The following is a 41,386-nucleotide window of genomic DNA, read 5'->3' on the forward strand; positions in this document are numbered from 1 at the left end:
GCCAAACAGTCAATGGACGAGCAGCGCTACAAGGAAATCTAGATCCTGCAACATTGTATGGTTCAGCTGATTCTATTGAGAAAGCAACCAAAGCTATGTTGGATGATGCTTATGCCAATGGTGAGAAAACAGGTTATATCGCCAATTTAGGTCATGGTATTACACAATGGGTTGACCCTGAAAAACCAAAAGCATTTATTGACACTGTACACCAATACAGTGCCAAATTTTTAGGTTAACTTATTGTTGTAAATGCATTTATGATCTATTTTAAAGCATTATATGAATTTCTATTTAAGGCAGCGTCGGCTGCCTTATTTGGTATTTTATTGTTGATTGCATTTGTCATTACGGCAAGTATGGGCAGTCATGAATTTTATGGTTTGTTTCGTTATGACTGTTTATTGTTTTATGCGTTGATCATTCAAGCCTGCTTATTGTATTTAAAACTAGAATCCTGGGCAGAAGCGAAAGTTATTGCTTTATTTCATATCATGGCCATGGCTATGGAAATATTTTTAACACACCCACAAATTGCCTCTTGGCAATATCCGCAACCTGCCGTTTTTAAACTTTTGACCGTGCCTTTATTTGCAGGATTTATGTATTCGGCAGTCGGTAGTTTTTTTGCACGCTCACTGCGTTTGTATCAGGTTTCTTTTTTAAATTTGCCTAGTTTTGCCAATATGTTGAGTCTGGCAGTATTGTCATATATCAATTTTATGAGCAAATTTTTTATTCCAGATTTTCGTAATGTATTGTTCATTTGGAGTGTGGTAATTTTTTGGAAAACAAAAATTCGCTTTAGATTACAACAGCATGAGTTTCAGCTTCCGATTTTACCGGTATTGGTTGTTTTAGCATTTATAATTTGGGTTGCTGAAAATATTAGTACTTTTAATAAAATTTGGTTGTACCCGAGTCAGGTGGATGCATGGCATATGGTGGGGTGGGGTAAGCTTGGCTCGTGGTATTTGCTGTTACTTTTAAGTCTGGTTTTAGTACTTAAAATTCTTGGAGATCGTAATAAAAATGGTGATTGGTCACTAAAAAAGTACAATAAATAATTTCGTAATTGTCACATTTAGATTTGCATATCTAAATTTATGTGATAAATCTAAATAGGTGTAATCAAACTTACACATAATGGAAAATAACAATTTACATATGTTGAATTAAAACAATGCATATGAAAATTCTGGAGAATTATATGTTAAAAAAAATCGCTTTGGCTGCTGTATTGGCTGCGGGTTCAAGTGTTGCTATGGCTGATCCAGATGTGGGTTGTGGTTTAGGATCGCAAGTTTGGGCTGGTCAATCTGGAAAAATACCTAAGATTTTAGCGGCAACCACCAATGGTCTTTTAACTAACCAATTATTAGGTATTACGTTTGGTACTTTAGGTTGTAATGGCAATGGTAAAGTGACTGCTCAAGTTGTGACCTTTACCAATGAAAACTCAGAATCACTTGCACGTGATATGGCTGTAGGACAAGGTGAAAGCCTAAACGTACTTGCTTCATTATTAAACGTTAAAGATGCAGATAAAGCACGTTTTAATGCTGTAGCGAAGTCAAACTTTGCAAGTATTTATTCAGCAGAAAATCAAAATTCTCTACAAGTATTAGCTTCACTTCAACAAGTGATGGCAAAAGACGAAGTATTAAAAGCTTACGTTTAATTGCGTCAAAAACCCTGCCTTGTTGCAGGGTTTTTTTATTTAAATTTTATCAAACACATATTATTGAAAAATGAATCAAGCATGAGTGAACATTGGGCGAACTTTTGTATTGAGCCGACATTTTTTAATTGCGCAGTTTTATAATATATCTATATAAATTGATGATTGAATGAAATATTTAGCACTTAGTTTAAGCTTACTCAGTTCATTGTTTACCGTTCATTTGCATGCGGAATCACTTTTAGAGAATCAGCAGGCATTAGAAAACGCATTAAAACTAGCACAACAAAAACAATTGGCCAGTCATATTACATGGAAACGTTTACTTTATGCAGAGGATGCCTCTGCTAAAGACTTAAATCACAATAATGCAGGTCACAAAAACACAAATCAAAGCGAAGTCAGTTATTCAGGTTATTTCTTTGCTCAAGATGGTCGCCAGAACATCCAAAATGAAATGAATGCAGATATCACTGCGCTGTTTCAAGTCGCCGATGACAATCAATCCATTCGTTGTAAATTTCCTGCACGTAGCCAATGGCTGATGCAACAACTGAATATTTCACAACAACAATTACCTGACGTGTCCTGTCCAGAGTTTGATCAATGGTATGCACAAATCAAACCCTACCAAGTGACATTAATTTATGCGACTGATTTTATGGGCAATCCAAGCTCAATGTTTGGACATACCTTACTTCGTCTCGATCCTAAAGATCAAAAGCAGCTCAATTTAGTCTCTTATGCTGTGAATTATGCAGCCACAGTAAACAGCGATGATAATTGGTCTTATGCATGGAAAGGGTTAGTTGGGAAATATCCTGGTGAATATTCTTTAATGCCTTATTATCGCAAAGTGAAAGAATATGGTGATTTTGAAAGCCGTGATCTTTGGGAATATGAACTGAATTTAAATCCTGAAGAGACCGCTTTTTTGGTAAAACATATTTGGGAAATGCAAAAAGTCAGTTTTCCTTATTATTTTGTCAACGATAATTGTGCATATCGTTTATTGGGTTTGATTGATTTAGTCCGTGCAAGCTCGAATTTACGCAAGCAATTTACATATGCAGCGATCCCGATTGAAACCATTAAAGCCGTAGAGCAACAGGGATTAGTACGAGAAGCGGTATATCGTCCAGCGTTAGAAACACAATTAAATTCGCAGGCCAAACAACATGGTCATGTTTTGGCAAAAAAAGCCCATGCAATTGCAGTATTAGAACCACAACAGATGCAAGCAGCTATCGCTGATTATGATGATCAAGATCGTGCAAAAATATTAGAAATGGCCTATGACGATTTATATTTACAATTCGTTGCTCGTCAGGTCGATGCAAGCTTTACTCAACCGCGTTTTAGACAACTGCTAGGCTTACGTAGTCAAATCCCTATAGAGAAACAACGTTTAGCACCTGTGCGTCCCAAAGTTGATCCAGTCAATGGGCATGATTCACGTAAGTGGTCCGTAGAAGCGGGTGAGGTTCAGGGTGAAAAATTTGTACAAATTGGTCATCGTCAGGCCTATCACGAATTAAAAGATCCACAGGGCGGTTTCCGTACAGGCACACAATTGTTGTTTCTAGATGGTGCAGCACAATGGCGAGATGATCGACTTAAACTCGAACATCTCGACTTATTAACAGTAAACTCTTATAACCCCATTACCCCGTTTAAAATGCCAATAACATGGGGTTTTACTTTGGGCTGGCAGCAAGAAGCCATTCAAAATGGACAATTTAGTGATCAGCAACAACATGGCGTAGTCAGTGCAAAAGCCCAATCTGGTTATACCCTTGCAGATGATGATCGTAAGCATCTCTGTTATGCGGAATTGCAAACACAGCTTCAAGCAGGTACATCATTGGATAAAGGCTGGCGTGTTGGACTAGGACCAACATTGGGCTGTCAAAATATATGGTCAGATCGTTTAAACAGTATTGTTCAAGTTGAATTACCTTATTGGCAAGATTCAAGTGAGTGGAATTTACGTATCCAGAGCACACTGCAATATTCACTCAATCGTCAAAATTCATTAAACGTCAATTGGGAATACCAACAACAAAACCAACTCGATTGGCAGAAAATAGGTTTAGGCTTTGTACATTATTTTTAAAGATAGATCTGGCAAATCGGATTTTAGAATGTTATTTCGAGAGTAGAGCTTTGAGAATGACATGTTGAGATAGGTATTAATCGATCGCAAGCCAAGGATGTTTATACAAGTAGATTATTGATCCTCATACTTAGAATCTGCTGCCAATTGTTTAGAAAAGGGCTTTTGGTTTTTATAAAGAAATCACCTTGGTACAGTTGCTTGACTGTATCAAGATAACCGGCATCGACAGCATCTTCCAACTCTTTAAAATCCGCATGAATTTCTGCCTGTATTTGATAGGTTCTTGCACAGATTAATTCGCCAACCTTATTTTTTAAATAAGAAATCTCAGATTTAAGCGTATTTAAACTGATCTGTTCATCGCCATAGAGATAAATATGTAGCTGTTCTAGGGTTAAGCCCAAAGGATTTAGAATCAAAATACAGATGATTTCAAACTGCCGTGGCGTTAAAAGGATCGACTGATCATTGATCATTATTTTCTGTGGTACTGAAAACGCATGAATGGTTAAACGATTAAAGGGCTGTGTATATAATTTTTGTGCAATGATCTCGGCGCATTGTGTAACGGCCAATTGTCCAAAAATATTTGCTTGATTTAAGCTGTGAAATAAAACCACTTCACCACAGGCTTCCCCTGATGTTAAATCAAGAATAGGCGCACTATAAATATAGTGTTCTGGCTTTGTTTCTAAATCCTGATCTTGTTGGAATCCTGCGAATTGATCTGTATTCACTGAACACCACAGTAGATTTTGTTGCAGATCTCTAATTTGTATAACAACAGCAGCGAGCAGCGCCGTGTTGAGTAAATCCTGCTGACATTGAATCATTGCGGATTGTAATGCTTGCTGGGAACGTGAGTTTGCTTGGGTAGGGGTTAAATTTTCATTTCTGCTTGTTGGTTTTTTAGCAGGTGGTTTTGAGTCCATCGCATAATCCATTTATGCATATATACTAAATAATATCTTAAATTAAATAAACAAATAACAAAGTAAATAAAATATATAAATTTCATTATTTTTCTTTTAATTATTCAATTTTCAATAATTTTTTCCGATTCTCTATGATGTGGGCTATTCAACTTTTCTCCTACCTTTGTTTGATAGATTCATTTAAAAGCAGTTTTTAACAACTGACAAGACGTGATGTTCATGGGATTGAACAAAAAACATTGACGTCATCCAAGGAAAGGCACTTTTTTTGCTTATACAAAAGAAGGCAAATTAAAAAGGAACGATGATGGACGCTCGAAATGAACAATCAACTATCGTAAAAACAGAAGATTCCAAAGAATATTTTGCTCAACGAGAATTAAAAAAAGGTGCTGTTGGCTGGTTACTCTTGGTCGGTTTAGGGATTGCCTATGTGATTTCAGGTGACTTTGCTGGATGGAACTTTGGTATCGCACAAGGCGGTTGGGGCGGTATGTTTGTCGCAGTGATTTTTGCTGCGATTATGTATTTATGTATATGCCTGTCGATGTCTGAAATGTCGACCATGCTTCCTACAGCAGGTGGTGGATATAGTTTTGCTCGTATGGCTTTTGGACCATTTGGCGGTTACCTAACAGGAACAGCAATTCTGATCGAATACGCCATCGCTCCAGCAGCAATCGCGACCTTTATTGGTGCATATTGTGAATCCTTATTTGGAGTGGGTGGATGGTTAATTTATTTAATCTGTTATTTGGTTTTTATGGGGATTCATTTAAAAGGCGCAGGTGAAGCACTTAAAATCATGTTTGTGATTACCGCAATCGCAGTGGTTGCAGTGGTGGTATTCCTTGTCGCGATGATTCCTCACTTTAACAGTGCCAATCTATTCGATATTGCAGTTGACTCATCTAAAGCCGGTGCGAGTAGCTTTTTACCCCAAGGTTATTTAGGAATCTGGGCAGCCGTTCCGTATGCAATCTGGTTTTTCCTTGCTGTAGAAGGTGTTCCTTTAGCTGCAGAAGAGGCCAAGGATCCGGCTCAATCATTACCACGAGGTTTGATTGGTGCAATGCTGATCTTGGCTGCTTTTGCCATCTTGATTTTAATATTGAGTGCGGGTGCAGCAGGTGCAAGTGTTCTTAAAGATTCAGGTGCACCTTTGGTCGATGCGCTGGTTAAAGTATATGGGCACGGCATGTTGGCGAACTTTGTAAACTTTGTTGGCTTGGCTGGTTTAATCGCGAGTTTCTTCTCGATTATCTATGCCTATTCGCGACAAATTTTTGCACTTTCTCGTGCAGGTTATTTACCTACGTCTTTATCATTGACCAACAAAAATAAATCGCCATATTTAGCCGTGATTATTCCGGGGATTATTGGCTTTTTATTGTCATTGACCAAACAGGGTGATTTACTGATTTTGATTGCGGTATTTGGTGCGACGATTTCTTATGTTTTAATGATGATGGCGCATATCAAATTACGTATTTCACAACCTGATGTATATCGTCCATATCGAACACCTGGTGGTATTTTTACTTCCAGTATTGCGTTGATCTTATCAATTGTCGCCGTGGTTGCGGGTTTCCTTGTTGATCCTAAAGTCTGGTTTATCGCTTTGGGTATCTATGTGGTCTTCATTGTTTATTTTCTTGTTTATAGTCGTCATCATCTGATTTCAGGCACACCAGAAGAAGAATTTGCCAGCATTAAGGCAGCAGAACAGGAATTATAATTATGAGTTATCGTTATAGCGTTGCTCAGCAACAATATATTTTCCAAGATTTAAAAACCTTAATGGCTAAGGCAACCCCATTACGTTCTGGTGATGAGTTGGCTGGTGTTGCGGCCAGTAATGCAACGGAACGTGTGGCAGCACAGATGGCCTTGGCAGAAGTCCCGTTAAAAACTTTTTTAAATGAGACGGTCATCGACTATGACAAAGACGATATTACGCGTTTAATTATTGATGAGCATCGTGCTGATTTATTTGCGCCAATTGCGCACTTTACTGTAGGTGATTTTCGCAATTGGTTGTTGAGTGAAGATGCAACTTCTGAAAAATTGGCCAATTTAGCCAAGGGTTTAACACCAGAGATGGTTGCTGCTGTCAGTAAAATTATGCGTAATCAGGATTTAATTCTGGTTGCAAGTAAATGTGAAGTGGTGACGCAATTTCGCAATACGATTGGTTTAAAAGGTCATTTATCAACCCGCTTACAACCAAATCATCCAACCGATGATGTATTGGGGATTTCGGCCAGCCTATTGGATGGCTTGATGTATGGTAATGGTGATGCTGTGATTGGGATTAATCCTGCCACAGACAACTTACATAATTTATCGGAATTGTTAAAGTTACTGGATCATATTATTCAAGAATATGAAATTCCCACGCAATCTTGTGTGTTAACCCATATCAGTTCTGGGATTCAACTTGCAGAACGTAATATTCCAATTGATTTAATGTTCCAATCCATTGCGGGTACGCAATTGGCCAATGAAGGCTTTGGTGTTACCTTGGATTTACTTCAGGAAGGTTATGAGGCGACTTTAGCACTCAACCGAGGAACAATCGGTCAAAATGTCATGTATTTTGAGACTGGACAGGGCAGCGCCTTATCCAGTAATGCGCATCATGGTGTGGACCAACAAACTATTGAAGCACGAGCTTATGCAGTGGCACGTAAATACAATCCATTATTGGTCAATACTGTGGTTGGGTTTATCGGTCCAGAGTATTTGTATGATGGGAAACAGATTATTCGTGCAGGGTTAGAAGATCACTTCTGTGGCAAATTACTCGGTGTACCTATGGGGTGTGATATTTGTTATACCAACCATGCGGATGCAGATCAAAATGATATGGATGTGTTACTCACGCTATTTGGTGCTGCGGGAATTAACTTTATCATGGGAATTCCAGGTTCGGATGATGTGATGTTGAATTATCAAACCACATCATTCCATGATGCTTTATATTTACGTCAGTTAATGGGATTAAAACCGGCCCCTGAGTTCTCGGCTTGGTTAGATCAGCAAGGAATTTTGCACCAAGAACAACGGCAAATTCATTGGCCAAGCAGTATGCCAAAAAACTTTGCTAAATTATTATCATAAAAAGGAGAGTAAACCATGAAGCTCTCAAAACTTGAAACTTTTCCAAATGGATTTCATGAAGATCCTTGGCATAAGTTAAAACAATATACTGATGCTCGTATTGCGATGGGAAGAGTAGGATGTAGCATTCCAACTCAAGAACTGCTTAAGTTTCAACTCTCTCATGCACAGGCCAAAGATGCTGTTTTTCACCAATTAGATACTGAAAATATGCAAGCTCGGCTTAGAGATTTAAAATTTGAAAGCCTCATCGTGGAAAGTAAAGCAACCGACAAAGAAGTATATTTAAAACGTCCCGATTTAGGCCGTGAGTTATCGGAACAGGCTCAAACTCAGCTCACGACTTATGTGCAACAGCACCCACAGCAATATGATGTATGTATCGTGGTTGGTGATGGCTTATCAGCACGAGCAATAGAAGAGAATGCCATTGCCTATATCAATTCCTTACGTGAACATATTGATGCTGAAGGCTGGAAACTGGCGCCGATTGTGCTTGCAACTGGGAGTCGTGTGGCATTAGGCGATGAAGTTGCACAAAGTTTTAATGCACCCTTATTAATTATGTTGATTGGCGAACGGCCTGGTTTGAGCTCACCTGACAGTATGGGGGTTTATTACACATGGAAAGCGCGAAAAGGCAGTATGGATTCATGCCGAAACTGTATTTCCAATGTACGACCTGCAGGGCTGAGTATTCAAATTGCCACACAACGTTTAATGGCGTTGATGCGGAATTCATTTAAATTACAACTTTCAGGGGTCGATTTAAAAGATGATCACGTTGTTCCATTACAAAGCGATGAGCATCCTAAAAAATTATTATTCTAACGGCTAAGTTTTTATATCTTGAACAAAGCAGTGCTTTGATGTTTAAGGCATTGCTTTCTCAATACTAGAGTATTTGTTCATGATTAAGCGTTGTATAAACCTTTAAATTTAGAAAAAATAAATCAAAAAAATGATCGCATGTCTCTTAAATATCCTACATTTAATTCCAATCATGACTCAGTGCTTTTATTGAACACGCTTGGTGCGTTATTCCAGCAAAGTCTATTTTTGAACTGAAAAAGACATTTGGGCGATCCACTTTTTGCACAATTTAGATCATGCTGTTGATGGTATCGCAAGCATATATCGACATACTTAGAGAGACTTATTCGATCGAACTATCATAAAAAAGAGATGCAATGACATGTAAATGAGTCGAAATGACCTATGGAATTGCACCCAGTTGAGTAAAATTCTAATAAGCGCACCAGCTAAATTAAAAAAATGATAATCAGCCAGAGGCAGGATCAACCATGGGCATTTTAAAAAAATTTATTAAATCGAGTGTGTATCATGAGCCATTACCTATTCGCCGTGATGTCAGATTTAACTTACCTGCGGATCGAATCGCAGATTGGCATACCGCCGCAGGTCCAATTTTTACCGCATTGCTAAATACGTTTTCTATTGTCTTGCCTATTGGCGAACGCTTCTTTATTGATGCGGTAAGGGCACATCGTGATATAGTCCAAGACCCAGAATTACAAAAAGCGGTGACGGCTTTTATTGGTCAAGAAGCGATGCATGGACGTGAGCATGAAGAATATAACCAAGCCTTATTTGCATGCTCACCGATTGCACCAAAATTTGAAGCATTGGTTTTAGAGATTTTTGGTCTGCTTAAACAGCATTTACCTGCATATTTTTGGCTCAGTGGAACAATTGCATTAGAACATTTTACCGCTTTATTGGCAGATTCTGTATTACGGACGCCTGAGTTATTTGAAGGCGCTGAAGAACATTATGCCAATATCTGGCGTTGGCATGCTTTTGAAGAAACAGAACATAAAGCTGTGGCTTTTGATGTATGGAATACTGCAATGGGGCATGGTCCTTATGCCTATGCCGTTCGTAGCTTTGGATTGGTGATCGCAACGATTGTGTTTTGGGGCTTAGTGATCCCTGTATTCTTGACCATTGTTAAAGGAGAAGGGAAGTTAAGTGATTTATCCAGCTGGAAAAAGACCTATCATTATACCTTTGGTGGCATAGGCGTATTGAGAAAGCAATTGGGAAATTATATCGATTATTTCCGTCCAAACTTCCATCCATGGGACCATGAGAATCGTCAATACATGCAACAAATGGAACAATTGATTTATCAATTGGCTGAAAAAAAATAATCAAATATCATATTTAAAGGATTGGCTGTGTGTTTGTGATATATCGTACAGCACATGATTTTGAACAGCTTATCGAGTAGATCATTATGGTGATTTACTCGACTAGCTTTAAATTTGTATGAATTAGAAAAACTTGAGAAAAATGATTCAGCTCAATCATTGATACAAACTATTTAAATAATGTGCCTGCTTGAGAAAGGATCTTTTTGCCTTTTTGAGTGACTTCTAATGTGACATCTGGTGTTTCACTTGCACCTAAAACATTACGATAAACTACATATTGATATGTACCACTGTTAAAAATGTAGTGATGATTGCCGCCTGAACCATCCATTTCAACACGACCTTGATTTAAAATCAGATCAGGTTTTGTCGCTTGCGACTGTTTTGTTCCCCAAGATGCATAACGGTATTTACCATTGGGCATGGCATCTATACGCACTTGAAATTTGGCTGTTTTAAACTGTAATTCAGGTGTTTTAAAATTTTTAAGTGATGAATGTAATTGATTTTTTTGTTGTGAAATCAGTTGTGCTTTATATTTTTGTTCAGCATCACTACTGTAGTTAATGGCTTTAATTTTATGACCATCTAACCATAGTGAGCCACCATTGAGCATCACACCACGCCAACCCATACTTTCCCATTGTGATGGTTTTGAGTTGGCGATCTCTTGAATAAGTTGAGTATCAAACACTTGGTTAAAGCGTTGTTTCATCTGGGTTGCATTGGCAATACTTGGGATGGGTTCTTCACGATGTAAGGGATAGACAACGTTGTTTGAAATCGCTGTGATATTTTTATTTTTAAATAATTTAATGACACTTTGCACATCTTTTAATTCATTTGCACTTAGATTGTCGGCAAAGGCGGTGGAGGCAGTCAACGCTGAAATAAAGATCAGTAAATTTTTCATTTAAAATATGGTATAAGGCTGAGATAATTTAAATCATATAGTTTTAAGTGGACAATAAGCGAATGTTTTACAAATATAAGCTATAGGAAAGCAAAAAATATAAAAAAGCTTATATTTGAAAGCGCCGATCATCAAAAAATAATTACAAGTTTTACTGGCTCAGACCTCAACCACAACAAAATATTTTTTAACTGTTTCAATCACTTCAAATGTACCGATAAATGAAGGTGGGATAATTCCTGCTTCACCAGCTTTAATTTCTACAAATGATGATGTGTTTTTATCATGCAAACGTACAGCACCTTCAATCACCTGAAAAAATTCCTGTTTATTGTCTGCAAATTGAATATCCCATGCACCGATCTCGCATCGCCAAATACCACAATTCATATTGGGATGTTCATACAAACTTTGCGTGAGTCGTTTTGGATTTCCTTTAACTAATCGCTCTGCACGAGGATAATCGATAGTGGTTTCACTGTGCGTTAAACCATGACCTGCCAACCAAATTAAAGACATTGTAAAACCCTATCGTAAAATAAAGCCTCAATAAAATGAGGCTTTGATATTTATATTGCTTGCTAAATGATTAGTCTTAATGTGCTTCAGGCACGGCAGATAAAAACTCACGACGTGCTTCTTTATCTGTTTTAAAATCACCGACAAATGACACAGTACGTGTGGTCGATTCTTGTTTGCTGACACCACGCATCATCATACACATGTGCGCTGAATCAATCACCACCGCAACACCACGTGCTTGAGTAACTTCAGCCACTGCATCTGCAATTTGCTTGGTCAACTGTTCTTGAATCTGTAAACGGCGAGCAAACATTTCTGTGATACGGGCAAATTTAGACAGTCCTAAAACATTGCCAGAAGGGAGATAGGCAATATGTACACGACCATGAAAAGGCAATAAATGATGCTCACATAACGAATAAAATTCGATATTCTTTACCAAGACCATTTCATCATTATCAGAAGGGAAGACCGCATTATTGGTCACTTCTTCCAGCGTTTTGCTATAGCCAGACGTCAAGTACGAAAAAGCTTTAGCCGCACGCATAGGCGTATCTTTCAGACCAGGACGGTCTAAGTCCTCGCCAACGGCAGTTAAAATATTCGCGTAGGATTGCTGCATAGACATAAAACGTGTTCACTTATACGGTTTGAACAAGGACGGCATTGTATCAGAAAAATGAATAATATTTTCTAATTACAAGATAAACCGACACTTAAGAGAGTTTTGATCATTTAAAACAAACGATCATGGATTTCCATTTGATTTTGGATTTCTTTCAGCACGTTTCAGTAAAACCAAAACTGCGCCTGTGCCACCTTGTTTTTCAGGAGCACTGACAAAAGCTAAAACATCACGATGTTGACGAAGCCAGCCATTCACATAAGTTTTGAGTATGGCTTCTGGACCTTTGCCATGGACAATTTTAATGACATTTTGGTTTTCATCTTTTGCCATTTGAATGATTTGCAATACAGCAGAGCGTGCTTCTTCAACAGTACAACCATGTAAATCAACAGCTTCAAACCAGCGTAGATTACCAGCTTTTAAGTCTTCAAAAACTTTATGTTGTAGTGTTGCGATGCGATAGCTTAAAGCCGCCTGACTTGCAACAGGATTTAAAATTGCTTGAGTATCTGACAATTCTGCATCATTAATTTCAAATGCACCTTCAGCCGCCGCGCGTTTGGCAAGGGTTTTTGCATCTGGTTTTTTGCGCAAATCACTACGCTCGATTTTGGCAATATTGCCGTTATCGAGTTTGGTTACACCGCCGAGTGCGGTTTTAAACAAATCAGCATCATCTAACTCTTTAGGTGCTGTTACTTGTGCATTCTTACTTTCAGGTTGCACTGCAACTTTTGAAGAATGCGGAGGAGTGATTTGTTTTTTGAATTGTTTTAATAAATCAAGCTGTGATTTAGAGAATGTGGAATCAGATTTACTCATAATTGCAAAAAACAGTAAATGGACGGTATTAGGCGCTCAGTATAGTCTGAATCTTGTCAAATTTGAACTGAATTGAATTCACACCGTTATATCTGCGTTGATCGTGACTTGAATGTTGGGAATTTCAAAATTTATAGAGGGAGTGGGGGAAGATGAAAACAGGGTGAGCGAACTCACCCTTTGACTTTTAATTAAACTGTTTCAGGTAGACCAAACAACGCATTAAATGCATGATCAGGGCGTGGTTGCTTCATAAAGCTTTCACCCACAAGGAATGAATGAATATCATGCTCTTGCATCATGCGCACATCATCTGGCGTTGCAATACCACTTTCAGTGATCAGTAAACGTGATGGTGGAAGTAACTTCTTCAAACGCAATGAGGTATTTAAATCGACATCAAAGGTTTTTAAATTACGGTTATTCACACCCAGTAAACAACGTTCTGAAAGTTGCAATGCACGTTCCAGTTCAGCTTCATCATGAACTTCAACCAAAACATCAAGGTTCTGCTCAAATGCGGTCTTTGACATTTCTTCAAGTTGTTGATCTGACAAACAAGCCACAATCAATAAAATACAATCCGCATGTAAAGCACGTGCTTCGATAACGCCGTAAGGATTAATCAAAAAATCTTTACGTAGTGCAGGTAATTCACAGTGACTACGTGCAATCTGAATATTTTCATCAGCACCTTGAAAGAAATCTAAATCTGTTAAAACAGATAAGCAGGCTGCACCGGCTTGCTGGTATTGTTGAGCAATTTCTGCAGGATTAAAGTTTTCACGAATCACCCCTTTTGATGGCGAGGCTTTTTTAATTTCAGCAATTACACCTGGGCGTTTGCTGTATAAAGATTTTGCAAAACCACGCACAGGCGTTGCAGCTTGGGCAAGCGCTTCAACATCGTTTAAACTACGTTGTTTTAAACGTTGAGCAAATTCTTCGTATTTACGATCAACAATTTTACCCAACATTGTATTGGCAATATCCACCATGATAACGTCCTCTAATCCTTAAGCTTCATACTCTTTGAGTGTTTTGGTAAATTCAGACAAAATGCCCATTTTTTCTAAAGCTTGCCCACCATAGATAATATCATGTGCTAAAGCGACACCTTGTTTATAACTCTTGGTCAAACCTGAAACATAGATGCCAGCACCAGCATTTAATGCCAGCATACTGGCTGCTTTTTCACCTTTAGCTGATTTTTTCTTACCGAGTGCATCTTTGATTAATGCTAGGCTCTCAGCAGCACTATCAACAGAAAGACCAGTTAAGGTTTGAGATTCAATATCTACATCTTCTGGTTGAATCATCCATTCCGTGATTTCACCATTTTTTAATTCAGCAACATAAGTTGAGGAAGCCAAACTGATTTCATCTAAGCCATCTTTAGAATGAACCACCATGACATGCTCAGCCCCCAGTTGTTTTAAAACTTCGGCCAATGGTCGACACAATTCTGTAGAAAATACACCAATCACATAGCGACGTACCCCAGCCGGATTCGTAAGCGGGCCAAGGAGATTAAAAATACTACGGAAGCCCAATTCTTTACGTGGGCCAGCCGCATATTTCATCGCTTTATGATGGTTTGGGGCAAATAAGAAGCCAACCCCCATTTCACGGATGCATCGTTCTGTCTGGTGCATATTTAAATCAAGGTTAATCCCAGCCTGTTCTAAAAGATCAGACGAGCCTGATTTAGAAGAAACACCACGATTTCCATGTTTTGCAATAGTTGCACCTGCTGCTGCAATAACAAATGAAGAGGCAGTAGAGACGTTAAATAAGTTTTGTCCATCACCACCCGTGCCAACAATATCAATTAAATGCGGGATATCACCCACATCAATTTTAATTGCAAACTCACGCATTACACGTGCGGCAGCGGTGATTTCGTCAATACTTTCACCTTTTAGACGAAGTCCCATCATAAATGCACCAATTTGGGCATCTGTGGCTTCACCACGCATGATGGTACGCATCACTTCCTCCATTTGAGGTTGAGTGAGTTCGATATTTTTAGTGATGTTATTTAAAGCTTGTTGAATATTCATTATCTTGTACTACGCATATTAAGCATAAATTTCTAAAAAGTTTTTAAAGATCTGATGACCATGTTGACTCAGAATGGATTCTGGATGGAACTGCACGCCTTCAATTGGCAATGTCTTATGTTTGACACCCATGATTTCTTCAATAGAACCATCTGCTTCATTGGTCCAGCAAGTGACTTCCAAACATTCAGGAACACTAGCTTGATCAATCACGAGTGAATGATATCGTGTTGCTGAAAATGGAGAAGGTAAGTTGCTGAAGATCCCTTGGTCACTATGATACATGTCAGATAAACGACCATGCATCACTGTTTTGGCACGCACAATTTCGCCACCAAAAGCCTGACCAATCGCTTGGTGACCTAGGCACACACCGAGTGTTGGAATTTTTCCTGCAAAATGCTGAATTGCAGGGATAGAAATTCCTGCTTCAGAGGGTGAGCAAGGACCAGGACCAATCACTAAGTACTTTGGTTGCCATCGTTCGATATCCTCTAAGGTCACGGCATCATTGCGAACAACTTTAACGTCTTGGTTTAACTCGCCAAAATATTGGACAATGTTATACGTAAAGCTATCGTAATTATCGATCATTAGAAGCATATCAAACTTAACCTTCTGAATTTTAAAACTAATTTTAAACTAGTGCTAAATCGTACTCAATTCTGTACTCAATGTGCTTAAGGTAACTTATTATTGGATATTAAAAAGCCACCTTAATTGGTGGCTATATTAGCACTGTTTGTCGTATCTTTTACAATGGTTTGAACATAACTCAAGAACCAATAACTCTTACGGCCATCCTTAAAAGGGCGGGTAATAAAACCCTCCCTAATTTTACGGTCTAATGTTTCAGGTTCTATATTCAGCAAGTGAGCAAATTCGGCTCGCCCAATTCTTCGTTCCTCTTTTTGGTTAACAAGCTTTTCAACAAGACTTGTTAAATGTTTGAGAGATTCAGATTCAATTTTTAATGCGCCCATTAATCTTGCTCCTTTCTATTTGCATCACGAATAGCTTTAGCCCAAGCCTCAAGTTTTTCCAATTTTTGATAACGCCATTCAGAAACTGATTTTTCTCCATCAATGTTATCCGTTAAAAGTTCACCACAAATTTTAATAATTTCATCTGAAGCTTTTGCTGTGAGTTCATTCATTACAACCACCATAAATCTAAATTAATAATTACGAGCCCATTTATTAAAAGCATTAGCTCTAGCAACAAGATGGGCAATTTCATTTCAAGCCACCACATTTGAAACTGAGTTTTCAAGCTCAAATCGACGTTTACGAACCAGTCCCATTAATTTCGGTTGAATATCTAGATGACGGGACGCAACATCAATTTCTAAAATATCCAAGGCAGTTAAATCAGGTGCATTTTGGATCTGAACTACTAAAGATGGTGGTTGTTCAGGAGGTGGAGCGGTCGCACCCAATTCACTCAATCGTTTATTAATTGCATCCATCAATGGCTTACGCTGTTCTTCTGTCCAATTGACCGTATATTTATACAAGGCATTAGCTTCAGCAGGTGATTTTGATTTTTGAGCACGTTCAAATAGTTCTTTTAACAAATTGTCATATTGATTATCCTGAATAATCTTTAATGCAGTCGCTTGAAACTCAGCAAGTTTAGAACATTTTGCAAGATTAATTTCTGAGAGCTGTTCTTCGCTAAAACCTTGATCATTTACATCATGTAGTGAGGTTTTAATTTCGTCCTCTGAAATACATGCATTAATACCATCTATATAAATTTGATGATCTATATAGCTTGGCTTTGGTGCATGTTGCTCAGGATCCATTGAAGTCTCTAGGTCTTCAACAAGCAGTTTAAAATCTTCATAAATCTTTTGCGCTTGAACTTTATGATCGTCATCCAGTAAATTGAAATTGTGATCAATACTTCCTTTTAAATTTACCAAGTTCATTTGAGTAGGTTCATCTTTAGCGCGATTAAGCCATAGATCTATGAAAGCTTGACTCTTTACTTGAGACTTAGGGTAACTCTCACTAGATTGGCCATCTTTTTTTTCGGTCTCTTTTACTTTACGTGGAGTCCGAGTTTTTTTAGGCTTTTCACTAAAACCGTCTTTAATTTCAATCTCAGTAATCATATTGCCAAACGTTTTACCAAACGCCTGAAGCTGTAGCTGTGCATTCTCAGGATCTAATTGAGCAAATCCATTTGCCACACTCAAACTTATATCTCCATGTTCTGGATCGTATTTAGTACGCAAGATACATGTTGGCATCACAATAAAGATTTCTTGACCATTCTCCAGATCGTGTGGTTCTACTGGCTTAGTAAATTGAATATCTGCCAAAGTTAACGATTCACGTTTGATGCAGAACTCATAACCAGGTAAAGCGAAGATCGTAGCAGGGAATTGATTTAAGTCATCAAAATCCATCAATTCGCCAACAGCGCGGCACATAATATTTTTACCAGCCATCAGTGCTGAAAAAGCTTCATTACTATTTAATAAATTCATTTTTTATTTTCCTTAGTGCTGCATTTGATTTTGTTGTTGAACTTGGTTTATCGGTGGCGCTTCATTCCATCCCATTTGATCTGCTCGAGCACGGCAGGCTTTTGTTATACCTGACTCGTATTGAGTGCTTTTGAACGTAATAATTGCTTTATCAAGGGTTTGAGGATTTTTCGCATCTTTTATAGCTAGAAGTGCATCGTTATAACGCTGAGCTAATGGCTTTTGTTGTTGGCCACTAGCTTGATTATTTTGATTGCGATTCGGTTGTTGAGCCTGTCTTAAGTTTTGCTGATTATTTTGATTTTGAGTGGGCTGTTGTTTTTGCTCATTGTAATGTGCTGCAGCCATTTCTTGATATTTCCAATCATCCCAAATACCTGAGAAAATATCACCAGCAAAACCAATAAAACTAAGCGCCTTAACCATTGCATCTGTGACTGATTTTTTAGGGGCATCCTCGTCGTATATCATTTTGCCTGCATTGGTTTTATACATGGCCATTGTTCCGCCCATGTGTTCCACTGAACACTTTTTACCGTCTTGCATATACCAAACACGGACTGTCGCATAATGCATCATTGTTTCGGGATTACATTGCTGAAAACCTTGTTGAACTATTTCAATTCCCCAACCTTGGCCACAAGGACCAAAAGTTTCTGTAGCACGTTGAACTAACCAATAAGGTTGAGGTGATGAGCCTTTATAAGACTTACCAGTAATGGGTTTTACTTTGCTTGGATCGGTAATGCTTAAAGAATTCCAAAGATCCATGTTTGTATTATTTGAATTAGTCATTATTAAGCTCCAGTCCAACCCATGCGTTTTTTATACGCACGACGTTCATAAGAGGGAATATTTGAATTTTGAAGACCAATAGCCAATGCTTTGCGTTTTTGGAATTTGCGCTCACGTTCAGCTTCTTCTTGAACCCAAGATAAAGATCGAAGCTTTTCACCTAAAACTTCATCAATATCTTCTAGAGAAAGTAGCCAGCGCACATAGCCATGCTTAAGGTCTACAAGGGCAGTGCCTTTGAATTTTCCGAAGTAAATTACTTCTTGAGATTGAGTAGATGTATTCATTAGATTGCCTCCACTAATTTATTACGCTCGATATAACCGATAATTATCTGATTGATATTTCGGTGATCGTTGTAATCTGTGAAGTCGTTATATTCCTTGCCGTTAATGTCTTGGATCTCATCAATTGCCAAGTTGGTGATATCAATTGCAGTAAATTCAGAACCTGGTACACCATAGTTATCAGGATGAGATTCAAAATCGAAGCTAACTTTAAGTAAGAAGCTATCAAGTTTAACAACGGCCATGCCAGATGAATCAGATGTAATCTTTAAAGCTTGGATGCTATATGAAGAAGGGGCAGTGTTTGGAATAACTACTGCAGGTTTGTATTCAGTGGCTTTTTGATCATATGTAAGACCGATAACGCCTACTGTCAATAAACCACTAATTGCAGCTACTTTAATTAAGCTGGATGGCTGTACACGATGTGTAACAGCAGGGTTGATAGAATTTGGATTTGTGTTCATAATTATCTCACTCGCTTGAGTAAAAGCACATTTGATTAGAGGTCCGATGTGCTTTTTTGTTGTCTGTTACAATAAATACTACTTAAAGTAGAAATATTGTCAATACTTTGTAGAGATAATTGCTACTTTTAATTGTTTTTATTTTATAGTAGGCAATAGAAAACCCACCGTTGGGGTGGGCAGAATGGAGATTGTTATGAAATTAGAATCAATAATATTTATAGAAAATAGACTTCATGAGAAATCAACTCAGCTATATCTAGAAAATTTTCCATGTACAGAAGATGAGTTTTATGTACCAATGGGCGACTATACCAAACCAATTGGTTATCTAAAATTCAAACAAATATCTAAGAAATACTGCTTTGAATTATCCGAGCTAGTGTCCCTAGATTATCACAACCCAAATCCACAATTTTCGTTGTCAGGTGTTTTATACTCTCGGCAGAAAGCGATCGAAGTCCATTAAGCAATTTGTGCTTATCAGCAGGAGGTAAGTCAGCTGCCATGATTTTAGATTCTAATAATAGTTTAAGTTGATCAGCTTCAAATTTAACAGTCACCACACCCAATATGGCTGACAAGCCACCATCGTTAGCCATGAAATCTGCACCCTTTTGGGTTAGTCGAGTGAATCCAAGGGTAAACAAGTGACTTCCTGATCCACCCAATTCAAAACGCATATGAATGCTTTTGGGTTCAAGCAACTCATGAGACTGCAAATAGAATTGATTTGCATAAATCTTTCTGAGCTGCTCCTCGTTTGAGCTTTTAATTAGATCCGAAAAGTCATAAAGGGATGGGTAAACATCTGCCATATTGCTCATTAACTCTAGCTGCAGTTGCCTATCAAGCAGCATTTTCTCTCCACCCTATCTGTTCAAAAGAATTGCGTCGGGTTCGCAGTTTTAACAGTCGATATATTCTGATGGAAGTAATTTAGGAATAGAGCTTCTGAAATAAGCTTTTATCACTTCTGGTGTTAGATTTTGTGTACTGTCAATAAATGATGAAAATGAAATGAATAATGATCGATCTATATTTTCGGCATTTAATGATTTCATACTAAATCTAACTAAGTCACAATCATAAAAAACTTTTTTTCCTTTTTGTGTTTTTGGTATGTGAAATATTTGGCCTGTTGGCAACATCATAATTTCCATATGATCACTATATTTATCAAAATGTGGGTGAATTATTGAATATTTATCAGGTTTGAAAGGGTAGCTTTTGTAATGTATGTTTTCATCTAGAAATACGTGTTTATTGGATTTTGCCCCGTTACATTCTTTGCAACTCAGACTTAAATTGGATTCTTCAAAAAGAAAGGCAGGGAAAAGTGCCTTAGGGACTATATGCTCTACATCCCAAGTCATACCGTGACTCTCTTGTTTAAGCATTTTACAGTAACAACACCTATTTCCTTGTTCTGAAATATAATGATTTCTTAAATTAAGTCTTAATGGAGCAAGTTCATTAGCTTTTATATTCCAGAATGTATGGTCTACTAAATCATATGTCGCAATTAATGACAACTCTGTGGGAAGGTACGTATAAGTTTTCATATTAATGTCTATACCAATGCATTAATTTGATTGATTAAATGATATACAACATCATTATCTGGGAGTTCTTTCTTAGCATCATTTAGTAAATACAGATTATTATAATCTTCTGCTGTAAAATCGATACTTTGTGTTAGCTTAGTTAGTAGAGATAAACCGATACGAATGAGATATTCATTGTTGTAACCGGGGGCGTTAAAAATTTTAGCTAATTGGTAGTCTGCTGATTTTTTTGAGTATTCTTTTGACGAATAAGTAATGTTATTTTCTAGGTCAACTACAAAACCATTCTCTGAATTTAAACCAGATACTATCTGTGGAGAATGTGTAGCAATAATAAAATGGCATCCATAATTGTTGTAAAAAATTTCTTGAAATTTTAAAATAAATTCTGCTTGCCATTCAGGATGTAAACTAATTTCAGGTTCATCAACGCAAATTAGAGAATTATCTTCTATAGCACTAGAAATACTAAAAAATAAATTAAAAATTGACTTTTGCCCAGAACTCAAATTATCAAATTTAATTTCTTTAGAAGAATTTTCATTATAGAAACTAATGTTTGCAATTGTTAAAATGTTTTTATTGATTAGAGAAGATAAATTTTCTTTGTAAAAATATTTATTCTCAAAAAAAGAATACTCTTCAGTTAAGTATATTCTTTTATGACTGTTTTTATTTCTAATCATCTCAAAGATAAAAATAAATTCTGCTTTATTTAATATTAAATCTTTTTTAACTAGATCTATTAATATGAACATGAATTCTTGTTCAAATTTATTTAGAGATAAGAACTTAAACCTAAAATTTAACGAAGCCTCTTTATGTGATTCTATTTTGTTGTTAAAGATATTTGAAACTTCAAAAAGAATAGATTTTCTAGACTTAATACTATCTATTGAAGGATTTATGGTGTTGTAAAAATCAATTATATTTTTAGTGTCTTCTGAGTATGCTTTGAAGTTTTTTTCATTTTTCTTAAAAGTGGAAATAATATGATTTGGAAAATCTTTGCTGTATTGAACTCTTTTATTTATAAACAATGAGAAGGAAACAAAGATTTTAGGTTTGAAACCCAGATATTCAAAAGTTGTCATGATACTTTTTAAATTAATATCTTTTTTAGTAATTAAGTTTTTAAAATAAAAAAATTTGTCATCATTATTTGTTTGATTTTTTGATTTATATCCAAAGTACTCATATTTTTGAACGGAATTAATTGGTGGTTTTAAAGGGAATCTGTCATTATACATATTAGAAATAGCAATAATTTTATTTGGTGAGTCTTTACTTATTTCATTTTGTGAAAAAAAACTCTTAATAATAGTGTTGAGTAATCTACTTTTTCCTGCAGCATTTTTTCCTGTAATCACCGTAAACGTATGATTCGAATTTATAGTATTAACTTTTGTTAATGCAATTTTTTTTGAGTTGAATTTTATTTCATTAATTTGAAAATTCATTTTAATTTCCTTTCATACATCCCGATATAACCCAACGACTTTACCCACTAACTTACATCCTTCATTAAGTTCCATAATTTTCTCATGCCATTTAGGATTAAGCGGTTCAAGGTATTTGCCGTTAGGTTCTATAATCAATTTTTTAAAAGTTGCTTTGTTTTCACCTTCACAAGCAACAATTACTAAATCTCCCGTTTTTAAATCACTCACTTGAAAGTCAGGATTTACATAAATTTTATCGCCAGGGCGAAAGTCAGGGAGCATGGATTCGCCTGAAACTTCTAAACCATAGCCATGCTTGCCACATTTAGGATTTGGCGGTAGCCATTCTTCGAATTGTGTGCCGGCAGGGACAGCCTCGACAGTAGTCCATGACCCAGCTTGAACCCATGAAATTACTGGAACTAGTCTGCCAGCAACAGGAAACGGTGCTGAAACATTTGGCTCAATGCCAGTACCATGATCTAAATAGCTAATATCAACATTGAATTTGTCAGCAAGGATTTGCATTTTTTCTTCGCGTGGCTTTGCAATACCAAGCGTGTATCTACGAGCCATCTCATACGTGACTTCAATAGCATCTTTCAACTGATTAACAGTTGTAATAGGTGATCCATCCTTATCCATAAGGCTTTTTAGTCTTGAAGCAAATTCAAGATATTTTGCTGTCTGCACTTTGGATTTCTTTCCATTTTCTACCAATGGTAGAAGTTTACCTCGTATTTTTAGTTGCACCAATTCTATTTTAGGTAGTATATTGTCTTCTACTTTAAGTAGTTTTATTGAGTGCATTATGTCATCTCCAAAAGATGCTTTAGAAAAAGCGATAAAAATTGCTGGCAATAAATCAGCTTTAGCCCGTGGACTAGGCATTACACCTTGGGCTTTAAGTAAATGGAATTTCAATAAAATTCCTGAAGATCGCTGTTTGCCAATTGAGGAATTAACTAAATCAAAAGTTAAAGCGGAACAGTTGCGGCCAGATATAAATTGGGCGTTTATTCGTTCTACCCAAAATAGTAATAAACCCGCCATCCAATAAACACGTTCAAAAGGAACTGCCATGAACATATTGGATGCCGCATATCACACCGTCCGCCAATTTAAAGGCGGGGCAGCCGCACTCGCTGTCCGAATGGGCATGCGCAGCGTTGCAGTACTCAACAGCAAAGTAAATCAAAACACAGAGACTCATCACTTAACTCTTATGGAAGCTTCGGCAATCATGACAATTACTGAGGATTACCAAATTCTTCAAGCATTGTGTGCTGAACATGGAAAAGTCGCGATTAAGCTGCCTGACATTCCTGAATGCAGAGATACAGCTCTCACAGATCTAGTCTTGAGTATTGGTATGGGAGGTGGAGATGTGTGTGCATTATTTAAAGAAATGATGGCAGATGGGCGAATAACGAGTGGTGAAGCAGTTGATATGTCAAAAGTTATTCATTTACTTCACATCATATTGGCTGAATTAGATCAGAAGATTCATCTATGTGTAGATGAAAAAGAAAAAGCCTGAGGCTCATATCCCAGGCTTTCCTATATCCATAACGAGGTGGAATGAATATGAGTTCAAATTTAGCACAAATTTCATTCATTTTAAAGAAGAAGCCTGACGTATCAGATCAGGCTTCCCGTAATTCACCGCGTACCCAATACACCCTAAACGACTTTTCGGAGTATCGAATGGACATCAATCTAGCACAAGAAAAAGAGCCAGGCAAATACATGAATGGCGATGTGGTTGTGTATATGAATCACATCAAAATAAAAGACTTACAAACGGTAGAGGCGTATCAACCGAACAATCACTACTGGTTAGAAAGCGGTAAGTTGGTAAAGGAAGCTGATATACGTACAGCCACTTTGCCAGAGCTATTTCATAAACGCCGTTTAGATGAAATCGAGCAATCGATTGCGGAGGTTTCATGAATAGCCATTTTCAAATTAAACCTGAGCATAAGCAGACTCAGGAAATCCAATCATTTTATGAACCAACTTTGCTTATGTTGGACCACATTCATGACATCAAAAAAGGCAATTTAAGAATGCGTGGTTACAACGAAGATAATGCTGCTGTAACCAAGGAAGAATTGGCCCAAAAGATAGCTTATCGATTCAAGATCACGATTTGGTTATCACATCAGGTTATTACGAGCTTGATCAAAGCTGAACAGGTCATTTCATTTGGTGGGTACGTAAAGCCTAAGGTCGGTGAATTATGAGCCTTGATGCAACTGTATGGGCTTGGAAAACAACTGTAGATGGTGCTAGTCAAAAGCTAGTACTTCTATCACTTGCTGATCGAGCTGGAGATGACCATAAGTGCTTCCCAAGTTTAAAACGTTTAGAGAAAGATACCACGCTAAATCGCAAAACGATTATCAAAGTTTTAGACGAACTTGAGCTTAAAAAGTTGATTAAATTTACAGGTGAAATTAAAGGGAATGGCGTAAAAGTCTATCAATTAATTGGTGTCTTTGGACGTGAAGATAGTTCAGATACCAATACCAAAATGGGGACTAGTACCAAAAATGACACTGGTGTTGATTTAGGCACTGGTTCCAAAAACGGTACTAGTACCAATAATGGAACTGGAACCAGTACCGATATTGGTACCGAGACCAGTACCAATTTTGGGACACAGAACCTCCCAAGGAATCTCTCATTAGAATCTAAAAATAAAAAAGACTGGCTTTGTTTGAAAAAACTTCGTTCTGAATTAGATCAAGCCGATCCCACGGTAGTACCGAAATCGATTATCGAAGCAGTTTGGTTTGAACGTGAGAAAAAAGCATTCGAGCTTTTCAATGCTGGAAATAATCTTTGTGATGATCTCTTGATTTACCACTTCGCTGACACACTTTTGAAAAACCGTCACAAATACGACAGAGCTCAAAATGGCAAATCAAGCAATGAATCTGATTTAGTATTTTTCTCATCACCTCAACAGATTTACGTGTTTGCAAACAAACTTGCTCAACTTCCTGATGTCATAAATCAATTCAGTATGCCAGGTGAATCCTTCGAAAAACTAGCAAGCCGCATTGCTGCAAAACTCTCAGATCCAAATGAACTCCAAAACTGGAAATCACATCTGCAAGCAGTTGGATTTAAACCTAAGAGTAGAGGTGCTGCGTAAGTGGAAAGTATCTCAATCGCTGAATACCAAAAACTTTGCGGTGGTAGAACCAAGAAGAAATCTAACTCGAAGCGCAGTACTCGAGTTAAAACTCATCAAGGTGAAAGTATCGGTGAATCAACGTTGGCCAATCAATTAGGAGTTTTAAAAATCAACTTTGAACAGGAATATAAATTCCATCCTAAACGTAAGTGGCGTGCTGATTTTCACATTGTGGGCAAGAAGATATTGGTAGAAGTTGAAGGCGGTGTTTGGAGCGGTGGACGTCATACAAGGGGTAAGGGCTACATCAGTGACATGGAGAAATACAATGCTGCTGTGGTAATGGGTTTTCACGTATTACGGTTTAGTACAGAGCAAGTGAAGTCAGGTTTAGCGGTTCAACAGATAGAGACAATGGTGGGGGATTTATAACGATGGGTACGGTAGTTGCAACACAACATATTTTACAGGCAGTTGATTGGTCCCGTTTTGACTTAGAAGGCTGGTTATACCAGTTTGGTGCATGGTTATATACCAATACATCTCAATCAGGTAAAAGTGTAAATCCAATCGCTATAGCTATGGATAATGCTGTAAAGGTAAAAAAATATAAAAAGTTAAGTGCAGAGCAAAAATTAAAGATCATTGCTGGTTACATGTTAGATGATTTTGAACACCCAAAGCCTCGAAAAACACGCCTTACTTGCGAAATTAATGATAATGAAGCAAGAGCCGTGCAACGTTTAATTTTAGATCTACAAGGGCAATCTGAAATATTGGATGATTGGATGGATGCTATCATCAGTCGTTACTTTTATGGTAGTTCATGGCCTGAAATGGTTACACCTGAGCGTACCCAAAATGATGCACGGTCTGATGTGAAATGTGGATTAGCAGCTTTGCATTGTCGTTATGGGTTTATAGGTTATAATTAATCAATTTCATATAGTTAATTAAAGAATATTAAAATGGATGCTAGTGGTTTATTTACTGTGTTAGGAATTTTTATTGCAATTATTACTTTGATTTCTGAAGAAAGGAGAGAAGATTTTTTCTTAAGGGCTTCATTTAACTATTGGCTTTTTTTTATAATTTTGAATCTTATAGCATTAAGTTTAATTTATTCAAGTGTGATAATTTCTGTTTTAAAGATTGAACCACTTGAATATTTGTGGGGATTTGATGAAAAAACTGCAGTTTTGACATGTGTGATTTTAATGGGATTTCTTTTTAATTATAAATTATTTGGAAAAAAATTACCCTCTAATCAGTATGGAAGCTGGGTCAATATTTCATATAATTTATTAAGAGTAAAAAAATATCATGTTTTGAGTTATCTGCTGCAAAAATATCTTGATCAATTTCTAATTATAATAAATAAGAAGACAAATTATGAAAAGTTTATTAGTATTATTTATAATCATTCAAAACTTAGTATTCATGAAAGATTACAGTGCCCACCAATACAGGTCAGCAAGGGGCGTGAGTTAAAGTTTTTTATATTGAGTAAGATTTATACTATTTTGCCAAAGGAAATTGGGTATAAATCAATAATATATAAATCAATTGAAAGATTGCTAAAATCATTAAGTTTCTTAGATTATTTGAGTGAAACTCATCCAACCATTCCAGTTAAATTAACCTCAAGCCCATCTTTTTTGCAATTAGACGAGTTTACAGATAATTTCTTTAAGGGGCTTATCGCTAATAAAAATAGTCAGTTATATCGTGAGCTTAAAGATAATCAACATTTTTTATATTCTACTGGCTATCGTATAGAACCTGAAAACTTTATTCTGGATTATTATTTTTCAGATCCTGAGAATGCAATAAGATCTAATATATGGAAACCAGTTGGTGATTATATATGTGATTTTATTAAGCAACAGAAAGGTAAAGATAGTTTTTATAATAATTATTGCGATTCTTACATTTATACCGATGAACCATGGAAGTGCCCAATTTTTGTTGGAATTCAATTTTTTGATGTAATGGTGAAAAGTGCCATTTACAAAAAAAAAGATGACCATATGTCGCTGATGTATTATGAATACTTTCTTGATGAAATTTTAAAAAATATTGATAGAACTGAAAACTGTGAGATTTGGCAAGAATTTCCATTGAAATTTGATTATCTAATCTACAAGATGATATCTAATTGTTCTGACTGGGTTTTAGCCTCTGAGTATCTATATCACAGTAATTTAAACATAATTCCTTTAGAAGAGGCAAGTTATAGTTTAGGTACTTTGATAAGGAAAATTCTAAAATCAAATCAAATAGATGAACGTCAAAAGATTTATTATTTAGAAATAATGTTAAAAACGATGCAATCTTTGGATGATAAACAACACAGTCGTCTATCACAACAAATTTTCCAAACTCTAATAAGGAAATTTAGAGATGATTCTCCTGATGTTGATATAACTTGGCTAAGAAATATTTATTCTCAAGTTGATCATGTTTTAAGATTGTCTACATCTACATTCGATAAAGAAATAAAAAAAGCGCCGTAATAAGCATTTATTAATCACTACTTTCCTAATTGAAGGAAATATGCTAAAAAATATTAGCTTCAAATTGGTAAGAAAAATGGCTAAAACTAATAAATGGTGGTTAGAACGTAGTTATAAGACTAAAAAATCTTTAACAGATGAAATACGAAAAATTATCAATCAGATAGATGATGATTACTTTATTACTGATGAAGAAGATTTAGAGCTACTTACATGGGTTCTTTCACATCATCATGATTATTTAAGTAAAATTGATGGTTCTACAAACTTCAAAATTAAAGTAAGACGTTCTTTGGCTAATAGTGGTAATAAAGAGTTATTAATCATAAGAGATGATGGAACCGAGGTAGATATCAGCTGGACTAAAGCTCTTAATCCTCAGGGTTCGTCTACTCACAAGGAGGATTTGAGAAATGCAGCTGTACAAGCAATTAATTATCAAGTGCTTCAATTCAAAGATAAAAACACAGACACTATTTGTTGTCTTTGTAAAATGCAAATAGAAGAAAAAATAGAAGCTTGTCATTACGAACCTAGACTTGATGAATTATTAACTCAATTTTTTGGTGATAAAGATGAAATGGAAAAAATTGAAATTAAAGATGGAAGCTATGCATCAAGATACTTTGATCCTGAACTAAGTGAAAGATGGACTACTTTTCACGCCAATCATGCAACGCTTAAACCCGCCCATAAAAAGTGTATTCGACAACGTAAAAGGTAATTAATAGAAATTTTATTGATATCAGTTCCATTTCGTATAATTTTTAATTCATTTTATAAAGTTTACAAAAAAACATAAAAGCTTGTAATTTTTTGAACTTTTCTTCAATTAAGTAGTCAGTTATGTATAGCCAAGAAAATATAGAACATTTGCTAAATAGATCACATCAACTTGAAATTGAACTTATATCACCGTCAATTGATCTTGATTTGTATGACGATTCACAAAGACTATTAGCTGTAGGAAGCCTAGCAATGCTATCTGTAGAACATTCAGCAGGCGTGCAATACTTATTTAAAACGATATGTACTGCTTCTGCTTTTGCTTTATATCGATTGCAATATGAAGCTTTAGTTAAAGGTTTATGGGTATTGTTTGTAGCGAAAGATGAGGATATTGATTCGATAGTAGGTGAATTGGAAGAAGCAAGAATTACTAAAAATAAAAAAGTCTTTCCGCCTCTATCAAAAATGCTCGAGCAACTTTTATCTTTTAATACGCCTACACATAGCCAAATATTATCTTTGGTTGAGTTGAAGAATTATTCTTGGGATGCCATGAATTCGTTTGTGCATTCGGGTTTGCATGCTGTTCGAAGAAGCATAACTGGTTATCCAGCAGAATTAATCTATACCGTTATTTTACAATCAAATAATTTATTAAGTATTTCCGCTTATCTAATAGCAATTATAAAAGGTAGTTCAAAATCAACCAAAGTAATTTTAAAAGCTCAACAAGACTATAAGGATTGTTTCCAATTGATAACTTGACCCTGTACAGGGAATATGGCATATTTCTGTTATAGTGGTCGAAGTTATGGTAATCCACTAGATAAACCTCGCATTGCGGGGTTTTGTTTTGAGTAAAAGAATAATGAACGATTTACTAGCTGCTACTGCAACTATTCAGGGTGCGCAAATACAAGCTAATTATGCTTTATGGGCAGCAGTTATAAGCTCATTGGGCGTTCTTTTATCAATTTTTGTAGCAGCAAAATTTACTTTAAATGCACATAAGGCTGATAAACTTGCTGAAGCAAAGAGGGATATATATGTTGAGCTTGTAGCTTCGTGGCAGGACTTCTTATTGAATATAAACTCTTTTGTGAATTTAGATGATGAATCTTTCTTTAAAAATCATCAAAAGTCACTTAATGTTTTGATTGAATCGCTCCATAAATCGAGCTTTATTTCAGATCCAGAAACAAGAGAAATTGTCTTGGATTTTACAATGGAACTAATTGAGTCACTTTTTCTCATTAATAAATCTATTGAAGAGTGGTATGGTCCTCACAGTAATCAAGAAAGAAAATTACAAATTCAATTCTATATTATTGATCAAATTAACGAACGAGCTCTTAAAGCTTTAAATCTATTGGAAATACTTCGTAAAGAAATGGGCTTGAAAAATAATGATAAAATTAATAAAAGAATTCTTGAAAAACAAAACCAATTTGCAGAACGAATAAAAGCAAGACTTAGAGAAATGTATAATTAATCTATAAATTATAAAGGATGCTTAGGCGTCTTTTTTATGTGCTATTTAAAATTTTGTTATATTTAATTGCCTAATTTTGTTATCTTTACATTTTAATAATGAATATTAAAGATATGAAAAAATCTAATATTGGGTGGGTTTTTGCAGGGGTTGTTGGTTTAGGGGCTTTGGTCGCAAGTAATGATAAAGATAATAATAGTGCTACTGAGCAAGCAACCGAACAAGAAAGTAAAAAAACAGTAATTGAGGAACGATATGTAAACACCGCAACACTAAATGTTCGGGATAAGCCCAATGGTAAAATCTTAGGTAAAAAAGAACGTGGTGACTCAGTTTCCATCTATGAAATTAAAAATGGGTGGTCAAGGATTATTGATAACGGCTCTGATCCACAGTGGGTTTCAATTAAATCACTTTGCAAAGGTGCGGGGTGTTATGAAGTAAAAACTGAAACCAAGCCTCAATATTTTGCACAACAAGAAACTCGAAATACAAGACAGGCTGTTTCAAAAAGTCATAGCTCTAGTAATAAATCATACAGTAGTGATTGCTCTTGTGCTGTCGTAGCTTATTGTGTCGGTCCACGTGGTGGCCATTACTGCATCACAAGTGGTGGAAACAAAAGATATTTACCAAGATAAATGTAGTTTAGCAGAACGGATTACAGCACAAAGAACCCCGCTCAATTCTAGATATTGGCGGGGTTTTATTCTTTATTTAAGAGGCAAGTTTTTTAGCAATATTTTTTAATATATTATGATATTATTTTTTTGATATTTATTTTTTACTTAGAAAAAAGATGAAGTTTGGAATATGTAAATTATGTGATGAAGAGAAAGAATTAAAAAATTCTCATGTAATTGGAAGAGCTGTTTTTAGAAAAGCCTTAAAGGGATCTAAATATACTTTAAGATTTGATCCAAACTTCAAAAAAGTGGTTAAAGATCAAGATCAATGGGCTTCATATATGCTTTGTGGAGAGTGTGAGCATAAATTAAACTCTAGATATGAAACATATGCATTGGATGCATTAAGGAATAGAATTAAAACAGTCAAACATAAAGAAAAAAATGAGTATTTTGAGATACAAGGTATTGATCAGACAAAATTAAATCTATATTTGCTATCAATTTTATGGAGAGGTATTGAGTCAAATCATGAAGTCTTTGAAAAACTCAATATCTTTAACATTACTCCAATGGTCAAAAAATTATTAAAAGACTGTATTAATGATGAACGTATATATAGATCTGAATGTTTTAACATTAGGATATCCAAATTAGTTAATTCTATTGAAACTCTTAAAATTAAAGAAATTGATTTTATAACTGGTTTTTCCTGCAACATAGATGAAAAAGGTCGTATAAGGTTCTTAACAATATTTGAAGGTTATAGTTTTGAATTTTTTTTCCTTACAGATATTTCTCAAATCGTTACAGGTTTAGGTGTACTTAAGAAAAATAAGCGCATTCTTAAAATGCCATATATTGATGTTTTTTCAATTCCTGAATTTAGAAAAAGCCTTTTAAAAATGCTTGATTCACAAAAAAATGAAAAAGCTTCATAAGCAGAGTGAGATTTGAATATCCATACCTCTTTTAATAATTTAATGCATAAATGCACTTGATCTATTTAATTGCGGGCTATTAATGGAAATTAACCAATACACCAAGCTAACAAAAAAAAAGCCTAATAAAACAAAACCAAGAACAAGACCACTGCCTAAGGCGAAACAGAATTATTTAGAAGCTGATGAAACTTTACATCAAGAACTTAGCGATTTATTAATTGGGTATGAACGTAAATTTCAACCAATCCACACTAAAAATTGGCGATTCGATTTTCATATCGTGAAGTTAAGACTTCTTATTGAAATTGAGGGAGGCTCATGGTCTGGTGGGCGAAGTGGGAAGTTAGCCAATAAAGCTTGGAGTGTTGATCGCTATGATAAAACTGAAGAGCTAGGTTATAAAATTGAACGATTTCACCCAGATCAGATCCTTTCAGGATATGTAATCAATTGGATTCAAGGGCAGTTAGAGAGATTAGAAAATGGAACAGATCAGACCGTTTCCACCGACTGATTTTATTGATAAAGCCGAGGAAGAAGAAGCGATTCGCTTGGCACCCGCCGTGGATCTAAAAGAATGGGTGATGACAAATTATTTGACTTTAGGCGGTGCACTCCATAATCCCGACCATGACCACATAGCAGAACTACTTCATGATGATGAAACATTCTTAGCATTCGCTTGGGCTTCATCTGCCGCCGTTGCTAAAAAACGGATGGTGTTAGGCCAGTGTGAAAAAGTAATGTTTAACCAGGGCGGATGGAGAAAAGCAAGACAAGAACAGCAAATGAGAGATTGGTTTGGGTTTGTACCTATATATCTCATTACGGTTGATGCAAGCTTTTGTGAGCGTGCAAACGATCGTGAATTTTGCGCTTTGATTGAGCATGAGCTATATCACATCGGTGTTGAGCGTGACGAGGATGGGGAAATACTCTATAGCGATCATACAGGCTTACCAAAACATTATTTAGCTGGCCATGATGTAGAGGAATTTATCGGGGTGGTCAAACGCTGGGGAGCAAGCGAAAACGTCAAGCGAATGATTGAGGTCGCTAAGAACCCGCCATTTGTTTCAGATTTGGAAATAACGAAATGCTGCGGAACATGTCTAATTAATTGAGCGTTGAGGCTCTTTTTTTATCAATTTAGGTTGACGTAGGTTGACAGGATTAAAGTTATGGCGGCTCTAAAAAAAGAGATAAAACTCTTTATAGTTCGCTCACTTGCCGTATTTAACACACCAACTGAAACAGTAGAGCTCGTCAACCAAGAATATGGGGTAGCTGTTACTAAACAGCAATGTGAAAAATACGACCCAACAAAACGGGCTGGCGAGAATCTGAGTGAAGAACTTAAGAAAGATTTCGAAAAGACTCGCGAAATGTTTTTAGGTAAACCTGAAAGTATTCCTATCGCAAATTTAGCTGTGCGACTTCAACGATTAGAGAATCAATATCAGAAGCACTCAAAGAATCGAGTAGCTGCTTTAAATATTCTTAAACAAGCTGCAGAAGATATGGGTGGTAAATATACCAATCGTCAAGAAATCACTGGCAAGGGAGGTGAACCGCTGCAAACCTCTTTAGTGCAAGCTACCCAAGAACAAGTAAATGAAGCGGTTAGGAGGGCACAAGAGGAGTACTAAATGAATCTGCAAACACATGTAGAAAAGACTTTGTGCGAGCAAGAGCATTTGTATTTCACACGCCGTTTTTTCAAACCAAGAATGGGGTTTAAATTCATTGTGAATTGGCACCATGAATATGTTGCTTGGCTTATAGATGAGGTAGTTAAGGGTAACATTGCAAACCTTGTGATTAACGTTCCTCCAGGTGCTGGTAAAACCGAATTAACTACAAATCTAATTGCACGTGGTATTGGTTTAAATCCACGCTCAAGGTTTTTGTATTTATCTTATTCTCAGTCGCTGGTGGAGGATGTGTCATCCACAGCTCGAAACATAGTGAAATCAGATGATTTCCAGCAAATGTGGAAGACAAATATATCGACAAGCACAGATGCTAAGGCAAGTTGGAAAACCACTGTAGACGGTTATGAAGCGGGACATATTTATGCTGCTTCAATGGGTGGTCAGGTAACAGGTCGCCGTGCTGGGACCTTAGCTGATGATGGTTTTACTGGCTGCATCATTCTAGATGATCCGTTAAAGCCTGAAGACGCATTTAGTAAGCCTGCAAGAGATAAGGCTAATCGAAAAATTCTTAACACCGTCAATTCACGAAAAGCAAAGTCAGGTACTCCAATCATCATGATCATGCAGCGTCTTCATTCAGAAGACCCTACAAATTTCGTTATGTCTGGAAATGTACCAGGGGATTGGGCTCAAGTTTCAATTCCCGCTTTGATTGATGATGAATACATTCAGTCACTGCCTAACCATATTCAAATGCTTGTGCCTAGAAATGTTGAAAGGGATGAAAAGGGCCGACAAAGTTATTGGCCACAAAAAGAATCATTAAATTCCTTACTGCAACTTGAGAAAGGTGGCAAGGATAAAGATGGTGCAATCGTTTCTAGATATACATTTGGCAGTCAATACCAGCAACAACCTAAGAAATTAGGCGGTGATTTAATTAAAGCTGAATGGTTCGGTTATTACAAAGAATTACCACCGTTACAGTGGCGCGCAATCTATGTCGATACAGCTCAAAAAACTAAAGAGCATAACGACTATACCGTCTTTCTACTGGTTGGGCTTGGCATTGACGGGAAGCTCTATTTGATAGATCTTTTACGTGGTAAATGGGAAGCCCCTGAAATGAACCGTCAGGCGCAGAAGTTTATCGATAAACACAAAGATTATACCTATGAGTTAAGACCAATCCGCTGGATGAAGGTCGAAGATAAAGCCCATGGAACTCAACTTATTCAAAATCTAGGCACTTATTCAGGTGTTCCAGTATTACCTGTGCAGCGCGGTACGGATAAATTGACTCGCTTTATGGATATTCAGGTACCACTTGAACATGACTATGCAAATAAACCACAAGACCGATTCGTAATGCTACCAATGAACGCTAAATGGATCGCTGATTTCACCGAAGAGTGTGAGGCATTCAATGCTGCGATGACTCACGATCATGATGACCAAGTTGATACCTTAATCGATGCAGTCGAAGAGGCAACGGTCATGCTGAATTATCAACCTCCAATGGCAGGCTAAAATGGCTAAGAAAAGTAAGAAAAAGGTAGTAGATAGCTCTCTATCTGTTGGTGGGCATTTATACACTCAACAAGCGGAAACAGCATTTTTAAACTTCTTAACACGTATGCCAGATGTTGATGAAGTTCTAAGAAAGGCTGGCGTATCACGTCATCGCTTATCTGTGTTGATGTACGATGATGAAATTTATCAGTGTGTCGAAAAGCGTCAGGATAAACTTGAGAGTTCGCCGTTTAGACTAGACCCTGAAAGCGGTATAAAAGACGGTATTCAAACCAAAATTCTGATTCAACAATTGACCAGATGGTGGTCTGAGTTAGTGTTAGGCACTCAGAATGCGCGGTGGTACGGTTTTTCAGTAATTGAAGCCGTATATGACAAGGATATGCTACATGTTGAAGGTGATGTGATTACGCCTTTCGTTGGATGGAAATGGATAGGCGTAAAACCTATGCAATGGTTTGAACCTAAAAACGATGGGCGATTAATGTTATTGCAAAATTACAATAATCAAAATCGAGATATAGAGTGTGATCAGCAACTCAAACATTTTTTAACTCAATGTAAGCCTACTTATGAGAATCCTTTAGGTGAGGCACTTTTCAGTCGTTTGTACTGGTTGTGGTTTTTTAAAAATGGAACGACTAAGTTTTGGGCTAAATTTGTTGAGCGCTTTGGTAATCCATTGCTATTGGGTAAATCAGCACAAGTCAAAGAAATGATGTCAGCATTATTAAATGCTCATGCAAGCTCTGTTTTATCGATAAACAACAATGAATCAGTTGAGTTACTTTCATCTGCTTCAAGTGGTAATGGGGGATCTGCAGCATTTGAATCATTTGATAAGAAAGTTGAAAGAAGTATTCAAAAAGTAGTATTGGGGCAAACTCTTACGAGTGGTACAGATGGTGCAGGATCTAGAGCACTAGGAGAGGTCCACTTAGAAGTCCAAAACAATAAAGTCAATGCTGACATTCGAATGATTACATCGACGATTCAAGCAATCATAGATGCACTATGTGCATTGAATGGATGGGAACGTCATACAGTAGTAATTGGTGATGAAAAATCATTAAAAGCAGATCAAGCTGAGCGTGATGTAAAACTTAAAAATGCTGGTGCAAATTTAACGAATCAGTATTTCCAACGTGAATATGATCTGATTGACGGTGATGTGGCTGTTGCAAGTGAAACCAACACTTTGCCTACTCCTCAATTCCATACACTCCCTAAAACTTCATTCAATTTTAAAGCTCATAGTCAAAACTTAAAGCCTGAACAGATTGAACTTGAAGAGGTTGCTAATAATCAGCCTAAGATTCTGTTATCTGAATCAGAACTTGAAGTAATCGTATCTGAATCAGTGGACACAAGCGATTTGGTGTCTAAGTTATATTCAGCAACTAAGGGTGCATCAGTGGATGATTTTGAACTAACAATGTCTAGAGCCTTGTTTATGTCTGATGTGATGGGATATGTACATGCTAGACAAGGAAAATAGACATGACTGATTATGTAGAAGCCTTGAAATATGCGCGTAGTCGCAATGTCGTTTTACCTGAAGAGTTTTACTTGCTTGATCTTAAAACAAGGCATTACTCCGCTACAGTAAGTCGATTGGCCTCTATCGATCAAATCAAGACTGTTTTGGAGCTGGTAAATAAATCAACTGAAGATGGTTCAACTTTTGATGAGTTTAAGAAACTTATAGCTAAGGAGGGCATTGAACTCTCAGATCATCATCTAGTAAATATCTATCGTACTAACATGCAGATGGCTTACGCACATGGAAGATGGACACAGCAACAGGCTAACAAGGAATCACGCCCATATTTAATGTATGTTGCGATTAATGATAGCCGGGTAAGACCAACTCACCTTAAGTTAAACAACATCATTAGGCACATAGATGATCCATTTTGGACGTTGTATTACCCGCCGTGGGATTTTATGTGTCGTTGCCATGTGATTGCTTTAACTAAGAAGCAAGCAGAGAAATACGGCATTACTTCTGATGAAGATCTACCAGAGGTTGCACGTAATTTAGGTTGGAGTTTTAACCCTGCGACTTGGGGCTCGAATATAAATGAAGTACTTGATCAAAAAATAGCAGACAATCTTTTAGATCTACCATACTCATCTGAAATTCTTGATATTAAGAATACTGCTTTGCTTGAGCAAGATGTTGAAAAGGCAATCGTTGATGCTTTTAAACCACTTGAGCAATCAAACCGAAAAATCTTAGATGATTTTTTAGATACTGTGATTGATAGCGGCAAAGATATAGCACCGTCAGCCCCGCGCTTTGTTGTAGAGCTTGCAGCTGAAGATGAGAGTCTGACCGAACTTTTGAAAGATGCTGTAACCAAGAAAGGTATTGATAGAAAATCAAAGTCTATTTGGGATTGGATGAATGATTCATTTCAATCAATGCTTGGATTTGCAAAGAACCTTAAAAATAAGCTCACTGGAAACAATATTAAAGGTTTTGATTCATTCAACTTGGAAAAGGGAAATGTGATTGGTATTAAAACGCCTACATTGTTTAAAACAGCTGAGAATGCAGGTAAAACAATCACAATTTTAGATATGAAAGGACATGCGATTGATTTATCAAAAATTCAAGGATTAGATGGTGCATTATTGGCACCTGATCTGAATCTTAAAGTTATTGTGGTAAATAGTGAGTCAGTAGTTTTACAGCGTACAAATGAGGTTGCAGAGCGATTATTTGTGGCTAATAATAAATTATATTCATTAGGGTAAGCAAAATGGAAAAACAATTGGCTTTAGAGGCTCTTAAATTGTATACACAAAGCAAACAGTCAATTAATGCTGAAGATTGGAATATTATTTGTGAATTTGCCCCTCAAATTTCTGAAATTATTGCCAAAGCAATTGGTTTAAATAGAAGTGAAGTGAGATCTCTGATTTTTCAAAATGGAAGTGTAGAAATCGCTGAGATAGAAAACAGAGTTATAAATAGTTAATCAATATTCAAATATTTAACAACCACCTTCGGGTGGTTTTTTAATGGAGCATTATAAATGCCAGAAGGAAAACAGATTGAACAAAAGGTCCTGCAATTCAAAGCAAATCCTTTTGAAATTAGTGTAAAGACTGAAACCAGTGACTTACGAAAATTCAATGGTATTGCATACAGTGGAGAGCCTATTCAAGGGCACTATTACTGGGGTGATGTGATCTTTGATCTTGAATCTATGCAGATTGATACGCCATTGGCTGTGCTTTTAGATCACGATACTGGACGCCGTGTCGGAGTGGTTAATCAATTTACTAAAGATAACGCCACAGGTTTGAAAGTTAACGGTGATCTACTTACAAATCAATACGGCCAACAAGTAGCAAGTGATAGTGATGAGGGCTTCCCTTGGCAAATGTCGGTTTACATCGATCCAGCATCAATTGAAGAGGTTGAACGGGGTCAAGTTGTAGTAAATGGGCGCACTTTAAATGCTCCAATCACAATCTTCCGTGGTGGACGTATTCGCGAAGTTTCTTTCTGTGCTTTAGGTGCAGATGACAACACTTCCGCTGTAGCAGCAAGCCACCAATCAAAACTTAATCAATTTCAACAAGAGGACACCAACGTGAGCGAACTCGAACAAGAGAAAGCTGCTCGTCTTAAAGCAGAGCAAGAACGTGATCAAGCACAAACTGAACTTAAAAAGTTTAAAGCTGAAAAACGTACTGAAGACATTGCAGCACTTCAAACTGAATTAAACACTCAATTCAGTGCTGATGACACTAAGTCCTATACAGATATGGATGATGTTGCTTTTAGTTTTATGGCTAAACAACTTCGTCAGTTCTCATCAAAACAACCACCGGCAGGACAACAGCAGCAACCTATTCCTGCAGTTAATCCAGCATTGCAACACTTATTCAATCACCAAGCGACTGGTGGTCAAGGTGGTGCACCTAATCAAGATCAACCTCACAAGTTTACTTCTGGTGCGCAAGCATTCGCTGGCCAGAATAAAGGGGCTTAATAAATGAGCAATAAAACCTACTTAGCAAACGTGAGCCGTGAATCACGCCCATTCAATCTAGATGTTGAAAAACTTCGTCGTGCAAATGCCAAGGTGACTACTGCAACGGCTTACAAAGCTGGGGATCTGTTAATTTTATCTGATAGCAATGTTGTCACTCATGCAACAGATGAAAAAACTTGGAATGTTGTATGCGGCCAAGATGTAACTACTCAACAAGCCACCCAAATGGCAGCTGATGGAATTGAAATCCCAATTTATTTTGGTGGTGTATTCAGTATCGAAGCTGTGCGAATTGCTGGGGAATATTTAGAGCCATCTAAATATGATGCGGCACGAGCAAAAGCAACTCTAAACCTAATCGAATTTTCAAAAGTATAAGGATTTTAAATAATGCCTCAGTCTTTTACAGTCAATGGCGCACCACTTGAATTACTTGATGTGGGTGAGCTTGCAATTATTCACACAAACTATAAGCCAATGGATACTTGGCTGTTAGATAAGCTGTTCCCAAATCGCCCATCATTTGACCGTGATGAGGTCCCACTTGCAGAAATCAATACAGTGCATGATCTTGCACCCTTAGTATCACCACATCAACCTGGTAAGCCTTTTGATACTAAACGTGCAGCAAAAGTCGAATTTGTTCAACCAGCGTATTACAAACCAAAAAACATGGTGACGCCTGCAACCTCATTTGATGAAGCCTTAATGGAGCGTTTACGTAGCGCAGGGATCATCTCTACAGGAAGTCAGCAATTATCTGATCAGGAAAAAATGGTCATTGCTCAAATTGCAGTTATGAAGCGAAATCATGATGCAATTGATAACTCTGTTTTATTAATGGCAACGGAATTATTACTCAAAGGGAAGTATTTACTTCAATCTGATGACTATGAATACAACATGGTTGATTATGAACGTGATGCGTCCCTAAACTTTACACCATTAATTCCATGGAATCAGGCAGGTGCTAAACCTGTAACTGATATCGAAGCTATTGAAAAGCTTCTGCTTGATGCAAATGGAGGTGCTTCTAAACTCTACCTAATGTCAGGAAAGGTTTGGGCAGCTTTATCAAATAATGAGGAATTCAAAGAACGTTTTGTGAAACCTTATGCTGGTATTGCCGTACCCTATAAGCCAAGTTTGAATGTTCAAGAAGGTGCCTCATTTAAAGGCTATTTGGATGAAAAAGAATTGTGGGTTTATGATGCCACTTACCGTTTAAAAAATGGTTTAAAACGCTTCATCCCTGATGATTATTTTGGTGCTATCTCCGATACCCAAGGCTCAATTGCACAATGTAAAATTAAAAACATGTTAGCAAATGGAGCAGTGGCTAAATACTTTGATCGTCAGTGGTATAACGAAGATCCAAGCGGAATTTTCTTGATGACTGAATCAGCACCTCTTGCAGTGCCATCAAACAAAAATGGGGTATGTGGTGGTACCGGCTTTATTACTCAAGGAGGCACAAATGCCTAAATACATTGCAAAACAATCCATTGGTCACTTTCGACCGGGTGATGAAATTAAAGGGCTTGAAGCTAAACAACTTCAGGCCCTTTTAGCATCTGGGGCTATTGAAGAAGAGCAAGCCTTTGAACAGCCTAAAGAGAATAGCTATGCATCTCAAATGGCTATTCTTGCTGCAGAAAATGCAGAGTTGAAAGCAAATGAACTTTCGCTTTCAGAAGCTAAAAATAAAGCAGAAGCTGAAGTTGCTGAGTTAAAAGCTAAAGTTGCCGAGTTTGAAAAATCTCAACCTGCAGATAACAAACCTGCTGCGAAGCCAAAGGAATCAGCTAAATAGGTGATATATGTCTGAGTATGCAAGTCGTGAAGATCTCGTCTTGCGCTTTGGTGAGTTAGAGATCAGTAGATTAGAAAAAGCTTTAACAACTAATGAGTCTGTTAAATCAGCAATTCAAGATGCTTCAAATATTGCCGACGGATATATTGGTTTGAAGTATCCAATCCCTTTACCTGAAGTTCCTGAAAATCTCAAAATTTATATCTGTGATATTGCTAGGTACTTGCTTTGGAAGACGAAGGCAAGTGAAGAAGTGCGTCAACGCTATGAAGATGCAATTTCATTTCTAGAGAGAGTATCTGTAGGACGGGGGATTCTGACGATCAAAATCATCAATGAATCTGGTAAAGAAGAGACGGCTATTGCAGATACATCACCGAAAACTATGCCAATTGGTACAACGTATAAAGGGGGTGTTTTCTCAGACAGCATTTTAGATAACATGCCGAGTATTTGATATGACTGACTTTATACAGATGCATGGTCAAAATAAGTTGCAGGAGTTTATGCGGCGAGTTGTTGATCGTGTAGAGGATCCATCGGAACTTTGGCAGGATATCTCAGATATTCTCGAATTTAATGTGCAACAAAGAATTCGCACAGGAATTGGCACTGATGATAAGCCTTGGAAAAAGTCATGGCGAGCTAAAATCCAAGGTGGGCAAACTCTACGAGATACTGGCCGATTGCATAATTCAATCATTGCAAAGGTTCAAGGTAATACGATTAGTGTTGGTACAAATGTTAAATATGCACCTATCTTGCATTTTGGGGGCACGATTAAACCAAAATCAGGTAAGTATTTAACATTCAAAACACCAACAGGTGGTTGGGTAAAGGTTAAGGCCGTGTATATCCCACCTCGTCCATTTATGGGA

The 41,386-nt window shown here is 36.8% G+C and carries 52 protein-coding genes (1 of these 52 running past the window's edge); 34 read left to right on the plus strand and 18 right to left on the minus strand.

All coding sequences use genetic code 11. From position 1 onward, the window contains the following. The 4 genes from hemE to FY049_RS17800 form a co-directional block, all read left to right on the plus strand. Positions 1-239, plus strand: the 3' end of a protein-coding gene (gene hemE / locus FY049_RS17785) for a uroporphyrinogen decarboxylase (RefSeq protein WP_446084088.1). It extends 835 nt beyond the left edge of the window; the window shows 239 of its 1,074 coding nt (coding positions 836-1,074); the start codon falls outside the window, past its left edge; it ends in the stop codon at positions 237-239. A gap of 21 nt (positions 240-260) precedes the next feature. Continuing rightward, the gene (locus FY049_RS17790) at positions 261-1,067 is read left to right on the plus strand and encodes a DUF817 family protein (RefSeq protein WP_056517854.1); all 807 of its coding nucleotides are present in this window, start codon (positions 261-263) and stop codon (positions 1,065-1,067) included. A 143-nt stretch (positions 1,068-1,210) separates the two neighbouring features. Beyond that, a complete protein-coding gene (locus FY049_RS17795) occupies positions 1,211-1,681 on the plus strand; it encodes a DUF3015 family protein (RefSeq protein ID WP_056517853.1) in 471 nt (156 codons plus the stop codon). Positions 1,682-1,850: 169 nt separating this feature from the next. Further along, entirely contained in the window at positions 1,851-3,797 is a 1,947-nt protein-coding gene (locus FY049_RS17800) for an Lnb N-terminal periplasmic domain-containing protein (RefSeq protein WP_056517852.1), read from the plus strand. A gap of 101 nt (positions 3,798-3,898) precedes the next feature. On the opposite strand, the gene FY049_RS17805 is transcribed toward FY049_RS17800, so the two are convergent. Then, a complete protein-coding gene (locus FY049_RS17805; RefSeq protein ID WP_446084089.1) occupies positions 3,899-4,732 on the minus strand; it encodes a helix-turn-helix domain-containing protein in 834 nt (277 codons plus the stop codon). Positions 4,733-5,042: 310 nt separating this feature from the next. Between FY049_RS17805 and eat the strand changes: the two genes are divergently transcribed. From eat to FY049_RS17825, 4 genes are all read left to right on the plus strand, one after another. Continuing rightward, positions 5,043-6,473: an ethanolamine permease gene (eat, locus tag FY049_RS17810; protein WP_446084090.1), complete on the plus strand. Its 1,431-nt coding sequence runs from the start codon at positions 5,043-5,045 to the stop codon at positions 6,471-6,473. Between the two features lie 2 nt (positions 6,474-6,475). Then, a complete protein-coding gene (locus FY049_RS17815; protein WP_004724618.1) occupies positions 6,476-7,858 on the plus strand; it encodes an ethanolamine ammonia-lyase subunit EutB in 1,383 nt (460 codons plus the stop codon). Between the two features lie 15 nt (positions 7,859-7,873). Next, positions 7,874-8,689 carry an ethanolamine ammonia-lyase subunit EutC gene (gene eutC, locus FY049_RS17820; RefSeq protein WP_446084091.1) on the plus strand — a complete coding sequence of 272 codons (816 nt, stop codon included), beginning with the start codon at positions 7,874-7,876 and terminating at the stop codon, positions 8,687-8,689. A gap of 473 nt (positions 8,690-9,162) precedes the next feature. Beyond that, entirely contained in the window at positions 9,163-10,032 is an 870-nt protein-coding gene (locus FY049_RS17825) for a metal-dependent hydrolase (protein ID WP_446084092.1), read from the plus strand. A gap of 169 nt (positions 10,033-10,201) precedes the next feature. On the opposite strand, the gene FY049_RS17830 is transcribed toward FY049_RS17825, so the two are convergent. The 17 genes from FY049_RS17830 to FY049_RS17910 all read right to left on the minus strand — a co-directional run bounded on the left by FY049_RS17830 (position 10,202) and on the right by FY049_RS17910 (position 22,849). Continuing rightward, positions 10,202-10,948: a hypothetical protein gene (locus FY049_RS17830; protein ID WP_446084093.1), complete on the minus strand. Its 747-nt coding sequence runs from the start codon at positions 10,946-10,948 to the stop codon at positions 10,202-10,204. 159 nt (positions 10,949-11,107) lie between these two features. Beyond that, positions 11,108-11,467 carry a cupin domain-containing protein gene (locus FY049_RS17835; protein WP_333666798.1) on the minus strand — a complete coding sequence of 120 codons (360 nt, stop codon included), beginning with the start codon at positions 11,465-11,467 and terminating at the stop codon, positions 11,108-11,110. A gap of 76 nt (positions 11,468-11,543) precedes the next feature. Further along, a complete protein-coding gene (gene folE / locus FY049_RS17840; RefSeq protein WP_171064926.1) occupies positions 11,544-12,092 on the minus strand; it encodes a GTP cyclohydrolase I FolE in 549 nt (182 codons plus the stop codon). A 126-nt stretch (positions 12,093-12,218) separates the two neighbouring features. Beyond that, positions 12,219-12,920 carry a Smr/MutS family protein gene (locus FY049_RS17845; protein WP_262782276.1) on the minus strand — a complete coding sequence of 234 codons (702 nt, stop codon included), beginning with the start codon at positions 12,918-12,920 and terminating at the stop codon, positions 12,219-12,221. Positions 12,921-13,111: 191 nt separating this feature from the next. Then, entirely contained in the window at positions 13,112-13,918 is an 807-nt protein-coding gene (trpC, locus tag FY049_RS17850; protein WP_004724604.1) for an indole-3-glycerol phosphate synthase TrpC, read from the minus strand. Positions 13,919-13,936: 18 nt separating this feature from the next. Next, positions 13,937-14,983, minus strand: a complete 1,047-nt coding sequence (trpD, locus tag FY049_RS17855; protein ID WP_004724601.1) for an anthranilate phosphoribosyltransferase — start codon at positions 14,981-14,983, stop codon at positions 13,937-13,939. An 18-nt stretch (positions 14,984-15,001) separates the two neighbouring features. Next, entirely contained in the window at positions 15,002-15,586 is a 585-nt protein-coding gene (locus FY049_RS17860; RefSeq protein ID WP_004724599.1) for an anthranilate synthase component II, read from the minus strand. A 113-nt stretch (positions 15,587-15,699) separates the two neighbouring features. Further along, positions 15,700-15,966: a hypothetical protein gene (locus tag FY049_RS17865; protein ID WP_209827034.1), complete on the minus strand. Its 267-nt coding sequence runs from the start codon at positions 15,964-15,966 to the stop codon at positions 15,700-15,702. Beyond that, the gene (locus tag FY049_RS17870) at positions 15,966-16,139 is read right to left on the minus strand and encodes a hypothetical protein (protein WP_446084094.1); all 174 of its coding nucleotides are present in this window, start codon (positions 16,137-16,139) and stop codon (positions 15,966-15,968) included. Before FY049_RS17870 ends, FY049_RS17865 begins: the two co-directional genes overlap by 1 nt. Before the next feature lie 84 nt (positions 16,140-16,223). After that, positions 16,224-17,480, minus strand: a complete 1,257-nt coding sequence (locus tag FY049_RS17875; RefSeq protein ID WP_446084095.1) for a hypothetical protein — start codon at positions 17,478-17,480, stop codon at positions 16,224-16,226. Between the two features lie 12 nt (positions 17,481-17,492). Beyond that, a complete protein-coding gene (locus tag FY049_RS17880; protein ID WP_446084096.1) occupies positions 17,493-18,275 on the minus strand; it encodes a hypothetical protein in 783 nt (260 codons plus the stop codon). A 2-nt stretch (positions 18,276-18,277) separates the two neighbouring features. Continuing rightward, complete coding sequence (locus FY049_RS17885) at positions 18,278-18,562, minus strand: hypothetical protein (RefSeq protein WP_446084097.1); 285 nt, start codon at positions 18,560-18,562, stop codon at positions 18,278-18,280. Next, positions 18,562-19,029, minus strand: a complete 468-nt coding sequence (locus FY049_RS17890) for a hypothetical protein (protein WP_446084098.1) — start codon at positions 19,027-19,029, stop codon at positions 18,562-18,564. Before FY049_RS17890 ends, FY049_RS17885 begins: the two co-directional genes overlap by 1 nt. Before the next feature lie 350 nt (positions 19,030-19,379). Further along, a complete protein-coding gene (locus FY049_RS17895) occupies positions 19,380-19,889 on the minus strand; it encodes a hypothetical protein (RefSeq protein WP_446084099.1) in 510 nt (169 codons plus the stop codon). 48 nt (positions 19,890-19,937) lie between these two features. Then, on the minus strand, positions 19,938-20,594 hold the full coding sequence (locus FY049_RS17900; RefSeq protein WP_446084100.1) for an HNH endonuclease: 657 nt from the start codon (positions 20,592-20,594) through the stop codon (positions 19,938-19,940). Between the two features lie 8 nt (positions 20,595-20,602). After that, on the minus strand, positions 20,603-22,057 hold the full coding sequence (locus FY049_RS17905) for an AAA family ATPase (protein WP_446084101.1): 1,455 nt from the start codon (positions 22,055-22,057) through the stop codon (positions 20,603-20,605). A gap of 12 nt (positions 22,058-22,069) precedes the next feature. Continuing rightward, positions 22,070-22,849 (minus strand): LexA family protein, encoded by a 780-nt coding sequence (locus FY049_RS17910; protein WP_446084102.1) that lies wholly within the window; start codon positions 22,847-22,849, stop codon positions 22,070-22,072. A 1-nt stretch (position 22,850) separates the two neighbouring features. Between FY049_RS17910 and FY049_RS17915 the strand changes: the two genes are divergently transcribed. The 26 genes from FY049_RS17915 to FY049_RS18040 form a co-directional block, all read left to right on the plus strand. Further along, positions 22,851-23,099, plus strand: coding sequence for a transcriptional regulator (locus tag FY049_RS17915; RefSeq protein ID WP_067666529.1), 249 nt, complete (start codon positions 22,851-22,853; stop codon positions 23,097-23,099). 21 nt (positions 23,100-23,120) lie between these two features. Continuing rightward, positions 23,121-23,579 (plus strand): phage regulatory CII family protein, encoded by a 459-nt coding sequence (locus tag FY049_RS17920; protein ID WP_446084103.1) that lies wholly within the window; start codon positions 23,121-23,123, stop codon positions 23,577-23,579. 167 nt (positions 23,580-23,746) lie between these two features. Continuing rightward, positions 23,747-23,992: a hypothetical protein gene (locus FY049_RS17925; RefSeq protein WP_446084104.1), complete on the plus strand. Its 246-nt coding sequence runs from the start codon at positions 23,747-23,749 to the stop codon at positions 23,990-23,992. Then, positions 23,989-24,285, plus strand: a complete 297-nt coding sequence (locus tag FY049_RS17930) for a hypothetical protein (RefSeq protein WP_446084105.1) — start codon at positions 23,989-23,991, stop codon at positions 24,283-24,285. Before FY049_RS17925 ends, FY049_RS17930 begins: the two co-directional genes overlap by 4 nt. Beyond that, the gene (locus FY049_RS17935) at positions 24,282-25,202 is read left to right on the plus strand and encodes a helix-turn-helix domain-containing protein (protein WP_446084106.1); all 921 of its coding nucleotides are present in this window, start codon (positions 24,282-24,284) and stop codon (positions 25,200-25,202) included. Before FY049_RS17930 ends, FY049_RS17935 begins: the two co-directional genes overlap by 4 nt. Continuing rightward, entirely contained in the window at positions 25,203-25,616 is a 414-nt protein-coding gene (locus FY049_RS17940; RefSeq protein WP_446084107.1) for a DUF559 domain-containing protein, read from the plus strand. 2 nt (positions 25,617-25,618) lie between these two features. Then, positions 25,619-26,119 (plus strand): hypothetical protein, encoded by a 501-nt coding sequence (locus FY049_RS17945; RefSeq protein WP_446084108.1) that lies wholly within the window; start codon positions 25,619-25,621, stop codon positions 26,117-26,119. 33 nt (positions 26,120-26,152) lie between these two features. Continuing rightward, on the plus strand, positions 26,153-27,700 hold the full coding sequence (locus FY049_RS17950; protein ID WP_446084109.1) for a hypothetical protein: 1,548 nt from the start codon (positions 26,153-26,155) through the stop codon (positions 27,698-27,700). A gap of 76 nt (positions 27,701-27,776) precedes the next feature. After that, positions 27,777-28,424 carry a DUF3223 domain-containing protein gene (locus FY049_RS17955; RefSeq protein WP_446084110.1) on the plus strand — a complete coding sequence of 216 codons (648 nt, stop codon included), beginning with the start codon at positions 27,777-27,779 and terminating at the stop codon, positions 28,422-28,424. Positions 28,425-28,546: 122 nt separating this feature from the next. Then, complete coding sequence (locus FY049_RS17960; protein WP_446084111.1) at positions 28,547-29,194, plus strand: DUF6988 family protein; 648 nt, start codon at positions 28,547-28,549, stop codon at positions 29,192-29,194. Between the two features lie 103 nt (positions 29,195-29,297). Further along, positions 29,298-29,921 carry a hypothetical protein gene (locus FY049_RS17965; protein ID WP_446084112.1) on the plus strand — a complete coding sequence of 208 codons (624 nt, stop codon included), beginning with the start codon at positions 29,298-29,300 and terminating at the stop codon, positions 29,919-29,921. Positions 29,922-30,034: 113 nt separating this feature from the next. Continuing rightward, positions 30,035-30,562, plus strand: a complete 528-nt coding sequence (locus FY049_RS17970) for a hypothetical protein (RefSeq protein ID WP_446084126.1) — start codon at positions 30,035-30,037, stop codon at positions 30,560-30,562. A 158-nt stretch (positions 30,563-30,720) separates the two neighbouring features. Then, positions 30,721-31,488, plus strand: a complete 768-nt coding sequence (locus FY049_RS17975) for a hypothetical protein (RefSeq protein ID WP_446084113.1) — start codon at positions 30,721-30,723, stop codon at positions 31,486-31,488. Between the two features lie 82 nt (positions 31,489-31,570). After that, positions 31,571-32,005 (plus strand): hypothetical protein, encoded by a 435-nt coding sequence (locus FY049_RS17980; RefSeq protein ID WP_446084114.1) that lies wholly within the window; start codon positions 31,571-31,573, stop codon positions 32,003-32,005. Next, the gene (locus FY049_RS17985) at positions 31,974-32,615 is read left to right on the plus strand and encodes a putative metallopeptidase (RefSeq protein WP_446084115.1); all 642 of its coding nucleotides are present in this window, start codon (positions 31,974-31,976) and stop codon (positions 32,613-32,615) included. The genes FY049_RS17980 and FY049_RS17985 overlap by 32 nt, the downstream gene beginning before the upstream one ends. Before the next feature lie 57 nt (positions 32,616-32,672). After that, positions 32,673-33,140 (plus strand): DUF2280 domain-containing protein, encoded by a 468-nt coding sequence (locus FY049_RS17990; RefSeq protein WP_446084116.1) that lies wholly within the window; start codon positions 32,673-32,675, stop codon positions 33,138-33,140. Continuing rightward, positions 33,141-34,679, plus strand: a complete 1,539-nt coding sequence (gene terL / locus FY049_RS17995) for a phage terminase large subunit (RefSeq protein ID WP_446084117.1) — start codon at positions 33,141-33,143, stop codon at positions 34,677-34,679. Between the two features lies 1 nt (position 34,680). Continuing rightward, positions 34,681-36,180 (plus strand): phage portal protein family protein, encoded by a 1,500-nt coding sequence (locus FY049_RS18000; RefSeq protein ID WP_446084118.1) that lies wholly within the window; start codon positions 34,681-34,683, stop codon positions 36,178-36,180. 2 nt (positions 36,181-36,182) lie between these two features. Continuing rightward, on the plus strand, positions 36,183-37,445 hold the full coding sequence (locus FY049_RS18005) for a phage head morphogenesis protein (protein WP_446084119.1): 1,263 nt from the start codon (positions 36,183-36,185) through the stop codon (positions 37,443-37,445). Positions 37,446-37,450: 5 nt separating this feature from the next. Further along, positions 37,451-37,669, plus strand: a complete 219-nt coding sequence (locus FY049_RS18010; protein ID WP_446084120.1) for a tape measure protein — start codon at positions 37,451-37,453, stop codon at positions 37,667-37,669. 57 nt (positions 37,670-37,726) lie between these two features. Beyond that, positions 37,727-38,692 (plus strand): hypothetical protein, encoded by a 966-nt coding sequence (locus FY049_RS18015; RefSeq protein WP_446084121.1) that lies wholly within the window; start codon positions 37,727-37,729, stop codon positions 38,690-38,692. A 3-nt stretch (positions 38,693-38,695) separates the two neighbouring features. Then, positions 38,696-39,073 carry a hypothetical protein gene (locus FY049_RS18020; RefSeq protein ID WP_446084122.1) on the plus strand — a complete coding sequence of 126 codons (378 nt, stop codon included), beginning with the start codon at positions 38,696-38,698 and terminating at the stop codon, positions 39,071-39,073. A 12-nt stretch (positions 39,074-39,085) separates the two neighbouring features. Continuing rightward, positions 39,086-40,180: a major capsid protein gene (locus FY049_RS18025; protein WP_287840669.1), complete on the plus strand. Its 1,095-nt coding sequence runs from the start codon at positions 39,086-39,088 to the stop codon at positions 40,178-40,180. Next, entirely contained in the window at positions 40,173-40,508 is a 336-nt protein-coding gene (locus tag FY049_RS18030; RefSeq protein WP_446084123.1) for a hypothetical protein, read from the plus strand. Before FY049_RS18025 ends, FY049_RS18030 begins: the two co-directional genes overlap by 8 nt. Before the next feature lie 7 nt (positions 40,509-40,515). Then, entirely contained in the window at positions 40,516-40,965 is a 450-nt protein-coding gene (locus FY049_RS18035) for a gp436 family protein (protein WP_335969815.1), read from the plus strand. A 1-nt stretch (position 40,966) separates the two neighbouring features. Then, a partial coding sequence (locus FY049_RS18040; protein ID WP_446084124.1) for a phage virion morphogenesis protein occupies positions 40,967-41,386 on the plus strand: 420 nt, incomplete at its 3' end.

This window comes from Acinetobacter sp. 1125_18A, from assembly GCF_052824985.1.

Coding starts and splice junctions, on each gene's coding strand:
- FY049_RS17790 (WP_056517854.1), top strand. CDS start 261: ATGATCTATTTTAAAGCATTATATGAATTTCTATTTAAGGCAGCGTCG.
- FY049_RS17795 (WP_056517853.1), top strand. CDS start 1,211: ATGTTAAAAAAAATCGCTTTGGCTGCTGTATTGGCTGCGGGTTCAAGT.
- FY049_RS17800 (WP_056517852.1), top strand. CDS start 1,851: ATGAAATATTTAGCACTTAGTTTAAGCTTACTCAGTTCATTGTTTACC.
- FY049_RS17805 (WP_446084089.1), bottom strand. CDS start 4,732: ATGGACTCAAAACCACCTGCTAAAAAACCAACAAGCAGAAATGAAAAT.
- eat (WP_446084090.1), top strand. CDS start 5,043: ATGGACGCTCGAAATGAACAATCAACTATCGTAAAAACAGAAGATTCC.
- FY049_RS17815 (WP_004724618.1), top strand. CDS start 6,476: ATGAGTTATCGTTATAGCGTTGCTCAGCAACAATATATTTTCCAAGAT.
- eutC (WP_446084091.1), top strand. CDS start 7,874: ATGAAGCTCTCAAAACTTGAAACTTTTCCAAATGGATTTCATGAAGAT.
- FY049_RS17825 (WP_446084092.1), top strand. CDS start 9,163: ATGGGCATTTTAAAAAAATTTATTAAATCGAGTGTGTATCATGAGCCA.
- FY049_RS17830 (WP_446084093.1), bottom strand. CDS start 10,948: ATGAAAAATTTACTGATCTTTATTTCAGCGTTGACTGCCTCCACCGCC.
- FY049_RS17835 (WP_333666798.1), bottom strand. CDS start 11,467: ATGTCTTTAATTTGGTTGGCAGGTCATGGTTTAACGCACAGTGAAACC.
- folE (WP_171064926.1), bottom strand. CDS start 12,092: ATGCAGCAATCCTACGCGAATATTTTAACTGCCGTTGGCGAGGACTTA.
- FY049_RS17845 (WP_262782276.1), bottom strand. CDS start 12,920: ATGAGTAAATCTGATTCCACATTCTCTAAATCACAGCTTGATTTATTA.
- trpC (WP_004724604.1), bottom strand. CDS start 13,918: ATGGTGGATATTGCCAATACAATGTTGGGTAAAATTGTTGATCGTAAA.
- trpD (WP_004724601.1), bottom strand. CDS start 14,983: ATGAATATTCAACAAGCTTTAAATAACATCACTAAAAATATCGAACTC.
- FY049_RS17860 (WP_004724599.1), bottom strand. CDS start 15,586: ATGCTTCTAATGATCGATAATTACGATAGCTTTACGTATAACATTGTC.
- FY049_RS17865 (WP_209827034.1), bottom strand. CDS start 15,966: ATGGGCGCATTAAAAATTGAATCTGAATCTCTCAAACATTTAACAAGT.
- FY049_RS17870 (WP_446084094.1), bottom strand. CDS start 16,139: ATGAATGAACTCACAGCAAAAGCTTCAGATGAAATTATTAAAATTTGT.
- FY049_RS17875 (WP_446084095.1), bottom strand. CDS start 17,480: ATGAATTTATTAAATAGTAATGAAGCTTTTTCAGCACTGATGGCTGGT.
- FY049_RS17880 (WP_446084096.1), bottom strand. CDS start 18,275: ATGACTAATTCAAATAATACAAACATGGATCTTTGGAATTCTTTAAGC.
- FY049_RS17885 (WP_446084097.1), bottom strand. CDS start 18,562: ATGAATACATCTACTCAATCTCAAGAAGTAATTTACTTCGGAAAATTC.
- FY049_RS17890 (WP_446084098.1), bottom strand. CDS start 19,029: ATGAACACAAATCCAAATTCTATCAACCCTGCTGTTACACATCGTGTA.
- FY049_RS17895 (WP_446084099.1), bottom strand. CDS start 19,889: ATGCTGCTTGATAGGCAACTGCAGCTAGAGTTAATGAGCAATATGGCA.
- FY049_RS17900 (WP_446084100.1), bottom strand. CDS start 20,594: ATGAAAACTTATACGTACCTTCCCACAGAGTTGTCATTAATTGCGACA.
- FY049_RS17905 (WP_446084101.1), bottom strand. CDS start 22,057: ATGAATTTTCAAATTAATGAAATAAAATTCAACTCAAAAAAAATTGCA.
- FY049_RS17910 (WP_446084102.1), bottom strand. CDS start 22,849: ATGCACTCAATAAAACTACTTAAAGTAGAAGACAATATACTACCTAAA.
- FY049_RS17915 (WP_067666529.1), top strand. CDS start 22,851: ATGTCATCTCCAAAAGATGCTTTAGAAAAAGCGATAAAAATTGCTGGC.
- FY049_RS17920 (WP_446084103.1), top strand. CDS start 23,121: ATGAACATATTGGATGCCGCATATCACACCGTCCGCCAATTTAAAGGC.
- FY049_RS17925 (WP_446084104.1), top strand. CDS start 23,747: ATGGACATCAATCTAGCACAAGAAAAAGAGCCAGGCAAATACATGAAT.
- FY049_RS17930 (WP_446084105.1), top strand. CDS start 23,989: ATGAATAGCCATTTTCAAATTAAACCTGAGCATAAGCAGACTCAGGAA.
- FY049_RS17935 (WP_446084106.1), top strand. CDS start 24,282: ATGAGCCTTGATGCAACTGTATGGGCTTGGAAAACAACTGTAGATGGT.
- FY049_RS17945 (WP_446084108.1), top strand. CDS start 25,619: ATGGGTACGGTAGTTGCAACACAACATATTTTACAGGCAGTTGATTGG.
- FY049_RS17950 (WP_446084109.1), top strand. CDS start 26,153: ATGGATGCTAGTGGTTTATTTACTGTGTTAGGAATTTTTATTGCAATT.
- FY049_RS17955 (WP_446084110.1), top strand. CDS start 27,777: ATGGCTAAAACTAATAAATGGTGGTTAGAACGTAGTTATAAGACTAAA.
- FY049_RS17960 (WP_446084111.1), top strand. CDS start 28,547: ATGTATAGCCAAGAAAATATAGAACATTTGCTAAATAGATCACATCAA.
- FY049_RS17965 (WP_446084112.1), top strand. CDS start 29,298: ATGAACGATTTACTAGCTGCTACTGCAACTATTCAGGGTGCGCAAATA.
- FY049_RS17970 (WP_446084126.1), top strand. CDS start 30,035: ATGAAAAAATCTAATATTGGGTGGGTTTTTGCAGGGGTTGTTGGTTTA.
- FY049_RS17975 (WP_446084113.1), top strand. CDS start 30,721: ATGAAGTTTGGAATATGTAAATTATGTGATGAAGAGAAAGAATTAAAA.
- FY049_RS17980 (WP_446084114.1), top strand. CDS start 31,571: ATGGAAATTAACCAATACACCAAGCTAACAAAAAAAAAGCCTAATAAA.
- FY049_RS17985 (WP_446084115.1), top strand. CDS start 31,974: ATGGAACAGATCAGACCGTTTCCACCGACTGATTTTATTGATAAAGCC.
- FY049_RS17990 (WP_446084116.1), top strand. CDS start 32,673: ATGGCGGCTCTAAAAAAAGAGATAAAACTCTTTATAGTTCGCTCACTT.
- terL (WP_446084117.1), top strand. CDS start 33,141: ATGAATCTGCAAACACATGTAGAAAAGACTTTGTGCGAGCAAGAGCAT.
- FY049_RS18000 (WP_446084118.1), top strand. CDS start 34,681: ATGGCTAAGAAAAGTAAGAAAAAGGTAGTAGATAGCTCTCTATCTGTT.
- FY049_RS18005 (WP_446084119.1), top strand. CDS start 36,183: ATGACTGATTATGTAGAAGCCTTGAAATATGCGCGTAGTCGCAATGTC.
- FY049_RS18010 (WP_446084120.1), top strand. CDS start 37,451: ATGGAAAAACAATTGGCTTTAGAGGCTCTTAAATTGTATACACAAAGC.
- FY049_RS18015 (WP_446084121.1), top strand. CDS start 37,727: ATGCCAGAAGGAAAACAGATTGAACAAAAGGTCCTGCAATTCAAAGCA.
- FY049_RS18020 (WP_446084122.1), top strand. CDS start 38,696: ATGAGCAATAAAACCTACTTAGCAAACGTGAGCCGTGAATCACGCCCA.
- FY049_RS18025 (WP_287840669.1), top strand. CDS start 39,086: ATGCCTCAGTCTTTTACAGTCAATGGCGCACCACTTGAATTACTTGAT.
- FY049_RS18030 (WP_446084123.1), top strand. CDS start 40,173: ATGCCTAAATACATTGCAAAACAATCCATTGGTCACTTTCGACCGGGT.
- FY049_RS18035 (WP_335969815.1), top strand. CDS start 40,516: ATGTCTGAGTATGCAAGTCGTGAAGATCTCGTCTTGCGCTTTGGTGAG.